We start from the raw sequence: 57,671 nt of genomic DNA, 5'->3' as shown, positions 1-57,671 counted from the left end.
CTGGCAGTTTTCTTTTAAGCAACGGCGAACATAGCCTAGGGCCTTATCTCTTTGGCCCAACTCCAACTCCAGATAAGATAAGTTGTAGAGAATAGAAAAGTAGAAAGAGTAAGGGTTAGACTTCTCATAGGCCAAGCTGTCACTTTCTAGGGCCAAAAGGAAATATTTGCGGGTATTTTCCAGATCCTTTTTGCCATGATAGGCCCGTCCTAAATTGAGATAATACAAGGGCAAACTATGATAAGGATCTTTGTGAAACTTCATGATATCAATAGCCTCTTGGTAATTTTTAATCGCCTGATCCCATTTTTCCTGATCATAATAAACCAAGGAAATATTATTGAGTCCAATAGAACGATTAAAGCTCTTGGGTTCGCCTCTTCGGAGTTCTCGCTCGAGGTACTCCTTATAATAAAGCTCTGCTGAAAGGAGGTCGCCCATTTGGTGGTGCACTCCAGCTAGGCCATCTAAAATAGTTAAATAGGGGGCCGAGGCCGTTCCGTTGGCTTGGCTAGCCACCAAACTGCGGGCCTCAAAATAGAGCTGCTTAGCTTTTTGGTACTCAAATAGGCAGGCGTATACGCCGGCTAAGCTGATGATAATGTCTTGATAAACTGCCGGCTGCTCTTCCAACTTAACAGTTTCTAGCAGGCGGAGGTATTCCTGCTCGGCGCCCTTACAGTCGCCACTAAAGTATAGGGCTTGGGCCAGGCTATCCACTGCAGGGCCTTTTTGGGCCGAGAGCGAAGCCGATAGGCCAAGGCATAAGAAAAGAGCTAGAGCCAGCTGGCCTAGCGATGCGGAGCGGGTGCCGCGAAGCGGCAGACCGAGCAAAAAGCGCGCAGCGCTTTTTTGTGAAGGGCCGAGCAGACTTGCGAGCCCCGTAGCGTAGCGCAGCAAGCGCAGCGCAGCTGAGGCCCCTAAATTAAAAAAATAGGTTGGTGGAGATTTTCTATACATAAAAATGATGTCACTAAAAAGGTTTAAATAATAGGGCCCGAGGGAAGGCCAGCAAAAATGCGTATCTTGGCATTAAGATAATGCCCTCAAAGCTTAGAAGTTATTATTTTTCTACATACAACTACTTACTTATGTTAAAACAATTTTTATTCACCTTCCTGCTGCTATTTTCGGCCTACGGCCTATTTGCGCAAACCACGGATTTGGGCATGCCCAAGAGCTGGAACCAAAAGATAACGGCTTTGCAGGCTGCGCCTGTATATAATATGCCTACTTTTGATCTGGAAGAGCAACAAAGAATTGACGCCATCAATGAGGCCGAGAAAATTGGTCCCTGGCGCTTTGGTTATGAGTTTGCCGTAAATTATGGCCTAGAACAAGGGGGTGTTTGGACCAACTTGCCCAATGGCGACCGCATTTGGCGCATTGCTTTCCGCTCTGAAGGAGCGTTGAGCATGAACCTCATCTTTGACGATTATTTGCTTCCTGAAGGGGCTCATGTGCAGCTCTATAGCCTAGATCGCAAAGCCCGCCTAGGGGCCTATACGGCCAAAAACAACCATCCCGACCGTATGCTAGGGACTAGCCTGCTCCAAGGAGAGTCTATTGTGATTGAGTATTTTGAGCCAGCGGCTGTAGCTGGAGAGGGAAAACTGCATATTGGTACCCTAGTGCATGGCTACCGCGATGTTCGTCCCTATGCAGAAGAATTGGTTAAGGGCCTAAATGGTTCAAGCGATTGTAATATTGACGTAAACTGTCCCTTGGGCAACAACTGGCGCAACCAGATCAACTCGGTGGGCATCATGATGTCTGGCGGTTCTGGTTTCTGTACTGGGGCCCTCATCAATAACACGGCTCAGGATGGTACGCCTTATTTTTTGACCGCCAACCACTGTATGAATGGTAGTCCCGCTACTTGGGTGTTCCGCTTCAATTGGGAAAGCCCCAATGCCGTTTGTGCCCAAGCGCAGAACAGTACCGATCCTGGCGCCCCCTACAATGAGGTGAACGGCGCTACCCTTAGAGCGAGCGATGCAGGGACCGATTTTGCCCTACTCGAATTGAGCACACTACCCGCCGCCCCCTATTATTTGGCCGGTTGGGACCGCAGCAGCACTGGCGCAAATGGCGCGATCTGCGTGCACCACCCTAGCGGAGATGTAAAGAAAATTTCTAAGGAAAACCAAAGCCTAACCGCCTCTACTTCTTTTGGTAATGCCGACACTTGGCAGGTGGCCAACTGGGATGAAGGAACAACCGAACCGGGTTCTTCTGGCTCTCCCCTATTCAACCTCAACGGACTAATTATTGGCCAACTTTATGGTGGTGGAGCCGCCTGCTCTGGCCTTGTCAATAATGGTTCTGCCGATTATTATGGCCGCTTTGATATCTCTTGGGATGGCGCCGGCGCTAGCAGCAGCCGCCTCAAAGATTGGTTGGACCCCAACAATAGTAATGTGCAAACCCTAACGGGCTTTGGCCCCGGTGCTACTGGCCCTGTAGCCAATGATGCCGGCCTAAATACGGACCCTGCCATCACGGGCGTTATCTGTGGCGCAAGCAGCATTAGTCCCAGCATCGAGATTTATAATGGCGGGAGCAGTACACTTACTTCTGCCACCATTCTCTACAATATGAATGGAGGCAGCAACCAGTCTTATAGCTGGAGCGGCAACCTAGCTAGCAATAGCAGCGAAACGGTCAATCTTCCTAGCCTTAACATTAGCGCAGCTGGTCCACAAACCTTTAGCGCTACTGTAACGGTACCCAATGGCCAAGTAGATTCTAATAGCGTTAATGATGTGATCAGCGCCGACTTCTACGCCATTACGCAGCCTGTTACTTTTCAGTTAGATCTCAAAACAGATTGCTATGCCACGGAAACCTCTTGGGAAGTACGCGATGCCAATGGCGTTTTGCTCTATAGCAAGGCTAGCTATACTGGCAATACCCCCACGCTTTACTCGGAGCCCCTCTGTCTACAAGCCGATGATTGCTATGACTTTACGATCTTTGATAGCTTTGGAGATGGCCTAGAAGGTACGCTCTACAACTGTGCAGAAGATGGCGATTATCATATTATTTCGCCTCAAAATGATACCGTGGTCAATATGGCTTCTGCCGCTTTTGGTAGCAGCAGCACAGATAATTTCTGCGCATCTTTGGCCTCTTCGGTCCAAGAAACTAGCCTTTTGCGCAACCTACAGCTCTACCCCAACCCCAGCAAGGGGCAGCTACAGCTAGAGCTTAGCCTAGAAGCCGCTCAGGATGTCCGCCTAGCGTTATACAATAGCTTGGGCCAAATGGTCTGGCAGCAAAGCTATGGCGAGCTCATCGAGCAAAATATTCAACTCGACTTTAGTGAGTTTGCCGCTGGCGCCTACTACCTCCAAATCCAATTGCCTAGCGAGCAGTTGGGCCAAAAAATTATCCTACAAGACTAGTACTTAGGGTAGTTTCCTTTTTTCCCCTTCTGTAGTTGCTACAGAAGGGGATTTTTTTTGGGCCTCCGCTGCGGCTTCGCCTTGCGGCGCTACGTTTCAGGGCTCGCAGGTCTGCTCGGCCCTTCGCCAGCTTCGCTGGCTCGGTCTGGCCTACGGCCACCCTTGCACATCGCTAGGCCGTTTGGCCTTCGGCCATGGCGGCTGCGCCGCCTGCTATATGGTCCTGTAGGTTGAAACCTACAGGCAGACAACAGTTGGTATTGCTTGGCCTTTACCGCTCATCCATTTTTTTTCTTTTGTCGGCTGGGTAGTTTTGGGCCCATGGTTGTGGGGCTATGTAAAGAGCGGGCTAAAGCCCTTCTTTGCTGCTAGGGCTTGGGTTCATTTTCTTGTTTTCTGAATAGCCTCAGGAGTTAGAAAAGCGAACAAGGACTTTAGTCAGTCAGTTCGCTCAGGCAATAACCCTGGGCTTCAGCCCAGGGCTATAAGCATTGACAGAAATCCCACCCCATCAAAACTTTTACGCCCTATTTGACAGAGATCAAACACCTCATCAATACCTTTACGCCCTATTCTGCAGATGCAGAACACCCCATCAAAACCTTTATGCCCTATTTGACAGAGATCAAACACCCCATCAAAACCTTTATGCCCTATTTGACAGAGATCAAACACCTCATCAAAACTTTTATGCCCTATTCTGCAGATGCAGAACACCCCATCAAAACCTTTATGCCCTATTCTGCAGATGCAGAACACCTCATCAAAACCTTTATGCCCTATTCTGCAGATGCAGAACACCCCATCAAAACCTTTATGCCCTATTCTGCAGATGCAAAACACCTTATCAAAACCTTTACGACCTATTCTGCAGATGCAGAACACCCCATCAATACCTTTACGACCTATTCTGCAGATGCAAAACACCCCATCAATACCTTTACGACCTATTCTGCAGATGCAGAACACCCCATCAATACCTTTACGACCTATTCTGCAGATGCAGAACACCCCATCAATACCTTTACGACCTATTCTGCAGATGCAAAACACCCCATCAATACCTTTACGCCCTATTCTGCAGATGCAAAACACCCCATCAATACCTTTACGCCCTATTCTGCAGATGCAGAACCGTATCTTAGATCTAGGGCCAAACAAAAAGGGCTGTCGGCGATGCCGACAGCCCTTTTTGGGGATAGCGAGAAAGGCTTAGGCCTCTTCGGCTAGGCGTTCTGCGATGCGAACAATAAGTTGAGTAGCGAGCTCCATAGATTCTAGGGCCACATACTCATAGCGGCCATGGAAATTCATTCCGCCGGCAAAAATATTGGGGCAAGGCAGGCCCATATAAGAAAGGCGAGAGCCATCGGTACCACCACGGATAGGTTTAATCAGCGGGGTGATATTGAGGTCCTTCATAGCGGCCTCGGCCAAATCCACAATATGCATAAGAGGTTCAATCTTCTCGCGCATATTATAATACTGGTCCTTTATTTCGAGGCTCAGGCAGTTGTTATGCTTTTGATTAAAGTCGGCCACCTTCTGCTCGAAGAACTGCTTGCGGTCCTCAAACTTTTGGCGGTCATGGTCTCTAATAATATAGAGCATTTCGGCTTGGTCTACAGAAGCCTGCATACTATTGAGGTGATAAAAGCCCTCATAGCCTTCGGTATGTTCTGGTGTTTCCTCTAGGGGGAGGCTCAGCATAAACTGGGCGGCTAGGTAGTGAGAGTTGACCATTTTGCCTTTGGCGTAGCCAGGGTGTACGCTTTTACCTTGGACCGTCACCTTAGCGTAGGCGGCATTAAAGTTTTCGTATTCTAATTCGCCTACTTCAGAGCCGTCCATAGTATAGGCCCAATCGGCGCCAAACTTCTCCACATCAAAAAGGTCGGCGCCTCGGCCCACCTCTTCATCTGGGGTAAAGCAGATACGGATTTTACCATGTTCGATTTCGGGATGTTGGATGAGATAATCCATGGCCGACATAATTTCGGTCACACCAGCCTTATCATCGGCAGAGAGGAGCGTATTTCCGCTAGTAGTAATTAGGGTTTGGCCCTTATACTTAAGCATTTCGGGAAACTCTTCGGGAGAGAGGAAAATGCCTGCTTCTTCGTCTAGAGCAAGGCTTTGGCCTTGATAATTGGGCCATACTTTGGGGCGGACATCATCCGAGATAAAATCGGGAGAGCTATCAATATGGGCTACAAAGCCGATTGTGGGAATATCTTTTTGGCTATTGCTGGGCAGAGTAGCCATGAGGTAGCAATGTTCGTCTAATTCTACCTCTTGCATGCCCATAGCTTTTAGTTCGGCCTCTAGGACTTTGGCCATATCCCATTGTTTTTCGGTACTGGGAATTTTGTCTACGCCAAACTCTGACATAGAATCGATTTTCACATAGCGCAGAAAGCGCTCTAAGATTTGCTCTTTCATTAGGTTAATTTAAATATAGTATTCATTAGGAAGGCGGCTGAGGGGCTAGATGCCCCTCAGCCGCCTTATTGGCCTAGCGATGTGCAGCAGTGGCCGCAGGCCAGACCGAGGCGCTTTGCGCCGAAGGGCCGAGCGAATAGCGAGCTGCGAAACGTAGCGCCGCAAGGCGAAGCCGCAGCGGAGGCCCCAAAACAGGCTAGGCAAAAATATCATCTTGGCCCAGGAAGGCATCGAGTGTATCCACTTTATCGATGACGATGCGGCCGCGTTCATCTCTTTTGACGGTAGCGGCTTCTACGGACTTAGCGTGTTCGAAGACCAGGATCCATTCTTCGGCCAGGGCACGTTCTAGGAAGTAAGCCTTTTCGATGAGGGTTTGTTCTGGGCGCATATCGTAAGCCATGACATAGGGAATTCGGATATGGCTGGGCGAGGGAATGAGGTCGGCGCAATAGACCACCTTTTTGCCATCGACCATCAGGTAGGGCAGAATCATGCCGTTGGTATGGCCATAGGCGAAGAGGAGATTAAAATTGCTAAACCAGCGGGTTTGTGCGTCGTAGGGGCCCGCCTCGATAAACTTGAGTTGTCCTGAAGACTCTAGGGGCAAAAGGTTATCGAGTAAGAAAGAGGCCTGTTCTCTGGGGTTGGGCATAGTGGCCTCCTCCCATTGTTTATCGCTGCACCAATAGGTGGCATTAGGGAAGCTGAGGACGGGATTGCCGTCTACATCATGTTTGACGGCGCCGCCGACATGGTCGAAATGCAAATACGTGAGGAGGACATCGGTAATATCGTAGGGGGTCAGGCCGTGCATAGCGAGCGAGCTATAGAGAGAGGCTTGGCCATGCAACTTAAAGTGCGAGAAAAACTTCTCGGATTGTTTGGTTCCGATGCCGGTATCGATCAGGATATTTCGGCCATGTTCGGTTTGGACCAAGAGGCATCGCATCGCCCAGGTACAGAGATTATCTTCATCGGGTTCTTCTAGGCGTTGCCAAAGTGTTTTGGGCACCACGCCAAACATGGCGCCTCCATCTAATTTGAAAAAGCCCGTATCGATTACACGGACGGTCATTTTTAAGCTCATGAGAATATTTGTTTATAGTCCAAAGGAAAATCCAATTTGCTTTTCGGGGCTGCTCAGCGTCTTGCGCAGTTCGGCCATTTGGATAGCGGTTACTGCGGCTTCTACGCCCTTATTGCCATGTTGTCCGCCGGCTCTATCGAGGGCTTGTTGCATACTATTGGGGGTAAGGACCCCAAAGATGAAGGGTTTGGCTGAGGCGATAGAGAGTTGTTGTAGGACCATAGCTACCGACTGGTTAATGTACTCATTATGCGAGGTTTCTCCTTTAATCACGCAGCCGAGGCAGATGACGGCATCTACTTTTTTGCTTTGGGCGAGTAGGCGGGCGGCAGTGGGCAGCTCAAAAGTGCCGGGCACCCAAACCGAGTGAATTTGCTCTTCGGAGCAGCCATGCTCGAGGAGTGTATTTTTGCAGCCCTCATAAAGAGCGCCGGTAATATCTTGGTTCCAGGCAGCGGTTACAATACCGAAGCTGAAATTTTTGGCCGAGGGGATTTCCTCGGGGCGGTAATCGGATAGGTTTTTATCTGCACTGCTCATATACAAAAAATTTAATATTTAGGGGAAAAGATACAAAAACTAGAGGAAGATACTTCTCTTTTTTGGGGAAATCCCATTTAGGGGAGAAACAGTGGTATAGAGAGATTGTTTTTTGGGGTAGAGGTAGAGAAAAAAACAGAGGCTGCCGACAGATTGTCGGCAGCCTCTGTATATGGCTAGTGCTTCATGCGATTAAGCTTGCATTTTTTGGTAGACGAGGTCTGTATTTTCTCCGGTGAAGAAGGGGCCTACATGTTGGGCCGTCAGGTAGATGGCCTTAAGTTGTAGGGCGCGATCGTCTTGGCTATCTAATTTGCGGTAGGCGATAGCATTTTTGAGACTTTGTTGCATAATGGCCACTTCTTTTTCGGTAGCGGCTCGTTTTTCCTTCTTCATAAAGTAGGCTTCGGCTAATTCTTGGGCCAAAGACTTTTTATTCTTTTTGACGGCTAGGGCTAATTTGGCCATTTCTTTGGCTTGGCCTTCTAGTTGTTGGAAGGCTGTGCTAAATCCGGCTTGTACTTTTTTGTGTGCGCCCTCATAATCCTTTTTGAAGGTTTGGAAAGCGGCTTGAGCGGCTTTAAGTTGTTTGATGGCTTTATTGCCTGCTTTGCCCGCTTTAAACTTGGGCAGCACTTCTTTTTTTACTTGTAGGAACTCTCCTTTGAGTTTGAGTAAGCCTTCTTTGAGGGTTTTTCCTTGGCCCTCTAGGGCTTCCTTAGCCTTTTGCATTTTGGCGGCGGCGGCGCCAGCGCCGGCAGCGGCTAGGGCTTCTCCTGCTCCAACATTTTCGCTTAACTGTGGGCTAAGCTTTACCTTTTTGAAGAGGACCTTTTCGGCAATTTTGATATGTTTGGCGGTCAGTTTACCGTCATTGAGTTCGAAGTGGAAACTTTGCAATCCTCCTTCTGTGGCACCAAAAGAGACTTTCCCTTTGCTAAAATCTTTATTGGGGCGTTTTTTCGCTTCTGTTTTATAGAACTTGCCCCAGCTACCGCCTAGCGTACCGACAACGATAAAGGGGATTTTTTTCCCTTTTAGATCGGCAAATTCAAATTCGCTGAGCATGAGGTATTCGGTTTGTTCTCCTTCGGGGAAGCCGGCTTTCATGCGTTTGAGCTCTTTATAGAAAAGTTTGCGATAATCGGCGAACTTTAGGCCTTCGAGGATTTCTGGTTGTAATTTCGGTTTCATAAGCGTATATAGTCAACTAGGGTAATTGTACTTTTTTTTGGACCAATGAATATAAGTGCTTTTTGCGGCTTTTACAATTTGTGGCCGACTATTTTGGTACAGATAGTAGTTGGTCTAACAAAAGTCTTCCTATTTTAGTGTTGGTTATTGGGATCTTCAAACATCTTTTTCAGGCTAGGTTTATTGACCTTACCCATAGTATTTCGGGGAAGTTCTTGGAGGAGTAAGAAGCGGCGGACCAGCTTATAGGCGGGTAGTTTTTGGCGCAGCCATTCGTTGAGCAGGGGTTCTAGGGTTTCGGCATCTTGGGTATTGGGGATGACTGCGGCGGCTACAATTTCGCCCCATTCGATATTATCGAGGCCTAGGACGGCACAATCTTTTACCAGAGGGTGTTCCCTCATAATTTCCTCTAATTCTAGGGCAGAAATCTTATATCCTCCAGACTTAATAATATCGATAGATTTTCGGCCCATAATGCGGTAGCTCCCTTCTTCTAGGATGGCAATATCGCCTGTTTGGAACCAGCCATCTTCGGTAAAGGAATTGGCGGTATATTCTGGGCGGTTCCAGTACTCCTTAAAGACCGTTGGACCTTTCACTTGAATTTCTCCGGCTTCATTTTCTTCACTAAGGGCTATTCCTTTTTCTTCATCCCAGAGGCGAAGTTCTACCCCTGGCAGGGGTTGGCCCACATGGCCGGGCACACGGCTTTGTTCCTTATAGGGATTAGAGAGGGCCATGCCGATTTCGGTCATGCCATAGCGTTCGAGTAGGCGGTGGCCTGAAATCGTTTGCCATTCTTTGAGCACTTGTACGGGCAGGGCGGCCGAGCCAGAGACCATCAGGCGAAACTTGGCCAAGACCGAGCTAATATGTTTTTGTTGGTACTTATGTAGCTCTTTATAGGTGTTAATTAGCTTATAATAAATAGTAGGGACGGCCATAAAGACATTCACGCGGCCAGCCTCTAGGGTAGAAAAGACCCTACGTTCCTCAAACTCTTCTTGGAAAGTGCAGCAGGCGCCCACCCAAAGCGGGCAAGCTAGGGCATTAATGAGCCCATGCACATGATGTAAAGGGAGAATATTGAGGATATGATCTGTTTTTTGCCACTCCCAAGCTTGGACCTGCGCTTCGATTTGGGCCTGAATAATTTCGTGCGTACTCAATACGCCTTTGGGCCGGGAGCTGGTCCCGCTAGTGTAGATAATTAATGCGTTTCTTTTTGGGGAAACGATGGGCAAGCTACACTCCTTAAGGTCATTGAGTAGCTCTTCAATAGTAAAGACTTGAATATTGAGTCGGTCTTCTAGGCCCTCTAATTGTTTTTTGTGGCTGCGGTCAACCACTAGAATTTCGGCCCCAGTATCCTCCAATAAAAACTCTACAGCGGGTAGAGGGTAAGATAAATGAATAGGGACAGCCACCCCACCGGCTCGCCAGATGGCCCATTGAGAGGCCACAAAATAAATGCTAGGGCTAATCATAAAAGCGACTCTAGCCCCAGCTAGATCTGCTCGGCCATTGAGTAAGTGGGCCGCCAAAGAAGCCGAAGCTTGCAAAAGGTAATGATAGGTATAAGAGCCATTTTCGTCGGTAATGGCTTTGCGGTTGCGATGCTTTTCGGCTTGTTGGACAAAAGGTAGCTGGATCATCTGAATATCTAGAGTTGTTAACAATTTGGCAATATAGGAAAAGGAAAAAAAAGCCGTAGAGCGGCTATTTTTGGCCCAAATCCCAGGAAACTGCCCCCCAAAAATAAAATTCCAAGACTGAAAAATCTTATTTTCCATGACTGTATTCCAAATTAAGCATTTTTTTTATGCTTTGGTCCTATTTAGCCTTTGGGCTTGCCAGCCTCAGGGGGCGAGTTCTCTAGTTGAGCAGGGCGGCGATAGCCCCCAGCAATTAGGGCCTAAATTATATAAAATTACGGGTTCAAAAACCTTAGGAGATGTTTTAATGCCAGCCTTACTAGATGCCTATTTGGGCCAACTGCAGGTAGAAAAGCTAGAGAAAGAGCATTTATCTGCGGGCTACCTTTATCGTTGGGAGCAAGCTGGAAGAAAAGCACGTTTAGAGCTATTGCCCAAGGGCTCTCAGGCGGGTTTTTCGGCCTTAGTGGCGGGGCAGGCGCAAATGGCGATGGCCTCTAAAGTCATAGACGATAGCTTGGCCAAATCCTTGGCGGCTTTTAAGAATGAGCAGCAGCTTTTATTGGCCTATGATGCCTTACGGGTATTGGTGCATAAAGAAAAGGCAGAGATCAAGGAATTGAGTAAACTGCAGTTAGGCAAAATATTTCGGGGAGAGATTCGAGACTGGGCAGAAATAGACCTGCGGTTTTCTGGTCCAATACGGCTGTATTTGCGCAATGAGCAATCGGGTTCCTTTCATTTTGTGCAGCAGATATTGGGAGAGCTGGGCGCCAGCCATAAGCAGCAAGAGAACTTTGATTACCTCTTGCAAGACTTGGCCAATGATCCCAACGGCTTGGCCTTTGCGCCCTATGATTTGCCTGAGGGCCTTAGTATTTCCTCTCTAGCGATAGCGGGGCGAACTGCGCAGTTACGAGATCTGCAATATCTTTTTAGACGGCCGCTCTACTTATACCTAGATGCCTTGGCCCTTAAAGATCCATTTTGGGTAGACTTTATGGCCTTTTGCCAATCGGAGGAAGGACAGAAAATAGTGGCGCAGTCGGGTTTTGCCAACTTGGGTGCACCTTTGTAATGCGCTTTATTTTGCGGTGGGCAGGCGGCAAAGCCGCCTGCAAAGGGCCGAAGGCCCGCGGCTGAGGGATGGACAGCAGTGGCCCGCAGGGCCAGACCAAAGCGCTTTAGCGCTGCAGGGCCGAGCAGACCTGCGAGCTGCGACACAGCCCGACCCGACCGATAATTCATGAGGGTTTCAACCCTCATTTTGTATAGCTTCGCAAAGCGATACCGCTTTGCGCTGGGTTTCAACCTAGCGGAAGGGGCAGCCCCAAAAAAGAAAAAATCAGGACTTTTGCCGGAGGAGTAAATAGCCCTGAAAAAAGGCGTATAAATTGGCTCCGATGGTAATAAAGAGGGTATTTTCGCTGAGGAAAGAGACCGCAATAAGTAGCCAGAAAAGCTGATAAATGGCTGTTTTTTCGATAAAAAAGGGCCAAGAAAAGAAGATCAGAAAAAGCAGCAAACCCAGGATGCCCATAGCGGCCAGGCTACTAATATATTGGCTATGTGGGGCCATCACCCTTTGCTGGGGATACTCCTTTTCATAGATGGCTCTTTGCTCATCTTTTAGGTCGCCTAAGCCCACCCCTAAAAGGGGCGATTTGGCCCAGACTTTCAGGGCGATTTGAAAAGAGAGGATGCGTTGCGTATCGGAATAATCGCCAATATGGCCTTCTTGGTAGAGGCGGATATTTTTTTGGGTCAGCAATATTTTCTCTCGAAAAGAGGGAATGCTTTGGTAGGCCAAAAAGGGCAAAGATAGGCTGGCCAGCAGGCCCAGACCGCCAAGCAGGAAGCGTTTGCTTTGCCAAAGCCAGCGGATGAGCAAATAAATGATGCCCAGGTAGAAGGCGAGGATGCCCGAGCGGGCGCCAAAAATGTGCATGGCCAAAAAGAGAAAGAGGCCGAGGCCGAGCCAGAGCCAGGGCCAGCGACCGAGGCGCCAGAAGAACAATTGGCCCGCCAAGAGGCTAGCCCAAGAAAGCAGAAGGCTAAAGCGAACATGGTCTTTGGCGGGGTTGGGCATGCCCTTACTATGCGTTAGAGAGCGCTGGATTTCTTCATAATTTAGGCCGTAATTGATGAGTACCCCAGCGGCGGCTAGGCTCATCAGCAGCACAAAAACGCCCAAAAGCCAGCGCCATTGTTGCTTGGGCCAGGGCGGCAATAGGGCCATAGAAATCGGCAACAAAAAGAGCGGTAACATCACCCGAAGGCGGCTCATCAGCTCGGCAGTATTTTGGCTATAAGCGGCTGTAGCGGCCATGAGAAGAAACAAAAAAGCGGGACTAAACAGCTTGGCTTGCTGAGGCAATTGCTTCCAGTTTTTGGCCTTAAAGGCATAGGGCAAAGCCGCCAAAACAAAAACCACCGAAGCAATGGCAATCAGGGCTTTAGAGGCAATCAGGCCAATAAACATAAGTAGACAGGCCAAAAAAGGCAAGCTCTTTTGGACAGTAGAAAAGAAAGAACGAAATTGCATTATATCTTATTTAATCCAACCTAAAACGGGCGTACTTAATCGTAGCGCCTTTGCCTCGGTGCAGCTGTTCGTAATAGGTGGTAATTCCCCAATTCGGGTCTTGTTCGGCCAAGCTATAAATATCATCATGGGCAAACTCTAGAGGAAGGCCTTGCTCCTCAATTTGCTCTAGAGTAAACTCATAAAGCAGGGGCGAATCAGTTTTAAGGTGGATTTTGCCGCCTTTTTTCAAAATATTTCGGTAGCGCGACAAAAACAGAGCTGATGTCAGGCGTTTTCTAGGCTTTTTGGCTTGGGGGTCGGCAAAGGTAATCCAGATTTCGTCTACCTCTTCAGGGGCAAAAAAGGACTCAATAAAATCAATTTGGGCACGGAGAAAAAACACATTATCTAGGCCTTGCTCCAAGGCTTTTTTTGCGCCGGTCCAGATGCGGTTCCCCTTGAGGTCCATCCCCATAAAGTTGGCATGGGGATACATTTGGCCAAGGCCCAGGCTATACTCTCCTTTTCCACAGGCTAGCTCAAGGACCAAGGGTTTATCACTGCCCAACTGCTTTTTCCATTGGCCGCGCATATCCTGCTTTTCGCCATTGGGCAATTCAATAATTGGCGAATTGACGCCAAAATTTAGATAAACATTAGGCAGCTCGTGTAGCTCTGCAAATTTCTGTAATTTCTTATTCCGTCCCATCAAAAACTTATAACATATAATATAAAATAAGGCCCGCCAGCAGGCTCCAGCTCAGCGAAATCATCATCATTCGCATCCCCTCGGCCCTGGCTTGGGGCGCAAAATTAAGAACTTTTCGCCCATTGGGTAATAATCGCTGATCAGAATAATAATGATAGCCCCAAAAAAAGCCCAATGGTCCCAACAGAACAGCCGTCAAATAGCCATCTCGGCGTTCTTTGGGCGTTAGTGCCCTAGGCTGCCGCAACTGAATCATCCGATGTTGCCGCATCAGTTCTACCTCCTCTTCACTAATATCATGGCCCCGTTCATTGAGCAAATAACGAGCGGCCACCACATCCAGCGCCTGCCAATCTTCGGGCTGCTCCAAAATTTCCATCAGCTCCTCATCGCTATATCGCCGCAAATGATAATCAGACTCCTTATATATAGCCTGTTGCTTGGCCTGCTCTCGCAAAAGTGCCTGCGTACGCTCAAAATCAAGCAGACGTAAATAGACATAAAAAGCGCTGTCTTTCAAGGCTGGCGCCCGAGCATAGTCCTCTCCAGGGTCCTGTTGTTTCTCCCAAATTTTATAGGGAATCTTTTGGGCATCCAAAAATGCACAAAGATCATCAAACATCTGCCGATAGTCAAATTCGGCAAAAATCTCATAGCGCTGCCCTTCTTCCTGCTCCTTTTGTAGCAAAAAAGCCAAACTTTTAGCGGTATCCGCCGTCAATACCAACTGCCCTTCTTCATAGTCATAGGGCAAACTATACTCTTCTAAGAGTAGGATCTTAGCCAACTCTTCAGGGGAATAAACATGGGGGGTTTTCATTTCTTTTTATTTTTAATCGTTTGGGGCTGCCCCTCGCCTATCGGCTCGGGTCGGGCTGTTTCGCAGCTCGCTCTTCGCTCGGCCCTGCGCAAAATTCGCTGCGCTCATTTTGCTAGGTCTGCGGCTTCGCCGCCCTGCTGTCCATCCCTCAGCCGGCTCGCTGCGCTCGCCTCTACATCCATAAATAAGGACCAAAAAATTAGGAAAAGCAAGCAAAATTAACTACAATATATAGCTCTTCTTTTTAGAAGATGCAAAAAACGCTGAAAAGGAATAAAGAGAGCCAATTTTTTTTAGTACTTTTGAAGCATCAAGCCGAGAAATTTCTCCCCAAGAGAAAAAATTCTCTATTCATTTTTTTCATTAAATTATTAGTTGTTTGGCTAGAAGAATTAACAGAAACCGAGGAAGATATAGTCGGAGAGAGACACCTGGATCTGAGTACAGAACCAATGATAATATTCGCGTACCAGAAATTCGTTTGGTAGGCGACAACTTTGATGAGATCAGTAAAATCGCTGGCAAAGAAGTAGAAAGTGGTACCGTTATCAAAACGCGAATTGCTGCCTCTTGGGCCAATAAATTGGAATTGGACCTCGTAGAAATTTCGCCTAAGGGTAAACCCCCTGTTTGCAAAATTATCGACCTGAAAAAATTCCTCTACGAGCGCAAAAAACGCGAAAAGGAACTCAAAGCCAAACAGGTTAAGGTGGTCATTAAGGAAATTCGCTTTGGCCCCAACACCGATGATCACGATTTTGAGTTTAAGCTTAAGCATGCCAAGAGCTTTCTAGAAGATGGCGCCAAGGTAAAGGCTTATGTGCAGTTTAAGGGCCGTTCTATTGTCTTTAAGGACCGTGGACGTACCCTGCTCAAACGCTTTGTTGCAGAACTAGCAGAATTGAGCGTAACGGATTATCCCCCTAAAATGGAGGACCGCCGTATGCATGTTACTCTTAGCCCCAAAAAGTCGGCTAAATCAAAATAGTTGGCTAGCTCAGTTGCCCAGAGCCGCTTGCTTTGATGCAATCTGCTAGCTAAAAAGGCTGTCTCTATATAGACAGCCTTTTTTTGCTTTGTTTCTTAACGAACTCACTTATGTTTAGCAATAAAAATAAAGAACGTGCTGCCCGAACGGCTGCCGTTTCTCATAACAGCCTTGTCCGAGACGCTATCGTAAAAGGAAATGTGCAATCTGTTATTGATATCCGTGTAGATGGACGCATAGAGGGTGATCTGCGCTGCAAAGCCAAGGTGGTTTTGGGCCAAACTGCTGTCATCAAAGGCAATATTCATTGCCAAAATGCCATCATTGAGGGCAAAGTCTTAGGAAATGTCTATTGTCAACAATTACTGGATGTTCGCAAATCGGCCAAAATCCAGGGCGATCTAGAAACCACTAAACTGGCCGTAGAAGATGGCGCCCAAATGAATGGCGCCTGCAAAATGAATCTGCAACATGGCCCCCAATCCAAAAAATAAAAAAGGCCAAGCCTTTAGAAAAAACAAAAAAGCTCTAGAGGGCTATATGAAGTACTCTGGTATGGGCGTGCAAATGGCCTTGGTCATTGCTGCTGGCTCCTTTGCTGGCCTATATCTAGATAAATACCTCGATAGCAAACCTCTATTTGTGGTGCTGGGCTCTTTAGGCTCCGTTTTTTTGGCCCTCTACCTATTTATTCGCCAACTCTTGGCCGAAAGTCCCCCAGAAGACCAGGAAGAAGAGTAATTATGCAATTATCTCAATTTTATTCTAGCCTACTAGGCGTTTCGGCCTTTGTAGCCGCCAGCCTTTTGGGCCTGCAATGGTTTTGGCCCCGCTTTGCCAACTATGGCGGCCTCGCCTGGGCAAGCTACCTTTTTTTTGTACTCTTTAGCTGGCTCTGCTTCTTTTGGGCCCGTCAGGCTAGCCAAAGTCCCGACCAATTGCAGTTTAGCCGAGTCTTTATGATGCAAACTAGCATCAAAATGCTGCTCAGCCTTTCGCTGGTCTTGGCCTATTTTTATACCTTTAAACCAGCCGACCAGCTTTTTGTATTGCCCTTCTTTTGGGTATACTTCTGCTTTACGCTTTTTGAAATTTACTTTTTGACTCAGCTCGGAAAAGCATAGTACTATATACCAAATTAAACATCAATCTAAAGAGGATTTTCTAGAATTGGATCCCAAAGACTTCAACTGGGACCTGGTCCAAGTAGAAGATCAGGCTTTTCATATCCTCTACCAAAACCGATCTTATACCGCTAGAGTAATCGCTGCCGATTATCAAAGCAAAAGTTTTGAAATCCGTATCGGACAAAATACTTACTGCCTCGGTGCTAAAGATCGCTTCGATCTTTTGGCCGAACGCCTCGGCTTTGAAAAAGTAGGAGCCGCTAAGGTCAATGATATTAAAGCCCCTATGCCCGGCTTGCTACTCGATCTGATGGTCGAAGTTGGCCAAGAAGTGAAAAAAGATGAGGCAGTCCTCATCCTTGAAGCCATGAAAATGGAAAATGTAATTAAAGCCCCAGCTGATGCCATTATTAAAGCCATTAAGGTGGATAAAGGCGCAGCAGTAGAGAAAAATCAAGTCCTTATTGACCTTGATCCCCTATAGGCTCAAGGTCCATAATAATACAAAAGCAGGAAAATGATTGACTTCATTTTTCCTGCTTTTTTTTGCTTCAAACTCCTGCGTTCTAGAGGAGCGAAGCGACTGGAAAACAAAAAACAATTTACTTTTTTTTGCGTTTACAAATAAAAGTTACTACTTTTACGTAAACACAAAAACAAAGCAATGAAAGCATTAGCCATTTTTCTCTTATCCAGTTTATTTTTTGGTCAGCTAAATCTATTACAGATGAACCAGCGAGAACTTTTTTTGGCAAAACAGCAGCAATATCAAGAAGATACAGCCCTTTATGAAGAAACCTTGGCCCAATATCAAGAGCTCTATGCGCTTTATCAGGAGCTTCCTGCAGAGGATCCTGATCCCCAGAGCATGAAGGCGGCTTTGCTCAAGACCAAAGAGGGCCTAAAAGCCTTTAAGCCGCAGCTCAAAACAGATAAGGCCAATTTGAAGCAGCTATTTTTGGCCCTTCAGGAAGAGGATATTCCCAAAACTGATTTTTTATTAGAGTTTGCTCAAAATGCTCTAGAGCTAGCAGATAAAGCAAGAAATCTGAAGAGTAATATAAAAAATGACCAGTGGGCAAAAACTAGTGCTTTAAATCATTTATACATTAAATTCAAGGAAGGTAAAAAGCTCAAAGTTTGCCGTCTAATTGCAGCAGATATTAAGGCTTTAGTAGAGCAGGCAAACAACAAGCCGCCTAGCCTATTTTTAGAAGAATTGGCCCAAATTTTTGAGCGTTATGATGCGGTAGAAAAGATTAAGAAGTATAGAGCTAAATCGCGCTTTATTGAGTCCACCATTGCGCCTTATGTCCTTTCCCCAAACCAACTAGAAAGCATTTTGGACCAAGCCCTGGCCAAAGATGACTTTTTGACGGAGGAGGAGTTGAAAGAGGCAAAAGAAAAAGCGGACTCCACTTACCGAGAAGAACTGGCTAGATTCAATGAAGTTCTAAGATATTGCAACAGTAATATTTTGAACAAACTTCATGTCATAGAGAGTTCAGAAGAAACAACTGCATTAGCCAAAGGTGTAGAGTACTATATTTCTGCCAAGGAGTTAATAGAATTTTTAGGAAAAGGAAATACAGGACATCCTCTTGTTCGGGCAGAACTCATTAAACAATTGGCTGCTCAACTAGATAGTAGCAAGCAATACTCCATACGAGAATTAGTGGTAAAGATTGAAAATAGCCTAGAGCTTTCTACAGCCTTTAGTACCCATCTCTTTCTTCAGGAGTTTTATGATTTTCAAAAACAAGAGTGGGTAGAAGGAGCTCCTCCAGCAGGTAAAGAACTCTATCCCCCAGATTGGTTAAGTAGTTGCTTTGATCCTAGATTACGCAAAAGCCAGCCAAGTCGAGAAGTGGCCATTATACAGCTAAAAGAAAAAATCGAAGCTTGGTTTGAAAAACTACAGCCCAGTATAAAAGATCCTAATATTAGCAATTACTGCCTAAACAAAAAGCGATGGAAGGCTAGTCTAAGCTATCTTTTTTCAGCATCGACAGCAACTGGGCTAAAAATACCGCTTTTAGAAGATTATTTTTTAGCTGAAATGGATCAAATCGCCCCCAAGGAAGATCATCTTTACATGAAAGATTTTGCCACAGCAGTTTGGGATGATTTTCTGGGCGATAAAGATTTTCAACGAGTAGATCCTTTTCATAACTTATTAGCCGAAGAGATTAAGCAATTGGCAGATAGTGCGGTAGTACTCTTATCGCCAGCCAAAGAATGGGAAAAAGCAATTCGAGCAAGTCGTTGTCAGGGAGCAAAACCACTGCTTTTAGAGCCTATAGATGCTGTTTACAACTTGGCCCAAATGCCCATAACATTTTCACTTCAAGGAGAAGAAAGACTTGCTCACTTTGATAAAGTGACTATTGGTTTTCCGCTAAAATATGAATATGGGATAGCCCCCGGAGTAGGTAACAGCCTTCGGCAAGTTGCATTTCTCAGTTTTGATGAGAGCAAAAGCCCTATCATTGTAGGAGGGGCCAATATAGCCAACATGAAAATTCATAGCCTAAAATCAGATGGTGTTCGATGCCAAAGGAATGGAAACAGCATGGATAGCTATTGGGTATTTAGCGTTCGTGCCGAGATTAACCTATTCTCTATATTGGGGATAGATACCACTGCTTTATCGACGCTTGATGAGGATGAGATTCCTTTTTATCTACTAGAAGAAATACGCAAGTACTTTGGCTCTTCAGTAAGTATAGGGCCAATATCCTTTGACATTAATAATCCAGAAATAAAAATAGATTACCTGGCAAAAATGGAGGTCCAGTTAAGTTCTTATCCCAAAGGAATCGAAAGCCTGCTCCTCCAAAACCACTTAACAGGTCCCGTTAAATTTAATCCCATACCTAGCTATGGCTTGAAAGTAAATGACGAACATAAAGCCAGCCTTTTTTGGGAACAAAGTCCAAAAGTAAAAAAATAAAAATCAGCTATTCAGAGCCCCAAACTCCCGTTTGGGGCTTTGTTCTTTCAATAAAAGATTGCGAAGCAATACCACTTCTAAACGGTTTTGCAGGCGGCGAAGCCGCCGCAGGCTGAGGGGCTGTAGCAGGGCCGCCGAAGGCGGCAGACCCAGCGGGCGCAGCCCGCGCAGGGCCGAGCAGACCTGCGAGCTGCGAAATGGCCCGACCCGCCCAATAATTCATGAGGGTTTCAACCCTCATTTTGTATCGCTTCGCAAAGCGATACCGCTTTGCGCTGGGTTTCAACCTAGCGGAAGGGGCAGCCCCCAAAAAAACTACTTAAACGCTTTAATGGCCAGTACCGACCAGCCGCCAATAAAAAAGAGGCCGCCAACAGGGGTTAATGGACCAATAACGGCCAATACCCCGCCCGAAATGCCCATTACATCGCGCAAAGCCAAGAGATAAAGCGAGCCCGAAAAAAGCAAAATGCCCATGGCAAAGCTAATGCCCGCCCATTTTAATGCTGGCGCCCCAGCCAAACGCGCCCAAAGACCAGTCGCCAAAAGGGCCAAAGCATGATAATACTGATAGCTCACGCCCAACTGATAAATCTCTAGTCGATCAGGCGTGATTTGCGCCTTGAGTGCATGCGCCCCAAAAGCGCCTAAAATAACGGCCAAAGCACCAAAAATGGCCCCAAGGCCCAAAATCCATTTTTCCTTTTTCATGACTTAGAAGTTCAATTTGCCCAAACCCTGGCGGATCAACTCGGGCGGGTTTTGCGTACAATCCACTACCGTAGAAGGCTGATGGCCACCAATACCACCATCAATCACCAAATCGACCAGATGCTCATATTGTTCATGGATTTCGTAGGGATCGGTAGGGTATTCTCTAATCTCATCTTCCTCATCTAGGTTTTTGATAGAAGAAGAAAGCAAAGGCTGGCCAAGCCCCAAGACTAAATCACGTACAATCGGACTATTGGGCACCCGAACCCCCAAGGTTTTCTTGCGGTTTTTGAGCAATTTGGGCAAGCTACTATTCCCTTCTAAGATGAAGGTAAAAGGGCCAGGCAGGGCCGACTTCATCAACTTGTAAATGCTGGTAGAATAAGGGCGGCAATAATTAGAAATGTCGCTAAGATCGGCGCAAATAAATGATAAATTGGCCTTTTTGGGCTGAATCCCCTTGATGCGGCAAATGCGTTCGATGGCCCGAGGCTGGGTAATATCGCAGCCCAAACCATAAACAGTATCGGTGGGGTAAATAATCACGCCCCCATTTTTTAGGACCTTCAAAACCTGCTCAATTTTGCGAGCTTGAGGATTATCGGGATGAATTTCTAATAACATAACTTCCTTATTCTAAATCTACCTGATTGGCTGCTTGAGCCATCAGTTCCAAATTTTTGAGCGCCGCCTTATATATTGGGCTACTCAATTTCTCTTCTTCTAAAGCCTGCATTTGCTGGGCAAAAAAGCCAATAAAAGCAGGCAATTGCTCGGCAGCGGCACGGCTTTTCTCCAAAATAATTTCTTTATAAGGCTCCAAATCTTCCGGGCTTTCCAAAACGATCAAATCCGCCTTGGCGGCCTTCTTCAATCGCCCCTGATTCCAAGCCTCTAAGCGAAAGACATATTGGTCCAAAGAAGCCCGAACATGACTAAAAGCAAAGGGCGAACGCAAATCTCGGTTCTCCAATCGGCGCCAAAATACAAGGGCCTCCTCTTTTGTTCCCTGCTCTTCAATAAAACCCAAAGGGAGCAAAAGCCCCCGCAACTGCTCGGCATCTATCTGTTTGACCATAATCCAATAACTTATCTAATAATGAAACAGGGGAAAGCTTCATTGAGTTGAATAATTTTTTCGCTAACACTGCCCAACCAAAGCGTCTTGAGCGCAGTATGCCCCTTGGCCCCCAAAAAGATGAGGTCGGGCCGATGATCCTCCGCCCAATCATATAAATGCCCCGCCGTACTCAAGCGTCCTCGCTGAATCAATTGCAGCTCCATCCGAGGCATGTCTTTAGGCAGATAGCTGTCCAAGAAATTCTCATAAGCCTCCTTGGTACTCGATAAAAGCAGCTCCTCAAACTCCGCCTGCGTTTGATTGATATTATATATATGCGGATCGGGCATGCGATACACATGCACACAGTCTATTTGCGGCGGCTGCGGCAGACGTCGCGCCAAAGCACAAGCCGCCTGCAAAGCCAAAGCCGAGTTTTCAGAAAAATCTACTGGTACCATAAAACGGCCCAACTTCAATTGCTCGGCCAAAGGAGGCACAAAAAGCAAAGAGGAAGGCGAGCGACGAGCCAAGTTTCGACTCAAAACCCCAGCCCCCTGGGCCAAAGGCTTTTTGCCCAAAACCAACAAATCTGTCCGCTGCTCCTCCAATTCTTCCAACAATTCCTCCAAAGGCTGCCCATTCTCCACCTCATAAGCCAACTGAATATTCGTCTGCCCCAAATGAGCCTCCGCCAAAGCCTGCATGCGCTGCCGCTGCTCTTCCGCAGAAGGAAAAAGTTTCCGCATCCGCTCCGCATCAGCCGCAAAAAGTTGCTCAAAAAAGCCCGACTTTTTTACCACATGCATCAATTCTAATCGATCTATGCGCACATACTGCTGCAAAAATTGCAAATAACGCAAACATTGCTCATCTGCCGAAGAATAATCTAGGGCCAATAAGCCCTCCCGAATACGGAAATTTTTACTTAACATCTTTTATAAAAAACTTGGGTCAAACAAAAGTGGTAAAAGCGATTTGGTCGAAGCTATCCGATAAATATCGCCTTTGTCCCCCTGCAATAATAATTGTATGGGCGTTTCTTGCCGCCACTCAAACTCAAATAATACCTGCCGACAAGCCCCACAAGGAGATATAGGACGCTCTACCCGCTCCCCAGCCGTTTTTACCCGAATCGCCACCGCCCGAATGGCCACGCCCGGAAATTGTGCCGCAGCCGAAAATAAAGCCGCCCGCTCTGCACAAATAGTAGACGGATATGCCGCATTTTCCTGATTACTCCCCAATACAATCTCCCCATTCTCCAAAAGCGCCGCCGCCCCCACTCTAAACTCACTATAGGGTGCATAGGCCGTATCACAGGCCGCATGCGCCCTAAGCAAAAGCTCCGCCTCAATAGCAGGCAGCTCCTCCGCCTTAGAAAATAGTTCATAGTTGGCCCGAATCTCAATCTTTTTGCCCATCGTCTAATTTTCCTTTTACTTGAACCCAAAGCTTGTCCCACTAAGCGCTCAAGGTTGTTCACAATAGAAAAGCTTGTAAAGATAGGCTTTTCGCTAGGCTATACAAAACTATTTTGCCCCCCTATATGCTGCTGTTTATCTGCTGTTTTTTTGGGGCCTCCGCTGCGGCTTCGCCTTGCGGCGCTACGTTCCGCAGCTCGCTCTTCGCTCGGCCCTTCGCCGCTTTCAGCGGCTCGGTCTGGCCCTGCGGGCCACTGCTGCACATCGCTAGGCCAAATGCCCCTCCTCTGCTACAGCCACTTTGAGATAACTTTTACTTAGCAACAAACCGCACAGCCAAAACTAATTTCACCCCAAAATATTTTGAAACAACCCTGCCCGAACAAAGCTTACTAAAAAATAATATTTAAGCTTTCCTTAAAAAAACTGGCAGCTATAATTCGAAAGCCTTATATTTGGTTTTGTTAAAAAATGAGACAGTTAACCACCCATGTTTTTGAAGTTTCTGGGCTGATTGCTCAAGCGCAAAACCATTGTTCTAATTGTGCTCAATCCCTATTACATCTTATCATTTTAATTCTTACAATTATGCGTTTATTTAGCAGCAGCCTTCTTATCGCTCTTATGACTAGCTTTTTCCTCATGTCTTGTGGAGGTGGAGATCCCACAGCTAGCAATCCCGACATCGCAAAAATGAGCGATGAAGCCAAAGCCGAAATGGACAAAATGTCTACTGGCGCTTGCGAATGCCTTAGCCAACACGGTGAAGAACTCACTGCTTTTGTAGATGAGGCCCTTCCTTTGCTCAAAGAAGCTCAAACCAAAGAAGATGCTAACCCCATGGAAGTAATGGGTAAGCTCATGGGCTCTATGGCCAAAATGAAAGCCTTTGGCGAATGTTTCCAGAAAGTAGGCGACGGTGTTAATGAAGATCTTCTAGACGAAGAGTTGAAGAAAATCATCGGCGAAGATGCTGACGGTAAAGTAAAAGAAAAGAAGCAGATGGAAATCATCAATGCTTTCTTGGGTAAAAACTGCCCCAAAGAACAGAAGGTATTCCAGAAGTTCATGGACTTCGGTAAAGAAATGGAAGCTCTTCAGAATAAAGGTAAAGAGTAAGCATAGCTTTTATGCCTAAACCTATTAAGGGGCTGCAAGAATTGCAGCCCCTTTTTTGTTTTATCCCTTAAGCCAAAACAATTATGCGTTTATTTAGTAACTACCTACTTACGGCCCTAATCATTAACTTTTTCTTGCTGGCCAGCCCAAAAGAAGCCTTGGCCCAAAAAGAGGACAGCTCTTCTGTTGAAGCCGATATGGCTAGGCTAAGTCCAGGCGCCCTAGCAGAACTAGACAGCATGGCCCTGGACATTTGTAACTGCCTGCAACAAGAGGAAAAAACGCTGCGGCTGTCCTTAGATAAAGCCATTGCCTTGCTCCAAGAAGCCCAAAACAAAGAAGGTCTAAATCCTGAGGAGAGGCTGCTAGAAGTGCGAAAAACCATGCTAAATACTCGCCCCTTTAGCCAATGTTTGAGCGAGGCAAAGAAAAATAATATAAGCGCTGCCTCTGCTCAAGAACTACTAGAAATAGCTGGCGATCCTGCAGTAGAAAGACAAAAGTATACAGATATGCTCAATAGTTTATTGGCCAAAAACTGTCCCGATAACCCTGGGCAAGATATCTTCCAGAAGTTTAATGACTTTGGCGACGAAATGCAAGCCTTTAAAAAAAGGTCTAAAGAGTAAGCCAATCAATATTTTCGCTTTGAACTCAGGGGCTGCAATGCTTGCAGCCCCTTTTTTTGGCCCAGCGCTGCGGCGGGGTGGCCGCAGGCCAGACCCAGCAGGCGAAGCCTGCGCAGGGCCGAGCAGACCTGCAAGCCCCAAAGCATAGCGGCGGCCGCCCGCCCTTTTTGGGGCGGCCGCGGGCCCCAAAGCCCCTATCTACTTCTTGCAGAAATTTGTATCTTTGAAGAGCAGCCAAAACGGCAAAATCAAAACGCATTGAAAAAAGTAGTGCAGAAAATAATATGGTACAGATCTCTAAAAAAGCCCTCTTTTGGGGGAGCCTCATGGGCCTAGCCATGATGGGCACAAGCTGTAAAACCAGCTCGAAAGTAAAAAAAGAAGAAGTAGTTGAGTACATTGACTATGAACTAGAACCCGTAGAAGTAACCGCCAACCGCCTAGATTTTAAACGGGCCGTTTACAACCCCAGCTATACCCGCCGCAATGATTTGCTGCATACCGATTTGGAGGTCCGCTTTGATTGGAACAAAAAACACCTCCTGGGTAAAGCAAAATTGACCATCAAGCCGCTTTTTTATCCCACCGACTCTCTGCGCCTAGATGCCAAGGGCTTTGATATTCAGAAGGTGGCCATTTTGCAGGGCAAACAAGAAAAAAAGCTGCAATATAAGTATGAGGACCAAAAGAACCTCTTTATCCAATTGGACCGCAGTTATAGCCGAGAAGAAAGCTACCAAATTTTGGTAGAATATACCGCCAAACCCGATGAATTGCCCATTGGCGGAAGCGCCGCTATTACCGCAGATAAAGGCCTCTACTTTATTAACCCCGATGGCAAAAACCCCGATAAACCGCAGCAAATCTGGACCCAAGGCGAGACCGAATCTAGCTCTTGCTGGTTTCCCACTATTGACCGCCCCAACGAAAGAACGACTCAGGAAATTAAAATTACGGTCCAAGACCGCTTCCAAACTCTCTCTAATGGCCTACTCATTAGCAGCAGAAAAAATGAAGACGGCAGCCGAACCGACCACTGGAAAATGGAGCAAAACCATGCGCCCTACCTCTTTATGATGGCCATTGGAGAATTTGCCCGCAGTACCGAAGAATGGAACGGCAAACTGCTCGAATATTATGTAGAAGCAGAATATGCAGAGCATGCAAAGGCCATTTTTCCGCAAACTCCAGAAATGCTCAGCTTCTTTTCGGCCCGCCTAGGCTATGAATACCCTTGGCCCAAATACTCGCAGGTGGTTGTGCGCGACTATGTTTCTGGCGCCATGGAGAATACCACCGGCGTTATCTTTGGCGAGTATATGCAGAAAACTAGCCGAGAACTCATCGATAATACGACCAATGAAGGCGTAGTGGCCCATGAAATGATGCACCATTGGTTTGGCGATTTGGTCACCTGCGAGAGCTGGGCCAACCTCCCCCTCAATGAGTCTTTTGCCAACTATGGCGAATACCTCTGGTTTGAACACCGCTATGGCCGCGACTTTGCCGACTACAAGCGCATGAATGAGGTCCGTGGCTATATGAACCAAGCCGTTTTGCAAGATGATGCCCACCCCCTTATCCATTATGGCTATGAGGATAAAGAAGATATGTTTGATGCCCATAGCTACAATAAAGGAGGGGCCATTTTACATATGCTCCGCAAATATTTGGGCGATGATGCTTTCTTTGAAAGCCTCAAACACTATTTGCACAAAAATGAATATAGCGCCGCCGAAGCCGATGAGCTTCGCCTCGCCTTTGAAGAAGTGACTGGAGAAGACCTCAATTGGTTCTTTAATCAATGGTTCTATAAGGCGGGACACCCCAAGCTCAACATCAAACGCAGCTATTCCGATAGTAGCAAAACCCTAGTAGTAGAGCTAGAACAAACCCAAGACTATAGCCAAAGTACGGTCTTTATTCTGCCCATGGAACTGGCCATCTATACCCCTTCTGCTGGCGATTTGCCCATCATTAAGCAGATCCGTATGGACCAACAAAAACAGCGCTTTGAGTTCCCCCTCGATGAAGCCCCTACTTGGGTGGCCGTAGATCGGGAACGCATGCTCCTAGCCGAACGTGCAGAGGAACAAAGCAAGGAAGAATGGGCCGCCCAATATCGCCTTTCACCCCGCTTTCAAGACCGCTACGATGCCTTGCAAAAGATCAAATACGACCAAGGCGAAGAAAAGATGCGCAAGCTTTTCTGGACCGCCCTGCAAGATCCCGCCTGGCCCATCCGCGCTATGGCTTGCGATTATGTAAAAGCACCATCTGAAGAAGAGACAAAAACCCTGATCGCCAAATTGAGCAAAATGGCCGAGGAAGATCCCCACTCTCAGGTGCGCATGGCCGCCCTTCAACAGCTGGGCCGCATAGGCGATGCCAGCATTCTTCCTACCGTCAAAAAAATTATGGCCAATCAAGAAGAAGCCTATAGCGTCATCTATGGCGCCTTTAAGGCCATTCAGCAAATTGACCAAAACCTGGCCCTTGAACTAGCCAAGGAGCTAGAGCAAGAACAAAACCCCACCCTGCTCATGGGCATTGCCGAGCTCTATGGCCAAACTGGAGACCGACAATATCTGCCTTTCTTTAGCAAGAACTGGCAGAAAACCGAGAACTATGGCGCCATTAGCTTCTTTGGCCAGTACCAAAAGCTCCTTGTCGCTATTGCCGATGATAATTTGACCCTAGAAAAGGTCAAAACACTAAAAGAAATTGGCAGCAACCCCAAGAATGACCTCTGGCACCGCTATGCCGCAGCCAATGCCCTCTACGATTTGCAAAAGGCTTATTTTGAAAAAGCGCCCTATGAGGAAATTCAAAAGGCCCTAAAGACGGTTATAGAGAAGGAAGAAAATAGTAATTTGAAGAATCTCTATCAAAACTGGAAAGTCAATTAAAACAATTAACCTATTGGCCCGCAAGAGCTGGCTGCTCAGCCAGCTCTTGCTCCTCTGGGCCTGCCAAACCAGCACCCCCGCCGAGCCCGTTGCCTTGGTGGAAGAACCAACTATTTACCAATATCCAAAGGATAGCCTTTGGAGAGGGCACCCTTTGCGCCCCGATCATCCCGATTATATCAATAATGCCTATCCCAATTATAGTGATAGCATTTTTGCCCTGCTCCAAAGCCAAGAAGACTTTAATTATCCCTACGGCAAAAGCGAGGAGGAAGTGCAGTTCTTTCTCTATCAACTGGAAAGCAAACGCAGGGCCCGCATCCGCTACCTGATGGGCCTGAATATCCCTATGCGCCCCAGCGCTATGGCCCAAAAACGCTACCTCAACCTCTCTAGTCGTGGACTCAAAGAGATTCCCTATGAATTGGGCCGTCTCCAATCGCTAGAAGAACTTTTACTCAAGTATAATGAGATCCGAAGCTTTTCTACTAGCCTCTACCAATGTAAAGCACTCAAACGCCTAGACCTTAGCTCTAATCAGCTAGAAGAGCTCCCCAATTCTATTTATCAACTCCGAAAACTCGAAAATCTCAGCCTAAGAGATAATAAGCTGAAGTTTCTCCCCGCTGGATTTTCCCAACTCCGAGAGTTGCGCAGCCTAGACCTCAGCAATAGCCACCGCTCTATGGCTGGCGCCTACAATAATTTTCGCTACCTTCCTGCCGCCGTTTATCGCCTGCCCAAACTGGAAAAACTTCTCTTGCAACGCCTGCCCTTACAGCAGTTTGCCCTCAATGTCCAACAAATGAAATCGCTCAGAGTATTGAGCATTGCCGGCTGCTACCAACTTCCCCTAGATAACAACCTTAAGTTATTGGCCAAATTGCCCAATCTAGAGGTGCTCGATATCTCTTTCTTGGGCCGCCGAACCCTCCCCAAAAGTATTGAACGCTTCAAACACCTAAAGGTGCTCATCTGGCAAGAGGAAAATGGCGTTAATGAACAGGCCATCAAGGCCCTGAAAAAAATATTACCCAATACTCGCATCTATTGGGGGGCGCCAGGCGAAAAACGCCCCTTTTTACGAGCCAATTCTATCGAAACGATTATTCAATAATGAGCCATTCTGCTTTTCTTCCCATCCAAGATTATCAACTACATTATCAACTGATTGGCAACTTTGCCCCCCAAAAGCCCCTTTTGGTCTTCTTGCATGAAGGCCTAGGGGCTTTGCCACTCTGGAAGGGCTGGCCCCAAGAACTGGCCCAAGCGCTAGATTGCCCCATCCTGCTCTACGAGCGCAGAGGCTATGGCCAATCGGATCCCTTGCCCCTCCCCCGCCCCAAAAGTTATCTGGAAAAAGATGGGGTGGCAGAACTATACGCTTTGCTCCAAAGCCTAAAGGTCCAACAGCCTATTCTTATCGGTCATAGCGATGGCGGCAGCATTGCCCTAGCCTATGCGGCCCAATACCAAGTGAAGGCCCTAGCCGTTTTGGCCGCTCATATTTATGTGGAGGAGGTAACGCTGGCTGGCATTCGTGCCGTAAAAAACAATCCCCAGCTTCCGAAAATTATTCAGAAACTGGGGAAATATCATGGGGCCGAAAGTCCCCGCATTTTCTCGGCTTGGGCCGATACTTGGCTGCGCGCCGATTTTAAATCTTGGAATATCGCTCCGCTTTTGCCCCAAATTCAGGCTCCCGCTTTTGTCTTGCAAGGCGAGGCAGATGAATATGCCAGCCCCAAGCATCTAAGCGATATTTTTGAAGGTTTGGGGAGCAGAGACAAAGAACAACATCTTTTGCCCAACTGCGGCCATAGTCCGCATATTCAGGCCAGAACAGCCCTAAATGCCCTTCTCCTGCCCTTCCTGAGCCGCCAAATCAGCCTGTAGGCCCAATAAGAAATGGCGAATCTCCTCTAGCTTTTCGATCATCTGCTGATGGCTTTGGTCCAAATTCGCCCGCCGATGAATCTCTTTTTTGGCCCCCTCTACCGTGAAGCCCTTTTCGTGCAAAAGGTATTTGACCACCAACATGCGCTGCACGCCATGCTCGGTGTAATCCGTTGCCTTTCGCCCCTTTTTTCCAAGAAAAAAGGCAAACTCTCTGGCCCAATTACGCAAGGTGGCCGTCGATACATCTAACTTTTCTGCTAACTCTTTGGGCTTCATCCTAATCGTTTTTTTATGAGAGATTTTTGGGGCGTTACTCCCGTTGGTCGTCGAACTGCGGCTTGTAACCTTGTTGTCGCCTCCCTTCGGTCGTCGGCGCTACGCTTTAGGGCTCGCAGGTCTGCTCGGCCCTCGCCAGCAAGCTGGCTCGGTCTGGCGCTCTGCGCCACCCTGTCGCATCGCTAGGCCTGCGGCCCTAAAGGGCCTGCAAAACCGCAGCAAAAGGACCTACTTATGTATCGACAGGGCCTGATTCTGCTGCGAAGCATACTGAATAAACTCCTTATACTCCTGATTATCTAGACCATCTCGGCAAAAGGGCAAGGGATTCACTTTTTTGCCCTTATGCACCACCTCATAATGAAGGTGTGGCGCCGTAGAAGCCCCCGTATTGCCCACTCGACCAATAATTTCTCCCCGCTTTACTTTGTCTCCAGCCTTTACTTCTACCTTAGACATATGTGCATAGAGGGTTTTATAGCCGTGTCCATGATCAATAATAACATGGCGGCCGTAGCCCGTCCGCTTAAGGACCACCTTGGCCACTTTTCCGTTGCCCGTAGCATAAATGGGCGTGCCAGTTGGCGCCCCAAAGTCAATGCCCGTATGCATCTTCAAGATCTTGTAAATAGGGTGCTTTCTGTAACCAAAACCAGAAAGATACTCGATGCGGCGCTGTAGTCTGCGCACTGGACGAATCGAGGGAATAGCTTGTAGAAGTTCTTGTTTCTCTTTGGCGGCTAACAAAACTTCTTCCTGAGCCTTGGCCATAAGCGCCAGCCGCTGGCGCATTTGTAAGACCCGCTCCGAAAGTTCTTTAATGAGCTCTGCATCCGATAGATTTTCTAGGCCTGCATATTTATTACTGCCGCCTCGCCCTCCTGTCCAATAGGCTTCGTCATTCGGGTCGAGCTCCAACACTTGGCGATAGATGGCCACATCTCGCTCATGTAGGTTTTCTAGCGCTTCCTCCATTAGGTCCAATTGGCCAGTCATTTCTTCATAGCGCGACTTGATGAGCTGCAATTCATGCGCCTGCTGTTTGTCATTATTGGGCTTAGAGGAAGCCAAATACACAATGCCGATAGAAAAACCGACAATCATGACAAAAAAGAGGGCCAGCTGTAAATACCGCTTACGCTTAGAGACCTTTACCTTCTCGTAGCGCAGGGTGTGCGGGTTATATATATACTTATCCTTAGACATATGATTTCTAATTTTGCGAAAATGCCAAGCAAAATTAAGAATATTCACTTAAAGGACAAATTTTAGCGCTTTAAGGCAGGGATTTAACTACTTAGGGCATTTTTTGAGCTGAAAAACCCTATCTTTCGGCGTCTTTTTTAAAGGTCTAGCAGGGCGCAAAGCGCCTGCAGGCTGAGGGATGGATAAGGGGGGCCGAAGGCCAGACCCAGCGGGCAAAGCCCACGCAGGGCCGAGCGAACAGCGAGCCCTGGCACAGCCCGACCCGAGCCCAAGGCGAGGGGCAGCCCCAAATCATCCTAAAGATCATCTGAATCCGAAAACTTAGTACTAGTATTTTAGAGCGTTTATGAAAACAGCAAAAGCGATCCGACAAGAGTTTCTAGACTTTTTTGAAAGTAAGGGCCACCAAATTGTAGCCTCTGCTCCTGTCGTTAACCAAAATGACCCTACCCTGATGTTTATCAACTCAGGCATGGCACAGTTTAAAGATTATTTTTTGGGCAATCAGGATAGCCCCTCGCCCAGAATTGCCGATACCCAGAAGTGTTTGCGCGTATCGGGCAAGCATAATGATTTGGAAGATGTGGGCCGAGATAGCTACCACCAAACTCTTTTTGAGATGTTGGGCAACTGGTCTTTTGGCGACTACTTTAAGCAAGAAGCCATTGATTGGGCTTGGGAACTGCTCACAGAACGCTATGGCATTGACCCCGAACGCCTTTATATTACCGTTTTTGCTGGCGATGAAGAAGATAAGCTCCCCGCCGATGAGGAGGCCGAAAAAATGTGGGAGAAATGGGTGCCCAAAGATCGCATCCTGCGCTTTGACCGCAAAGATAATTTTTGGGAAATGGGCGATCAGGGACCTTGTGGCCCCTGTGCCGAGATTCATATTGACCTGCGTTCGGAGGAAGAACGGGCCGCTAAGGATGGTAAGGAGCTGGTGAATATGGACGACCCCATGGTGATTGAGATTTGGAACCTGGTCTTTATGCAGTTTAATCGCATGGCCGATGGCAAATTGGTCCCGCTCAAAAACAAACATATTGATACGGGCATGGGCCTAGAGCGTCTTTGTATGGTGCTGCAAAATAAAACCTCTAATTATACCACCGACCTCTTTAGCCCCATTATCGAAAAGATTGAGGCCCTTAGTGGTTTTGAATATAAGGACGATTATTCGCCCAAAGCCTTGAGCGATATTGCCATGCGCGTTATTGCCGACCATGTTCGGGCCGTGGCTTTGGTGATTGCCGACGGACAACTGCCCTCTAATACTGGGGCCGGCTATGTGGTCCGCCGCGTACTGCGCCGAGCCGTTCGCTATTATTTTAGCTTCCTTAACCGCCAAGATCCCATGATCCATTTGTTGGTGCCCGTGGTTTCTGAAATGTTTAAGGAGGTCTTTCCAGAATTGGCCGCCCAAGAAGATTTCATTTGCAAAATGGTGAAATCGGAAGAAGAGGCCTTCTTGCGCACTTTAGCCAATGGACTCAAGCGAATTGAGCAATTGGAGGTCAAAAATAATGAGCTGCCCGGCGAAACTGCCTTTGAACTCTTTGATACCTTTGGTTTTCCTATTGACTTGAGCTTGCTCATTGCCAAAGAGAAAGGCTGGACCGTAGACCTCAAGGGATTCGAGGCCGCTTTGGCCGAGCAGAAAAAACGCTCACAAGCAGATGCCGCCAAAGATGTAGCCGATTGGGTGATCCTTGAAGAAGGACAAACCGACTTTGTAGGCTATGAAAAAGATAGCTGCCAAAGTCGCTTGCTCAAGTACCGCAAAGTGGTGGTGAAAAAGAAAACCCAATACCAATTGGTCCTAGAACAAACGCCTTTCTACCCTGAAGGCGGGGGACAAGTAGGCGATACCGGCCTACTCTACTTTGGCGAGGAGAAAATCCCAGTGATCAATACGCTCAAAGAAAATGATCTCATCATTTCTATTACGACGAAGTTGCCTGAGCAATTGGACCAAGTCGTACGGGCAGAGATTAACGCCCCCAAACGCCGACTCACCGAAAATAACCACTCGGCTACGCACCTTTTGCATGCCGCTTTGCGCCAAGTCTTGAGCCATCATGTACAACAAAAAGGCTCTTTGGTCAATGCGGATTTGCTCCGTTTCGATTTCTCTCATTTTGAGAAAATGACTGCCGAGCAAATCGTAGAGGTAGAGCGTTTGGTCAATAAAAAGATTCGGGAAAACATCAGCCTTAAGGAGCAAAGAGATTTGCCCATTGAGCAAGCCAAAGAAGAAGGCGCAATGATGCTATTTGGCGAAAAATACAGCGATCAGGTCCGGGTAATTACCTTTGACGATAGCTATTCTAAAGAACTTTGTGGCGGTTGCCATGTTTCGGCCACAGGTAAAATTGGCCTATTTAAGATTCGGGAAGAAAGCTCTGTAGCCGCAGGTGTACGCCGTATTGTGGCCCTCACTGCGGATGTAGCCGAGGAGTACCTACGCAAGGAAAGCCAAGAATTGGCAGAGGTGAAAAGCCGCTTTAATAATCCTAAAAAACTTTTGACGGTTATTGATAAGCTCCTTGAGGACCAAAAAGCCCTACAAAAGGAATTAGAACAGCTCTTACTCCAACAAGCTCAAGCCGAAAAGGCAGATCTTTTGGCCCAAGCCCAAGAAATTGGCGATGTGCAGCTCGTGAGCGGTCAGCTCTCGGTTTCCGATAAAGATGCCATCAAGCAGATTTGCCAAGAGATTGGCCAACAACTGCCCAGAGCCGTAGTCGCTCTAGCCGCCGCTGATGGCGCAAAGGCTAGCCTCACCATTTCTATGAGCAGAGAGCTAGCTCAAGAAAAAGGCTGGAATGCAGGCAAATGGATCAAGCAAGCCGCTAAACATATCAAAGGTGGCGGAGGCGGACAGCCTTTCTTTGCTACCGCAGGTGGCAAGAATCCAGCGGGCATCCCCGCCGCTTTGGCAGAAGTGAAAAGCCTAGTAGAAGATAACTAAGGCCATATAGATATAGTAAAGGGGCTGTCGGATGATCCGACAGCCCCTTCTTTTTTGTCCTTAATCCTAGCGATTGAAGTAATAACTCGCTCCAATGTTTAGGTTCAAGCTATTCAAATTAAACAACTCAAAAGTATTGCTAATGATTTTATCATCACCACCATTGACTTTTTCCACTTGGTTCTGATAAGAGATAATATTACCCAAGCCCATTTCTAGACCAATCTTAGGCGTAGGGAAATACAACAAACTAGGAGCAATTCCTACAGCTACAGTGTTAATAGGATCAGCTTCTACAGTAACATTCCCTGTTTTTGTTTCTCCAGTTTGGCTCATATAACGAAGATTCAAATCTCCAACAATGGCAAACTTTTCCTCTTCACCCAAACCAATAGCATAACGACCAAATACACCCACACCTACAATAGTTGAGGTTGTTTTGTCATCATCCAATGATGTATTTACACCCGATACCATAAGCTCTAGGCCTGCACCAATATTGTCCGTAAAAAAGTACCCTACTTTTGGAGCAAAAGAATAGCCCGTTGTTGTAGGTCCTTCAACACTTAGATTGCCAAATTCTGACTTACCACTCTCTACAGTTAGCCCTAGTCCTCCACCAGCAAATAATCCTTGGCCAATTTGTGCTTGTGCTTGTACAGCAAATAGTGTCAATACAAAAAATAATAGCTTTTTCATGCTTGTTTTGTTTAATTAAAAAATCAACCTCTAAGGGCAAAAATGATGCTAACAAAACAAAAGACCGACAAGTTGTCAGTTCAACTCATCGGCCCTTTTTCATCCTATTTTGCCTAAATCCTACTGCGTCAAAGGAGTAGGCTCTTCCTCTAGTTGTAATTCCATTTCTTCTTTTGACTTTTCTGGCGTTTTGCCTTTTTCCTCAAATAAATTAGGCATGCCTTCTTCTAGATTATAAAAGCGAACTTGCACGCCATCTAGCTCACAGGCCAAATCAACCAAACGGTTGCCTTCTACCCACAAATAACGCTTACAATAGTTGTGTACGGGCAGCTCAAAAGAAGGCTGTCCATACCATTCATTAAACAAATCAGCCGTTACGTTTAAGACATCTGTACTATTTTGCCCCTCTTCCAAACGAATTAGCCCCTTGCCTGCATAAAGCCCAGCCTCTTCGCTATACTCAAAGTCAAAAATAATAGGCAAGGCCTCTCCCGCCACTGGCAACTGATAGGCATAAGCCCCTTCTTCTCTACTTCTACCCGATTTAAAGCGCTCTACTTTCCCTTTGCGGGCCAGTTTCTTATGCGCCTTCTTGATATCCTCGGCTTGCATACCAAATTGATAGCCCGGAATCGCTTCCTTAAAGCTTTTTCCACTGCTCAAGCCTTCTTTAATCGCCGTTTGTACCGCCATAGCTGTCGCTTCTGCCTCAGACATAGGACGATCACCTCTTTGAACCGACTTATCGGTGTCTACCAATACCGCAGGTTTGCTGCTCGGCTTATCCGAATCGCAGGCGGTCAAAATAAATAGGGCCAAGGCCAAATAAAGATAGTTTTTCCACATAGTATTTTCACTTTAATGGGGTTGTTGGGGGAATATTGCTCTTTGCGCTAAAATAGTTCCAATCTAGCCGCTCTGCAAGTTTTATCTCTTTTCTCTTTCGCCCCTCTCCTATTTAAAAACGCTTTTATTTAGTTGTTTTTTTGGGGCCTCCGCTGCGGCTTCGCCTTGCGGCGCTACGTTTCGCAGCTCGCTGTTCGCTCGGCCCTGCGCGGGCTTCGCCCGCTTGGTCTGGCCTAACGGCCACTGCTGCACATCGCTAGGCCATTTGGGCTACAGGATATTTAGCCCCAAAATACAGCCGTCTTCCATATTTCGCTGCTAAGCGCCTATCTCTAAACTGTAGTAGGGTCGGTCCAGAAAAAAAAGATAGGACATTATAGATATGCCCGGAGGAGTTTGTAAACTGCAAATTAGCTCCGGCGCCACGCCAGAGGCGTTTTGCAACTGCAGATTAGCTCTGGCGCCACGCCAGAGGCGTTTTGCAACTGCAGATTAGCTCCGGCGCCACGCCAGAGGCGTTTTGCAACTGCAGATTAGCTCCGGCGCCACGCCAGAGGCGTTTTGCAACTGCAGATTAGCTCTGGCGCCACGCCAGAGACATTTTGCAACTGCAGATTAGCTCCGGCGTCACGCCAGAGACGTTTTGCAACTGCAGATTAGCTCTAAACAACTGTTTCTGCTCATTATGTATCTGCAGAGTGAGGCGGGCGCTATGCCCAGGCTATTTGTAAACTGCAGAGTAGCGCTAAACATTAGCTTTTTCCCTGCTGTCATTCAGCTCTTGCCCCAAAACAACTGTTCTATTATAGTACAGTATTAAATTTAGTTGATCAACTACAAAAAATAGGTCTGCGTAAACAGCAAATGTTAAAAAGTTATATTTTTTTGGCAAAAGGCTTGACATTTTAAAAGTATATCCCTAGTTTTATAACGTAAATAATTCATTAACCCCATTTAAACACAAAACTTATGGGATATCAAGAAGACTGGAGCAAGATTGAGAACTTCGTCAATAGCTCTACTCAAAGCAGCTTAAAGAAAATGTACCTGATGTCTACGGACCACATTCACAAACTTATTGCAGAAGCCCCGAATGATGCGGTCATTCAAGACATCTTGACCTTTGTGCAGCCCGCCTATAGCAACTTTGTTCGGCAGTATCGAGCAAAGACACTCCAAATCAATGCTTACCGTCTAAAGACGCTTGATTTTACAAATATGACGGCCTTGCTTTCTAGCGAGAAAATCCGTCGATGGGATGTAGAGATTCAGATGATTTATGATGACAGAAGCAATCAGTATCAATCTTTGTTGCCTAATGGCCGCGCCCCTTTCCAGAAAGGAGCTTATGAAATGCGTATTGAAGCTGTAATGACCTTGGGAGAAGCCCTTAGCATGGACCCGCAACTGGGAACATTGGGCGGAGACATCCTTGCTTTTGGGCAGCAGCTAGAGCTTTTGCGCCAAGAACAGCAAGGAAATGAGGGCCAAAAAAGCATTCACTCTGCCAGCCTAGAGGCCTTGCGTAAGGAATTGGCCACCGTACTCTTTGGGGCCTTTGGTCGCCTAATTGGGCACTACTACAGAGAACTGCACCGAGTGACCAACTTCTACGAACTGAAGTATTTCCGTCGCCGCTCAAGCAGCAGCAACAACAATAGCGAGGAAGAAGAAAACTACGACCTCTTTGAATTTGATCTTGCCCCCCAAAGCCGAGTCGTCAAGCTAGAGGGCTTGCTTGCGGGTGGAGAAACGATTCGCCTACAGCTACTAGAAGGAGACAACCTTCAGTATTATACTGTAGCTAATTCGGCAGATACCCCCGATCAAGTTTATCGCCTACAAAATAGCCAAAATGCTCGCCTACAGCTACCGCTTGGGCATCGCCTCTTGGTCTTGGAAAATTCCGAAAACAGCTCTGCTAAGGTAGAAGTTGAAGTTTTGGAAGATGATGAAGCCCCTGGCACTAACTAACAAACAGGCGTTTATCATTACTTTTACTATCCCCTCCTTGCGAGGGGATTTTTATTTTCAGCTTGCTCCAAAACGGCAGTACAGCCCGCTTTACTCCTTAGCAATAAGCATAAATCGGCTATTTTTTGCCCAGCCTTTTTTTATGGGCCAGGCGGGCATTGGCCCAGCGCTGCGGAGCGGGTGGCCGAAGGCCAGACCCAGCTTTTTTTGAGCAAAGCGAAAAAAAGCGCAGGGCCGAGCAGACCTGCGAGCCCCGCAGCATAGCGGCGGCCGACCTAGGCGAAGCCTAGTCGGCCGCGGGCCCCAAAAAAATAAGCAACTAGCCATCGAAATGACTAATTGCTTATCTAAAACTAGCGCCTAAACGGCTCGTTTTGCTTAGGGATTAAAACTTGGCGGCCAGCACACAAGTCTTCTTTTCCACTTTTGTGTCTCCAGAGGGAGAAACCAACTTGGCCAGAATGATATAGGGACCCACCAGGGCCTTTTCGCCGGCTTCATTGCTGCCATCCCATTGCAAAAAGCCCTCTTGCAAGAGGCTTTCGCTTTGCACCAACTGCTTAATAAAGCGGCCATTTGCATCATAGACGGCCACCTCTGCCACATAATCGGGAGCGGGCAAACTATAGTTAATCAATAGAAAATCCTCAAAGCCGTCGCCATCAGGCGAGAAGGTGGTATTGGGCAACTCTAGTAATTCTTGGCCCAAGACCTCATTGCGCAAAGCGCTACTATTCTCATAAGTTGGGGTGGCAAAGCTAGCGGCCTGCGCAGCCGAATGCCAGTTATTAGGATCGTTGGTAGGCGCATTTAGATCGATGCGTTCTAGAGAAACGCCATCCACCTCATCGAGCAATTCATTATGGAAATCCTCAGAATAATCAAATTGGTCCACAAAGACCGCCTGATTATTCGTCACGCTATAGATTAAAACCGTTCCTTCATCATCATTATAAGCAGGCAGGTCTGTTTCGAGCATCTTGCTTAAATCGGGAGTGGGTTGGCCTACTGGGCGGGCATATTGGCGGGCCAGAGCGGCGGCTCCCTCAGTGAGTACCGCATAACTGCCAGGGAAAATGAGCAAATTGCCCACTACTCGATTGGCATCATCCAGCAAAGTACTTTCTTCGGTGGTGTTGGCAATCCAGAGGTCGCCTAGGTTGAGCACCTTCTCCGAGGCGTTATAGATTTCTACAAAATCGCTACCGCCCGTAGCGGGATTGAAAAGGACCTCATTAAGTTGGAGATCGCCAGCGGCAATGCTTTGGGGCAGGGCAAACTGGGTACTATTGATCAGGCCAATGGGGTTGCCTACGCAATCGGTCAGGCCATTGGTTAGGCTAATGGTATAAATCGTATTAGCGCTTAGTCCTTGATCGGTAACAATGACCAAAGTATTGTAATTGGGGGCTTCCAGATAGGCCTCTTGGACCATCAGGCCATTATCCAGACTAAAGTTGGCCAAGTTAACGGCCGTGCTATCATCCAAAGCCTCGGAGAAAAAGAGGCGGATGCTATCGCCATTGGCGGCAATACTGGCCCCAAAAGGATAGGCGCGGATAAGGTCGGGAGCGAATTGGTCGGGATTATCTTGGTAGACCGAATTTTCTTGTCCGGGCGTTCCCCCAACCGTAGCATAATTAGGCGGTTGAGCGATAGAGCCCATCCAGTTGCTAGCGCCCTCGCAGGGGCGGTTAGGATTGATGCGTTCGAGGGTCCAGCCACCATCGGCCTTGCTGCTTTCGCTATACCAGTCGGAGCTAAAGTCTACGGCATCAATAATATTTCCGTTTGCGGCACTCAGGCTAATGAGCTCTCCCCCAGCGTTGAGGTCTGGAAAGCTCGTGAATGTGATTGTTGGGCCAAAACTGCTATAAGACTGGCCCTGTTCTTCTCCGCTAATGATGAGATATTCGCCGGGGGCCAAGATATAGAAGGGAAAGACGGCATCTCGGCTACTTGTCCCATCGCTAAAGCGATAATTAAGGAGATTGATATACTTATTGGAGCGGTTATAAAGCTCTACAAACTCGAGTTCTGGCAAGCCTACGGAGGGAGAGGCATCGGCCAAGATTTCGTTGATTAGGATATCATAATGTTCGGCAGCTTCCACTTCATAATAGACAAAGCTAGCCGTTCTATTGGCCAGATTGCCTACACAGTCGCCCACATTATTGGCTGTAATGCTATAGGTATTTTGGCTTTGCATATTGCTATTAAAGGTCAGCTCAACGGTATATTGGTCCAAGAGCTGGGCAAAAACGACATTCAGGCCATTATCTATACTATAGTTAGCGATATCCGTGGCCGCTAGGGCATCTAAAATATCATCGAAGACCAAAACCGCTTGATTCACAGAAGCCTGACGGGCTTGAAGAATGACTGGGGCTGTAGTATCTACGGTATTGTCTAGGACCGAATTGGGGGCGCCTGGGGTTCCGCCATTAAGATCATTGGAGGCGATCCAGTTATTGCCGCCTTTACAGACCAAATTGGGATTGATTAGCTCTAGGGTCCAGCCGCCGGCATCTTTATTATCATCTTGGTACCAATCGTTGCTATACAAAATGCTATCGACCAATTGGCCAGCGGGCGTTTTGAGCAGCAGGTAGGCGCTGGTATTATTTAGAGAGGGAAAGCCTGCTATTTGCTGTTGATTGCTAGCCGTTGTATAGGCCGCATCATTGTGCAGGATCAGGTATTCATTGGGCAAGAGGATATAATTGGCTAGGTTGCGGCTAGTTTCGGTACCGCTGCTAGCGCTGCGGTGGATCAGCTCATAATTGCTGAGATCCACGGCTCCTGTGCCTCGGTTATAGATTTCGATAAACTCGGCTTCGGGTAAATTGACTACGGGAGAGGGATCGATCATCAGTTCATTAAAGATGAGATCTTGATAAGCGGGGGTGACCAACTGAACATAAGTAAAGGTAGTGCTTTGGTTGCTCAGGGCATTACCCGATAGGTCCTCCACATTATTCACGCTTAGCTGATAGCTCGTTTGCGACTGCATGCTGCTTACCGTCAGGTTCACCTGATTGGGGTTTTGGGCATCGAGTTGAGCAGCGGAGACGGTCAGGCCATTATTCAGGCTATAGTTAGCGGCATTATTGGCTGTTGTGGGGTCTAGGGCCTCATCAAAAAGCACTGCTACAGTAGTTGCTGAGGCGGCAGAGGCCGAGAGCAGGCTGGGCGCTTGTTGGTCCACAAAAAGGGGCGAAATTGAAATATCGTCATAGGAAAAGCGGTCGCCTTGGGTAGAAGAATAATACGTGCGGATAGCAAAGAAGCTGCCTGCATTATGGCTATTATCTTGGGTGGTTCCTTCCGAGACGAAGTTAGTACCTCCGCTATAATCGGCGCTTAGCTCCCAGTTGCCGGCATTATCTCGGCTAATGCGGACACGGACATTATGGCTAGGGCCGGCCATTTGGCCATCTGTTCCTCGGATCAGGCTAGAGGAAGAGCCGTTTGTAATTCGGTAAAGCTCTAGGGCGTCATTGCTGCCACTTTCGCCAAACTCCAGATAGTAGCCATTGAGGTTAGCGTTAACATCGGCTTGATCAATTTGGAGATAGACGCGTACCTTATTAGAGCTAGAGGGTCCAGAGGTTGTCAGGTTTGTTTTTATCAGGAACTCCCAAACGGTACTATCTTGCATATTGGCGCCCACATACAGGCTGCTATTGCCAGTATTGCCGAGGTCATTAATCGCTAATTCATTGTTAGCATTGATGGTATATTGGGCTTGATCACCGGTCCAGCTAGGATTGCTAGTAAAGTCGCCATCGCTAAAATCGTCGGTAAGGCTTTGGCTGGCTAGGCCGAGAGGCAAGAGCAGGAGGCCGAGGAGAAGTTTTTTCATCGCAATTATTTTATGGTGGGTGCTTGTGATTTTGACTAAGATAGTGAACTCAAGATACTAAGCTACTATTAACTAGAGGTTAAAGCGGGCGATAATTTTGGGAGAGGGAGATTCTGCAGTTGTTTTTTTTGGGCTGCCCCGCCCTTTGGGCGGGTCGGGCCATTGCGCAGCTCGCAGGTTTGCTCGGCCCTGCAGCGGCAAAAGCCGCTTTGGTCTGCCGCCTTTGGCGGCCCTGCTACAGCCCCTCAGCCTTGGGCCTTCGGCCCTTTGCAGGCGGCTTCGCCGCCTGCTCTTGGTCCAGGAGATTAGCCCTAGCCCTCCCTTGCTTCTGCCTTGCGATGAGCTGTATAGGGGGAGAAATTGCTCCTAACATTAAGCGGGGGGCAGCCCTCTATGCTTTCTTCTGATGCACAGGCCTATAAAATTGGCTTTTGGGCCAAGGGGGCCGAAGCAGAGCCTATAGAGAAAGTACAAAAGATGAGCGGCCCAGCGCTGCGCAGCCGTGGCCCGCAGGGCCAGACCCAAGCCGCCGCAGGCGGCTGCAGGGCCGAGCAGACCTGCGAGCGGCGCAGCATAGCGGCGGCCAGCTCGGCTTTGCCGAGCTGGCCGCGGGCCCCAAAAAAAGGCAAAAAAAAGCCCCTCCACAAAATGCGGAGGGGCGATATAGCAAAAGCTACTTATTAGCGGGCGAAAGCCACGGCACGTTTTTCACGGATCACCGTAATTTTAATTTGGCCGGGGTACTGCATTTCGTTTTGGATCTGCTGAGAGATGAGGAAAGACAGTTCGTCGGCTTTTTGGTCGCTCACCTTATCGGCTTCTACGATCACGCGGAGTTCGCGGCCGGCTTGCATAGCATAAACTTTTTGGACGCCATCATAAGAGAGCGCGCGTTGTTCCAGTTCGTTGATTCGTTGGATATAGCTTTCGAGAATTTCTCGGCGGGCGCCAGGGCGGGCCCCAGAAATGGCATCACAAGCTTGGATAATGGGCGAGATAATAAACTTCATTTCGACCTCATCGTGGTGGGCACCAACGGCGTTAATCACGGGCGCTTTTTCGCCATGTTTTTCGCAAAGCTTCATACCGAGGATAGCGTGCGAGAGTTCGGTTTCCTCCTCAGATACTTTTCCGATATCGTGTAGGAGTCCGGCTCTTTTGGCCATTTTGACTTCTCGGGGAGAGAGGCCTAATTCGGCGGCCATAGTAGCGCAAAGCTTAGCGGTTTCGATAGAGTGTTTGAGTAGGTTTTGGCCATAAGAAGAGCGGAAGCGCATGCGGCCCACCATACGAATAAGTTGGGGTTGCATACCGTGGATATTGAGGTCAATTACGGTACGTTGACCGATTTCCATAATCTGCTCTTCGATTTGCTTGCGTGTTTTGGCCACTACTTCTTCGATGCGAGCGGGGTGGATACGTCCGTCGGCAACGAGTCGTTGTAAAGAGAGGCGGCAAACCTCACGGCGGACGGGGTCGAAGCTAGAGATAATGATGGCTTCGGGGGTATCGTCTACGATCACCTCTACGCCGGTAGCGGCTTCTAGGGTACGGATATTTCGGCCTTCTCTACCGATAATTTGGCCTTTGAGGTCATCTGAATCGAGGTGGAAGACAGAAACGGTATTTTCGATTGTGTGTTCTGCGGCCATTCTTTGAATGGTTTGGATCACAATCTTTTTGGCTTCCTTATTAGCGGTTAACTTAGCTTCTTCGATACGGTCTTTCACCAGGGCGATAGCTTCGGATTCGGCCTTATCGCGCATATTTTTGATCAGTTCTTCTTTAGCTTCTTGGGCCGACATTTTGGCGACTTTTTCGAGTGCAAATCGGAACTGTTCTTCTTGCTGGGCCATAGCTTCTGCTTTGGCGGTAGTATCTTGAATTTTCTGTTCTAGTTGTTGGCGGAGTTGAGCATTTGTCTCGGCCTCCTTTTTAAGTTTTCCTTCTTCTTGGCGGAGTTGATTTTCTTTTTCCTTAGCCTTATTCTCGGCATTTTTCAGTTGTTGGTCTCGGCGGTTAGCCTTGGCATCAAATTCAGATTTCTTTTTATTGTAGAGATCTTTAGCCTCTTTAATTTTCTTGCGTTTAATATTTTCGCCATTGCGTTTAGCGTCCTCAATAATTTTGGAAGCGGCTTGGCGGGCGTCGGCTTCGGCCTCGGCTTTTTTATCTTTAGCTTGTTGGAGGATATCTTGGATTCTAGATTCCAGGTCCTCTTCTTTGTCGCGCACCGTTTTGTTCAGGACCTTAGTACCGAGGTAGTACCCTAGGCCGGAACCGATGGCAAGGCCCAAAAGGGCTATGATGATTTCCATTGTCGTTATAATTTAAAAAGAATAGTAAAAGTATGTAGGGCCCAGCGAGCTGGGCAACAAAATGCGGTACAAACTTTTAGACAAGGGAAATTTTACAAAAAGTGCTTAATCTTCAAGGGGGATTTCGGATAAAAGATTTTGGAGTTGATTGATTTTATCTTCTATGGAGGGCAGGCTAGTACTTTCTTCTAATTCTTGCATTTTTTTGCCGTAGGTAAGTAATAGCATGGCCATAATATCCTGTTTAACTAGGCTATTGGCATAGCGAGCATGCAGATCGTTAATCTCTTCGTTAATTTTTTCTCCGAGCAACAGGACGGCCTCTCGCTCTTTGTCGGTTACAAAAAGCGGGTAGCTACGTCCGGCTATTTCTACTTTGATGCTATGGAGATTTTCTTTCGACATAGTTTAATCGAGTGCTTTCAGCCATTCAATGGCAGAATCAATATCCTCTATATATTTCGAAACCTGTGATTGAAGTTGTTGTTGGGCAGCATTTTGGGCCGATTGGGCCTGCAATTTTTCTTGCAGTTGGTCTTGTTGGGCCCGAAGTTCTTCGTTTTGTAGACGAAGGCGCTGCAGCTCTTGTTTTTGCAATTGGTTTTCTTGCAACAAGAGCTGAACTTTTTGTAGAACTTCGCTTAATTTCTCGTCTAAAAGACTCATAATGATAAGGCTAGGAGGTTTAGCGGCGAATGAGCGCTTGCAGTTGTTTTTCGTACTGCTGCATAAGCTGTTGCATCACCTTATCCACCTCTTTATCTTTCAAGGTTTTATTTTCATCTAGAAAAATGAAGCTAACAGAATAAGACTTTTTGCCTTCTCCGAGTTGGCTTTCATTTTCATAAATATCGAATAAATTTACAGCTTTTAGCCATTTTTTTGCCTGCTTTTCTGCAATTTTTACAATTTCAGTAAAGCGAACAGCCTTATCCACGACTAAAGCGAGGTCTCTACGCATAGCGGGGAACTTGCTAATGGGTTGATATTTGACCTTTTTCTTGGCCACTACCTTCATGAGGGTTTCCCAATTGAGGCTAGCAAAGTAGACGGGTTTTTTGATGCCGAATTCATAGAGGAGTTCGGGGTCTACTCGGCCCATAACCAATAGTTCGTCGGCGGTTTTGCCTAGGCGAATATTGGCTTGGAGGGCGTAGGCCCAAGGTTTTTCATCCTCGATAACTTGCTGTTGGATATTGCGGGCGTTGAGGTCAATGCCCAATTTGGCTAGGCTATTTTCCACCACTGCTTTGAGGTCGTAGTAGCTCAATTCGGTTTGAGGCTGCAACCAGCTTTCCTCTTGTTTTTTTCCGGTGAGGAAGAAAGCTAGGCGTTCGGTTTCTACAAAAGCGCCTTGTTCATCTCTGCGGTAAGTTTTGCCAAACTCAAAAAAGCGGAGGTTATCTTGTTGGCGATTTTGGTTGTGCAAAATGGCTTCTAGGCCGCCCATGAGCATAGAGGGGCGCATGAGGCTCAGCTCTTGATTAGAGGTATTGTGAATTTCTACCAATTGCTCTGTAGCAATGGGGTAGAGGGTTTCGTAATAGCTATTTTTAGAAAGCGAGAGGGCCATCATTTCGGTATAGCCTGCGGCGGCTAGGTTTTCGGCCAAGCGATGGCGGAGTTTTAGGCTCTCTGGCTTTTTGGGAAAGCTAAGATTATAAGCTACTTTATCTGAGTTGGGCACCTTGTTGAATCCATAGATGCGGAGAATTTCCTCAATGATATCCACTTCTCTCAAGACATCGGTCTTGTTGGTGGGTACGGCAACAATGAGTTGCTCTTCATCTTCAGAGACAATAGGCATATCTAGAAGGGCCAATACTCTTTTGACCTCGGCTTTGGGCAATTCTACCCCAATCAAGCCATTAAGGCGCTTGTAGCGTAGTTTTACTTCTGGGCGGGCGACGGGCTGAGGATAGTAATCCATCAATTCGCTGCCAAATTCTCCACCGGCCAACTCTTTAATCAAAAGGGCGGCACGTTGAAGCGCATAGATAGTAGCATTGGGGTCGCTGCCTTTCTCAAAGCGAGTGGCGGCATCGGTCCGCAAATTATGCTTCATGCTCGATTGGCGGATGCTTTGAGCATCAAAACAAGCCGATTCCAAGAAGATGTTTACGGTTTTTTCGCTCACGCCAGAATCTTTTCCCCCATAAACGCCAGCCATGCAAAGGGCTTGGCCTTCTGCATCACAGATCATGAGATCCTCGGCGCGCAATGAATATTCTTGGCCATCTAGGGCCAAAAAGGGCGTATCGGCGGCTAGGCAGTCTAGTTGAATTTTCGCGCCTTTAATCTGATCGTAATCAAAAGCATGCAAGGGCTGGCCCATTTCATGCAAAACGAAATTGGTAATATCTACGATATTGTTAGTTGGCTGAATGCCAATGGCTTTAAGATGTTGCTGCAACCATTCGGGAGAGTCCTGAACCTTTATTCCTTCAATGACTAAGCCCGAATAGCGAAGCACTTTTTCTGTTGCTTTTACCTCTAGTCCCATGGCCAATTTTGAGGTACCTAGGGCAAAGTCTGTTACAGCAGGTAGTTCTAGTTTGGCGCTTCCCTCCTCTTCAAAGTTAAGGGCGGCAGCTAGGTCAAAAGCAACACCATAGTGGCTAGTCGCATCTGAACGGTTGGGGGTCAAACCGATTTCAATGAGGGCGTCGGTTTCGGCTTTTTTGCCCTTATAGCCTCCAAGGCTGTTGATATAATCCGCCATGGGGCTACCAACAGGCGCATCTTGGTCCAAAACCATAATGCCCGCATGAGATTGGCCTAGACCAATTTCATCCTCGGCGCAGATCATGCCCATAGAAACTTGACCACGGATTTTTCCTTTTTTAATTTTGAAGGCATCGCCTTTTTCGGGATAGAGGGTGGTCCCCACAGTGGCCACAACTACTTTTTGCCCTTGGGCTACATTGGGTGCTCCGCAGACAATGGGAAGTAGTTCTTCGGCTCCTACATTCACTTGAGTAAGAGAAAGTTTATCGGCATCCGGATGCTTTTCGCAGCTTTCTACATAGCCAACAACTAGCCCTTGCAAACTACCTGGAATTGTTTCCGTGGTTTCTACTCCATCTACTTCTAATCCAATATCGGTCAGTCTTTCGCTAATTTTATCTAGAGATAGGTCGCAGCTTAGGTAACGCTTCAACCAGTTAAGTGAGATTTTCATGTTTAGTATATATTCTGCAGCTCGATGAGCGGTTTTGCAATAGAATTTGGGCGCAAATATAAGGCTTGTTCGGCAAAAGCCGCTTTTGTTGAGCGACTTATTTTGAGGTTTTTGGGCCTCCGCAGCAGAGCTGCGGCGCTACGTTTCGCAGCTCGCTGTTCGCTCGGCCCTTCGGCAGCAAGCTGCCTTGGTCTGGCGCTCTGCGCCACCCACTCCGCAGCGCTAGGCCTGCGGCGGCTTCGCCGCCTGTCTGCTGCAAAATGGCCCAGCCTCCCCCAAGGGATTCCTTAGGGAATCCCGCAGAGGGGTGGGTGGGCGGGTTATGAAAACGCATGAGGAGCGTAGCGACGAATACCGCTCTAACAGCAGTAAGGCTAGGCAGACATTTTGGAAATGGGCCAAGAGAGCAGGCGCAAACTATTGAGCACTACCGAAACCGAACTAAAAGCCATAGCGGCACCGGCCAGCATAGGATCTAACAAATAGCCCGTAAAAGGATAAAGTAAGCCCGCTGCAATAGGTATCCCCAGCAAATTATAGGCAAAGGCCCAGAATAAATTCTGTCGCAAAATTTTCATACTGGCTTGGCCCAAATCGAGTAGTTGAATGAGCTGCCAGGGTTCATTCTTGAGCAACAAGGCTTCTGCAGCTTCTAGGGCCACTCCTGTTCCTGCATTTAGGGATACTCCTAAATCGGCTTGGGCCAAAGCGGGGGCATCATTTAGGCCATCTCCGAGCATAGCCACCCTTAGTCCTTGAGCCTGCAGCTCCTTAATGAAATTGATTTTATCTTCAGGTAAGAGTTCCGCTTGGGCATGGGCAATGCCTAACTCATTGGCTAGGCGGTCCACCACCACTTTTTGGTCCCCACTCAACATATAGGTCTTGATGCCACGAGCTTGTAGGGCCGCTACCGTTTCCTTGGCCCCATCTCTTAATACATCGGAGAAGGCAAAGGCGGCAATGAGCTGCCGTTCTACGGCAAAAAAGAGGACCGATTGGCCTTCGGCCTCCCAGGCTTGCCAGGGTCCATGGGCTAAATCCTTAGGATCAAGCCCTTGCTCTACTAATAACTGGCGATTGCCCACCGCATAAGTTTGTCCAGCAATCTGGCCCAAAACGCCTCGGCCAGAGCGGGCCTGAAAGCGGTCTACCTTTGGTAAATGGCTGGGGCGCTCGCTCAAGTTTAGCAAAGCCTTGGCTAATGGATGTTCTGAATTTTCTTCCAAAGCATAAAGGGCGGGCCAATAGTGAGCCATAGATTGGCGCCATTCTTCTGCTTGGAGTTTCATTTGGCCCTCGGTAAGGCTACCCGTTTTATCAAAGACAAAGGCATCGATAGCTTGGGCGGCTTCTAGACTCTCGGCCCCTTTGAGCAGCAAACCCAACTTGGCCCCTCGGCCAATGCCTAGCATAATGGCCATAGGAGTAGCTAATCCTAGGGCGCAGGGACAAGCAATGACCAAAACAGCCACCATATTATTTAGCGCATGGCTCCAGATAGGTGCGGGTCCAAAAAAGAACCAAATTAAGGCGGTAAGCAGGGCCAAAACCAAAATAACAGGCACAAAAATCCCTGAAATCTTATCCACCAATTTTTGAATGGGGGCCTTAGAGCTTTGGGCTGTTTCGACCAGTTCAATAATTTGGGCCAAACGGCTTTGGTCGGCTCCTTTTTTGGCCTCTACTACCAAGCGGCCCGTTTGGTTGAGTGTGCCCGCCCAAATGGGGGCACCGACTAGTTTGTGTTGGGGCAGAGATTCTCCAGTCAACAGCTGTTCATCCACCTCAGATTCGCCTTCGAGGATAGTAGCATCTAGAGGAATTTGTTCGCCAGGGCGGATGAGCAGGCGGTCGCCGGCTTGGGCTGCGGCTAGGGGCATTTCGGTCCAGATTTCATGCTGCCAAATTTGGACCGTAGGGGGTTGTAAATCTAAGAGGGCATCTAAGGCTTTAGAAGCTTTGGCCTTGGCTCGGCCTTCTAAATAGCGGCCCAAAAGGATAAAGGTTTGCAGCAGGCCGGCTGTTTCAAAATAAACATGAGGGCTAAGGCCTTGGCTGCTCCACCAATTGGGCAAAAAAGTAGCGACCAAACTATATACATAGGCCGTTCCTGTGCCTAGGGCCACCAAAGTATCCATATTAGATTGGCCTACTTTCAGTTGTTGCCAAGCCTTGACAAAAAACTGTCGTCCGGGGCCAAACAAAATCATGGAGGCCCAAAATAGCATGAGGTAATTATCGCCTGCAAAAGGCGGCATCAGCATAGAGACAACAAAAAGAGGCAGGGCAAACAAACTGGCCAAGAGCAATTGGCGGAAACTTTGTTTTTGTTTCTTTTTGGCCCGTTCTCGGGCTACTGCTCTTTGATCGGGAGCGGAGGGCAGCAACTGAAAGCCTGCTTTTTTGAGGGCGGCATTGAGCTGCTCTAAATCTGGCGGTTGCTCTGCGGTAATTTGGACCTTTTTGCTGGCATAATTGACCGATACTCGGCTGAGTTCTTTTTGACGAGAGAGAATTTTTTCTGCACTTTGGGCACAGGCCCCGCAGGACATACCCTCTATGAGGTAAGAAGTTGTTGTATATTTAGACATTGATTTCATTATTTAGAATCAATCTAAGGGCTTATTCTTAAATAAAGAAGGGGGCAGATCACTTTAAACTATATTTAATAAGTTAAATTCCCTTGGCCCGATTTTGGTCTATTGGGCGGCGAAGCCGCCTGGCCCGCAGGGCCAAATGGCTTAGCGCTGCGGAGTGGGTGCCCCAAAGGGGTAGACCGAGGCGCGCTAGCGCTGAAGGGCCGAGCGAATAGCGAGCCCCGCAGCATAGCGCCCGCAGCCCCGCTAAAAAGGGCTGCGGGAAGCCCCCCTTTATGATTATTTTGCAAATTGCAGCTACTATGAAACACACACTACTTTTGAGCTTATTTTTTCTGCCTTTTTTCCTTTTGGCCCAAGAAAAAGGCTGTACCGTTGGCGATTGTGAGAACGGTAAAGGGCGTTTTATTTTTGACAATGGCGATAAGTACATTGGAGAATTTAAGGAGAGCCAGATGCATGGCCGGGGCAATTATACCTTTAAAAACGGCAATGTTTATAAGGGGCAATTTAGGGCCAATAAGCGGCATGGTTACGGACATTTTTTTCATGTAAATGGGGAGCAATACATTGGCGAATATGCCAATAATTGGCGAGAGGGAGAAGGGACCTACAAATGGGCCAATGGCGAGAGTTTTAGTGGTATTTTTAAGAACAACCAGATTGTTGGGGAGGGAATTTATACCTATGCCGATGGGTCTACCGCTAGAGTTCGCTGGAATAATGGGCAATTTGAGACGATTTCGACCTTAGTAAAAGAGGAGCCAAAAACCGAGAGCAAGGCCAGCGATCCTTTTGCAGAAAACAAGCTGGACCCCAGTGATATTAAGGGTTTGGTTTTGCCTGCTTTGAGCAATATCCCTAAGGGGAAGAAGCGTTTGGCTCTAGTTTTTGGCAACTCGACCTACAAGCATAAGCCTTTAAAAAACCCGCAGTCGGATGCTTTGGCGATGGCGGAGGAGCTGCAGCGTTCTGGATTTGAGGTCATGCTCTACACCAATGCCAAGCAGGAAGACATGAAGCGGGCGATTCGAGATTTTGGTCAAAAGCTCAAGGAAGAGGGCGGTGTTGGGCTATTTTTCTATACGGGCCATGGTTTGCAGGCCGATGGGCGCAACTATTTGGTGCCTGTGAATGCCGATATTCGCAAGGCCCAAGACATTGAATTTGAGTCGGTAGATTTGGGTCGTGTTTTGGTGGAAATGGACTATGCGGGCAATGAATTGAACATTGTCATTTTGGATGCTTGTCGAGACAACCCCTACAAAAAAGAGTTTAAATCCAGCCGCAACACCCACAACGGTTTGGCCTCTATCAACTCGGCCCCTTACAACTCCTTCATTGCCTTTTCGACCTCTCCGGGGGCGGTGGCCAAAAACAACCCCAAGGGGGAGCACAGCCTTTATGTGGAGGAATTATTGGCGCAGATGCGGCAGTCCAATATTCAGTTAGAAGACATTTTCAAAAGGGTTCGCAGAAATGTTCGCAAGGCCTCTGAGGGCGTGCAAATTCCTTGGGAGCTCTCTTCTATTGAGGATGATTTTTATTTTAAGCAAGGGCAATAGGATTTAGTTTTTGATATTTTTTTGGGGCTGCCCCAGCCTTCGGCTGGGTCGGGCTGTACCGCAGCTCGCAGGTCTGCTCGGCCCATCGCTTTTTTCGCTTTGCTCAAAAAGCTCGGTCTGGCCTTCGGCCACTGCTATCCATCCCTCAGCCTGCGGCCCTTCGGGCCTGCTAGACCGCAAAAGAATAGGCCTCTACGCTTCAGCGTAGAGGCCTAAATTTGTACCATCTAAGGCTATTAGATCATACTTTCTTCGGCTTTAAGTTGAGCTTGGCGATAAGCTATAAAGCCGGTGCCCAAAAGGGCCAAAAGAATCAGCAAAGAGCTAATTAGGGCCACAGTTTCGCCAGTATGGTAAGAATTAGGTTCAAAAACCATTTCGATTTTATGTTGGCCTGCGGGAATTCTGGCCCCACGCAACAGATAATTCACCTTAATAAAATCTTGATCTGCTCTTTGTCCATCAATGTAGAGATGCCAGCCCTTACTAGCGGGATAATAGATTTCGGAAAAGACGGCAAAGCGCTCGTTTTGGGCCTGCGACTCATAGACGAGTTTTTCTGGATGATAAGCCGTTAGGCGAATATAATCTCCAGAGCTTGCTGTATTCGCTAAGCCATCCAGATAAGCTGCATTAGCTTTTGTCGTGATCGCCTCCACTCTGGGGTTAAAGGTAGCCAAGGCGGTATAAACGGCATCGGCATCTTCCAGCTGCTTGACCTGATCCACAAACCAAGCATTTCCTAAGTTAGCAATTTGGACCGCATTTTCGGGGCTTTGCATGACGTATTTCACATTCAGCATTTCGAGTAAATGCCGCTTATCGGTCAAAATTTCATTGCTATTAAAATAGCCCTCTACTATTTCTTGCAACAAGATGGGTTTGGCGGCATGATAGCCTCCGATCACCTTATGGAAATAGGCCCCTTCTGAGTTGGCAAAAGAATTAGAGGGAGAGCCACCACGGCGGGCGCCAGCAATCAGGTCAAAAACACGGAAGTGGGGGTCTTTATCAGCGAGCACCTGCTGATCGGCTTTTGTCATGGGTGGAGCGCTAGCGACATCTTTTTTACGTTGGAAGCTTTCCTTATTGACATAATTGAGGTCTACGCCCACCAAATCGATCAAGCTCAAAAGGACCAAAGCCGCTACGGCAATCAATTTCTCCTTAAAGTAACCTCTATTAAAGGCCCAAAGGCTTCCGGCTGCTAAGAGCACAAAGACCAAAGAGCGAAGCGCATCGGCACGCATCAAGCTCGCCCGATCTTCTTTTAGGGCTTCTAAGTACTCGGCCCACTGAGGCGCCTGAGCTACCATAGCCTCTAGGCGAGCATCATTGGGAGCAGAGAGGTCGCCCACAAAACTATAAGCGAGAGCAAAAACAGCTAAACCTGCTGTAATTCCAGTGGCTAGATAAAGTAGCTTTTCTCGCTTGGCTGTATCTTCTAAATTAAAGAATCCTTGCAATCCTAAAATGGCCAAAAGTGCGGCCAAAACCTGCGCAGCGGAAAGCGCCATACTTACTGCCCGAAACTTATTATACATAGGGAAATTATCCACCATAAAATAGTTAAAGGCCTTAAAGTTATCGCCCCAAGCCAAAACGGTAAGGAAAAGCAAGGCCAAGCCTAAGCCCCAACGCAAGGGTCCATCAGCCAAGAAGAGGCCTAAAATCAGGAGTAGGCAAATCACGGCCCCAAAATATACTGGACCACTAGTAAAGGGTTGCGCGCCCCAGTACTGCGTACTCATTTGCAGCAATTGATTGGCAATTTGCTGACTTTGATTGGGGTCTTGTACATTGCGCATCATTTTCTGAATCACCTTTCCCGTAGCTGACTCTTTACTGAGCTGAATCCCGCTCTTTGATTGATCATCGGCAAAGTACATTCCATTAGCCCCCCCATAAAAGTGAGGCACCAAAAGCGTAAAGGTTTCCATTTTTCCATAGCTCCAGCCAAAGATGTAATCTTTGTTCAAGCCATCTTGTTGTTGGCTAGAGGCTAGGGCCAGGATGCGCTCTTTATTCGCATTTACATAATCAGGACCAATTACATTTTTTAGTCGATTGATAAAGATCGTCTCTGTTTTAATCGGCTCATTAAGGATTCTAGCCTGTTGCAACTGCGCAATTTTTTCGGCAGGCATTCCTTCTTGGGCCAAGGTCCGAGCATCACTTTCATCTAAGGTGTAGGCGGTTAGTTCAGACTTCCCCCGAATAGTTTCTTTAGAATACTCATAGGTGGTCCAAAGGGCCGATAAGTTGGCTCCTACGGCCAAGGCCGCCGCAATAATCAGCAAGCTTCCGCCCTTAACAACGGTCATTAGCTGTTCCCGCTTGAATAGGGCATTGACCAAAAATGCGCCGCCAATAAAGGCCAGCATCATAAAGGTATAATAAGTAATTTGGAGGTGGTTCGCCGAAATTTGTCCCGCCAAAAAGAAGCCCATTAGGCTAGCCCCCAGTAGCATCCGCTTTCCTCTAAGGGCCATTGTGGCGGCGGCTAAAATAGGCGCCATATAGGTCATGGCATGCAACTTTGTCGAGTGGCCTGCCTCAAAAAGGACCAAATTATTGGTCATCAAGCCAAAGGCAAGTCCACCAAATGCCGCTAACCATTTATTCACGCCAAACATAATCAGCGACAAATAAGCCAGCAACATCATCATAAATAAAATGATGTGTGGAGTATTGACAGGAGTTCCCAAACGGACAACATAGAGAAATAGCTTTTGGATAACATTGTTGTTGTACTCTCCATAAATTTGGTAAGAAGGCATCCCAACAAAGACCTGATCGGTCCAAAGGGGAGCAGCCCCCTCTGTCTTTTTATATTTTTGGATTTCCGCCTGCATACCGCGGGCTTGGCTATTATCACTTTCTGGTAGCGACTTATTATCTAAGGCTACAGGTTTAAAGTAAAGTATAGCCGCAAAGAGCAATATAGCGACAATGGCAAAATGCGAAAGTGCGTTCGTAATTTTCATAGCAATAGCTGTCTAAACTAAGTTTAATTTTTTTGGCCCACAATGAGCACCGAATTACCAATTTGCCCCAAAAGACAACGGTCCAAGAACTTAATAATTGGTAAAAGTTGATTGTAACGTTTTAGGGGACTTGCTGGCAGCTCTCTCTCTTTCCGAATTCGACCATACCACCACCAACCCGCCATGGCTGCTGCATTCCAATATTGCGCCTTGAGCACCTTTAGGCCCAGTTGTTCAAATAGCTGACGCAATTCCTTTTTGCTGTAGCGCTTATAATGGCCCAAAGCTTCATCTAGACCATTATACAGAAACTGATGAGCAGGAACTAAGATAACCAGATTTCCCCCTTTTCGAATCAATTTGCAGCAATTTTCCAAAGCCTGCCGGTCATCCTCTATGTGTTCTACTACATTTAGTGCATAAACAGAAGCAAATTGCTCTATCAACTCTGCATATTGTCGCTCAAAATCTGCCGCCACTAGGTCTAGCTGCTTTACCACTACCCCCTCAAAAGTCTTGGCTAAACGACTGCAGTAATGCGGCCGCAAATCAGTCAAACAAATCTCTTTTTGGATCGCAATAAAATGCTGAGAGATATTCCCTAAACCACTCCCTATTTCTAAACAAGGAGATGGACAATAGGGGGCAATGCTCTGATACATCCAATAATTAAAGTCCTTCGCCAATTGAAAACGCTCTAATGTGCGCTCTCCTACAGGATCTGCTAAATTAGGATTGGCTTTGGAAGACTCCATTTTTAAACATTTTTCGCTTGGCGGTGAAAACATTGTACTTCAAGATACAATAGATGGCTCTAAATCCATCTCGCCAACCAATTTTTTTCCCTTCCTCATAGGTCCGCCCATAATAGGAAATCCCTACTTCATAAATTCTGATTTTAGGGATACGAGCAATTTTAGCCGTTACCTCTGGCTCAAAACCAAAACGGTTTTCTTTCAACGCAATTTGCTGAATAATATCGGTCCGAAACAGTTTGTAACAGGTTTCCATATCCGTCAAATTCAAGTTCGAAAACATGTTCGACAGAAAGGTCAGGAACTTATTCCCGATGCTATGCCAAAAGAATAAGATTCGGTGCGGATTGCCCCCCATAAAACGAGAGCCATAAACAATATCTGCAAAACCAGAAAGCACCGGCTTGAGCAAGTCATTGTATTCCTCGGGGTCGTACTCTAAGTCTGCATCCTGAATGATGAGGTACTCGCCCGAGGCATGCTCAATTCCCGTATGCAAGGCCGCCCCTTTTCCTTTGTTGACCTCATGCGCCAAATACTGAATAGGAAGCTCCGGATGAGCCGCCTGATACCGCTTAATCGCTTCTTCTGTATCATCCTTAGAACAATCATTAACAATCACTACTTCTTTGGCTATGCCTAGGGGCAGTTCTACGGCCCGCACTTTGTTCAAAATCCGATGTATCGTCCGACCTTCATTGTAGGCCGGTATAATAATGCTCAGCTTCTTAATTTTTGGCTGTGGTTCCATGAGTCTGTTTTTATATGCTGCTTATGTTCAGCGGTAAGAGGGTTGCTTTGCCTTATAGACGAAAAAAAGGCCCTAAAGGCCCACAAAAGTATCTATTTTATCCCAATTTTTCGAGTCGTTTTCCCAAATCGCTTCAAAATCAAGAATGTACTATTTCTGCTGCTGTTATTTTGGGGCTGCCCCGCCCTGCGGGCGGGTCGGGCTGTGTCGCAGCTCGCAGGTCTGCTCGGCCCTGCAGGCTTTTTCGCTTCGCTACAAAAGCCTTGGGTCTGCCGCCTGCGGCGGCCCTGCTGTCCATCCCTCAGCCGTCCTCGCTTCGCTCCTCTTTGGCGGCAAGCCGCCAGCCCCTGCGGGGCCTTGCGCTCTCTTTGGGGCAAAAAAAAAGCCCGTACATTGCTGTACAGGCTTTATAGATTAGGTTGGCGGTGACCTACTCTCCCACTTTCGTAGTACCATCGGCGCTGAGGGGCTTAACTGCTCTGTTCGGAATGGGAAAAGGTGTCTCCCCCTCGCTATGACCACCATTAAATCTTTGTCTATCCCTTTGGATAAACTCTATATCGTTATGACATAAGGAAAGTAATAGAACTTTAAAAGTGCGTTGATTATCGATCTTTCTTTTAAAAAAAGAAAGAAAAAGGAAGCTTTCGAGAAATTAGTACTACTTGGCTCCCTAACACATCACTGTGCTTCCACCTATAGCCTATCTACCTGGTCATCTTCCAGGTCTCTTCAACGAATACTCATCTTAAGGTTGGCTTCGCGCTTAGATGCTTTCAGCGCTTATCCTTTCCAGATATAGCTACCCAGCATGCACCTGGCGGCACAACTGGTACACTAGAGATCTGTTCAACTCGGTCCTCTCGTACTAGAGTCAAATCCTTTCAATATTCGAGCGCCCACAACAGATAGAGACCGAACTGTCTTGCGACGTTCTGAACCCAGCTCGCGTGCCACTTTAATGGGCGAACAGCCCAACCCTTGGGACCTTCTCCAGCCCCAGGATGTGACGAGCCGACATCGAGGTGCCAAACCTCCCCGTCGATATGAGCTCTTGGGGGAGATCAGCCTGTTATCCCCGGAGTACCTTTTATCCTTTGAGCGACGGCCCTTCCATGCAGAACCGCCGGATCACTTAACCCGACTTTCGTCCCTGTTCGACTTGTCTGTCTCACAGTCAAGCTCCCTTGTACTTATACGCTCTTCGCATGATTACCAACCATGCTGAGGGAACCTTTGGGAGCCTCCGTTACCTTTTAGGAGGCGACCACCCCAGTCAAACTACCCGCCTAACAATGTCCCCCACCGGGTTAGTCTCTAAGCAATTAAAGGGTGGTATTTCAAGGACGACTCCACCAGCACTAGCGCACCAGCTTCATAGTCTCCCACCTATCCTACACATCAATTACTCAAAGACAATGTTAAGTTGTAGTAAAGGTTCACGGGGTCTTTTCGTCCCGTTGTGGGTAATCGGCATCTTCACCGATACTTCAATTTCACCGAGCTCACGGCCGAGACAGTGCCCAGATCGTTACACCATTCGTGCAGGTCGGAACTTACCCGACAAGGAATTTCGCTACCTTAGGACCGTTATAGTTACGGCCGCCGTTTACCGGGGCTTCAGTCAAGAGCTTCGCTTACGCTAACCCCCTTCCTTAACCTTCCGGCACCGGGCAGGTGTCAGACCCTATACTTCTCCTTTCGGATTCGCAGAGTCCTGTGTTTTTGCTAAACAGTCGCCTGGGCCTTTTCACTGCGGCTCTGATTACTCAGAGCGACGCTTCTCCCGAAGTTACGCGTCCAATTTGCCTAGTTCCTTAGCCGTGAATCACTCGAGCGCCTGAGGATACTCTCCTCGACCACCTGTGTCGGTTTGCGGTACGGTTTGTATATTAGTTAATGCTTAGCGGCTTTTCTTGGAAGCTGACTAACATCTTAGCTCTTCTCTCTAATGAGATCCAAGTACTATCGTGCTTCAAATAGACAGCGTACTTCACTACTGTCCTCTCTCCACACTTTAGCCCACTATTCCGTCAGTGAGCAGATGACCGTCAACTCCGTCCCCGCTTCGCCCAATATACAAGTATCAGAATATTAACTGATTTTCCATCGGATTCGCCTCTCGGCTACTCCTTAGGGTCCGACTAACCCGACTCTGTCTAACATAGAATCGGAAACCTGGGTCTTACGGCGAATAGGTCTTGCACCTATTTTATCGTTACTCATGCCTACATTTGCTTTTCTAGTCGCTCCAGCATACCTCACAGTACACCTTCAGCGCAACTACAATGCTCCCCTACCACTCTTTCGAATCCATAGCTTCGGTAAAACGTTTTATGCCCGAGTATTTTCCGCGCAGAATCACTCGACTAGTGAGCTGTTACGCACTCTTTAAATGAATGGCTGCTTCCAAGCCAACATCCTAGCTGTCATAGCAATTCCACCTCGTTCAGTCAACTTAA

General features: G+C 47.4%; 44 protein-coding genes and 2 rRNA genes (2 of these 46 running past the window's edge). 17 read left to right on the top strand and 29 right to left on the bottom strand.

Features of this window, described 5'->3' with window-relative positions:
• Positions 1-720: the start of a CHAT domain-containing protein gene (locus OP864_RS11335; protein WP_270098290.1), read on the bottom strand. Its footprint begins 1,767 nt before the window's first position; 720 of the gene's 2,487 nt are visible here — the first part of the coding sequence; its start codon is at positions 718-720; the stop codon falls past the left edge of the window.
• A gap of 371 nt (positions 721-1,091) precedes the next feature.
• Here OP864_RS11335 and OP864_RS11330 point away from each other — a divergent pair, with 371 nt between their 5' ends.
• Both OP864_RS11330 and OP864_RS11325 read left to right on the top strand, forming a co-directional pair.
• Positions 1,092-3,407 (top strand): T9SS type A sorting domain-containing protein, encoded by a 2,316-nt coding sequence (locus tag OP864_RS11330; RefSeq protein WP_270098289.1) that lies wholly within the window; start codon positions 1,092-1,094, stop codon positions 3,405-3,407.
• 531 nt (positions 3,408-3,938) lie between these two features.
• Entirely contained in the window at positions 3,939-4,637 is a 699-nt protein-coding gene (locus OP864_RS11325; RefSeq protein ID WP_270098288.1) for a hypothetical protein, read from the top strand.
• Here the strand turns inward: OP864_RS11325 and pepT are convergent.
• The 5 genes from pepT to OP864_RS11300 form a co-directional block, all read right to left on the bottom strand.
• On the bottom strand, positions 4,620-5,849 hold the full coding sequence (pepT, locus tag OP864_RS11320) for a peptidase T (protein WP_270098287.1): 1,230 nt from the start codon (positions 5,847-5,849) through the stop codon (positions 4,620-4,622). The two genes, OP864_RS11325 and pepT, sit on opposite strands and share 18 nt — an antisense overlap.
• A 196-nt stretch (positions 5,850-6,045) precedes the next feature.
• Positions 6,046-6,939 carry an MBL fold metallo-hydrolase gene (locus OP864_RS11315; protein WP_270098286.1) on the bottom strand — a complete coding sequence of 298 codons (894 nt, stop codon included), beginning with the start codon at positions 6,937-6,939 and terminating at the stop codon, positions 6,046-6,048.
• A gap of 12 nt (positions 6,940-6,951) precedes the next feature.
• Positions 6,952-7,479, bottom strand: coding sequence for a 6,7-dimethyl-8-ribityllumazine synthase (gene ribH, locus OP864_RS11310; protein WP_270098284.1), 528 nt, complete (start codon positions 7,477-7,479; stop codon positions 6,952-6,954).
• Between the two features lie 192 nt (positions 7,480-7,671).
• Positions 7,672-8,673 carry a hypothetical protein gene (locus OP864_RS11305; RefSeq protein WP_270098282.1) on the bottom strand — a complete coding sequence of 334 codons (1,002 nt, stop codon included), beginning with the start codon at positions 8,671-8,673 and terminating at the stop codon, positions 7,672-7,674.
• A 134-nt stretch (positions 8,674-8,807) separates the two neighbouring features.
• Positions 8,808-10,469 carry an acyl-CoA synthetase gene (locus tag OP864_RS11300; RefSeq protein WP_270098281.1) on the bottom strand — a complete coding sequence of 554 codons (1,662 nt, stop codon included), beginning with the start codon at positions 10,467-10,469 and terminating at the stop codon, positions 8,808-8,810.
• On the opposite strand from OP864_RS11300, the gene OP864_RS11295 reads away from it, so the two are divergent.
• Positions 10,468-11,409, top strand: coding sequence for a substrate-binding domain-containing protein (locus tag OP864_RS11295; protein ID WP_270098280.1), 942 nt, complete (start codon positions 10,468-10,470; stop codon positions 11,407-11,409). The genes OP864_RS11300 and OP864_RS11295 overlap by 2 nt on opposite strands.
• 267 nt (positions 11,410-11,676) lie before the next feature.
• Here the strand turns inward: OP864_RS11295 and OP864_RS11290 are convergent, their stop codons facing one another.
• Genes OP864_RS11290 through OP864_RS11280 form a run of 3 tightly spaced genes read right to left on the bottom strand, consistent with a single transcriptional unit; the run spans position 11,677 to position 14,387 of the window.
• Positions 11,677-12,876 (bottom strand): O-antigen ligase family protein, encoded by a 1,200-nt coding sequence (locus OP864_RS11290; RefSeq protein ID WP_270098279.1) that lies wholly within the window; start codon positions 12,874-12,876, stop codon positions 11,677-11,679.
• 10 nt (positions 12,877-12,886) lie between these two features.
• The gene (trmB, locus tag OP864_RS11285) at positions 12,887-13,567 is read right to left on the bottom strand and encodes a tRNA (guanosine(46)-N7)-methyltransferase TrmB (protein ID WP_270098278.1); all 681 of its coding nucleotides are present in this window, start codon (positions 13,565-13,567) and stop codon (positions 12,887-12,889) included.
• A gap of 7 nt (positions 13,568-13,574) precedes the next feature.
• Positions 13,575-14,387 carry a hypothetical protein gene (locus OP864_RS11280; protein ID WP_270098277.1) on the bottom strand — a complete coding sequence of 271 codons (813 nt, stop codon included), beginning with the start codon at positions 14,385-14,387 and terminating at the stop codon, positions 13,575-13,577.
• A 379-nt stretch (positions 14,388-14,766) separates the two neighbouring features.
• Between OP864_RS11280 and infC the strand changes: the two genes are divergently transcribed.
• From infC to OP864_RS11250, 6 genes are all read left to right on the top strand, one after another.
• Positions 14,767-15,375 (top strand): translation initiation factor IF-3, encoded by a 609-nt coding sequence (gene infC / locus OP864_RS11275; RefSeq protein ID WP_270098276.1) that lies wholly within the window; start codon positions 14,767-14,769, stop codon positions 15,373-15,375.
• A gap of 110 nt (positions 15,376-15,485) precedes the next feature.
• On the top strand, positions 15,486-15,869 hold the full coding sequence (locus OP864_RS11270) for a bactofilin family protein (protein WP_015693146.1): 384 nt from the start codon (positions 15,486-15,488) through the stop codon (positions 15,867-15,869).
• A complete protein-coding gene (locus OP864_RS11265) occupies positions 15,847-16,116 on the top strand; it encodes an AtpZ/AtpI family protein (protein ID WP_015693145.1) in 270 nt (89 codons plus the stop codon). The genes OP864_RS11270 and OP864_RS11265 overlap by 23 nt, the downstream gene beginning before the upstream one ends.
• A 2-nt stretch (positions 16,117-16,118) precedes the next feature.
• Positions 16,119-16,499, top strand: coding sequence for a hypothetical protein (locus tag OP864_RS11260; RefSeq protein WP_002659570.1), 381 nt, complete (start codon positions 16,119-16,121; stop codon positions 16,497-16,499).
• 46 nt (positions 16,500-16,545) lie between these two features.
• The gene (locus OP864_RS11255; protein ID WP_270098275.1) at positions 16,546-16,986 is read left to right on the top strand and encodes an acyl-CoA carboxylase biotin carboxyl carrier protein subunit; all 441 of its coding nucleotides are present in this window, start codon (positions 16,546-16,548) and stop codon (positions 16,984-16,986) included.
• Between the two features lie 180 nt (positions 16,987-17,166).
• Positions 17,167-19,455, top strand: a complete 2,289-nt coding sequence (locus OP864_RS11250; protein ID WP_270098274.1) for a hypothetical protein — start codon at positions 17,167-17,169, stop codon at positions 19,453-19,455.
• A gap of 315 nt (positions 19,456-19,770) precedes the next feature.
• Here the strand turns inward: OP864_RS11250 and OP864_RS11245 are convergent, their stop codons facing one another.
• From OP864_RS11245 to cdd, 5 genes are read right to left on the bottom strand one after another with little or no spacing between them, the layout of a single operon-like run.
• Positions 19,771-20,166 carry a DUF423 domain-containing protein gene (locus OP864_RS11245; protein ID WP_002659565.1) on the bottom strand — a complete coding sequence of 132 codons (396 nt, stop codon included), beginning with the start codon at positions 20,164-20,166 and terminating at the stop codon, positions 19,771-19,773.
• 3 nt (positions 20,167-20,169) lie between these two features.
• A complete protein-coding gene (locus tag OP864_RS11240; protein WP_015693141.1) occupies positions 20,170-20,793 on the bottom strand; it encodes an L-threonylcarbamoyladenylate synthase in 624 nt (207 codons plus the stop codon).
• Between the two features lie 7 nt (positions 20,794-20,800).
• Positions 20,801-21,247, bottom strand: coding sequence for a hypothetical protein (locus OP864_RS11235; RefSeq protein ID WP_270098273.1), 447 nt, complete (start codon positions 21,245-21,247; stop codon positions 20,801-20,803).
• Positions 21,248-21,258: 11 nt separating this feature from the next.
• The gene (locus OP864_RS11230; protein ID WP_270098272.1) at positions 21,259-22,164 is read right to left on the bottom strand and encodes a universal stress protein; all 906 of its coding nucleotides are present in this window, start codon (positions 22,162-22,164) and stop codon (positions 21,259-21,261) included.
• A 3-nt stretch (positions 22,165-22,167) separates the two neighbouring features.
• Entirely contained in the window at positions 22,168-22,653 is a 486-nt protein-coding gene (gene cdd / locus OP864_RS11225) for a cytidine deaminase (protein ID WP_270098271.1), read from the bottom strand.
• Positions 22,654-23,124: 471 nt separating this feature from the next.
• Between cdd and OP864_RS11220 the strand changes: the two genes are divergently transcribed.
• The 5 genes from OP864_RS11220 to OP864_RS11200 all read left to right on the top strand — a co-directional run bounded on the left by OP864_RS11220 (position 23,125) and on the right by OP864_RS11200 (position 29,206).
• A complete protein-coding gene (locus tag OP864_RS11220; protein WP_270098270.1) occupies positions 23,125-23,772 on the top strand; it encodes a hypothetical protein in 648 nt (215 codons plus the stop codon).
• Positions 23,773-23,855: 83 nt separating this feature from the next.
• A complete protein-coding gene (locus OP864_RS11215) occupies positions 23,856-24,401 on the top strand; it encodes a hypothetical protein (protein WP_270098269.1) in 546 nt (181 codons plus the stop codon).
• Positions 24,402-24,685: 284 nt separating this feature from the next.
• Positions 24,686-27,310 (top strand): M1 family aminopeptidase, encoded by a 2,625-nt coding sequence (locus OP864_RS11210; protein WP_270098268.1) that lies wholly within the window; start codon positions 24,686-24,688, stop codon positions 27,308-27,310.
• Between the two features lie 13 nt (positions 27,311-27,323).
• A complete protein-coding gene (locus OP864_RS11205) occupies positions 27,324-28,427 on the top strand; it encodes a leucine-rich repeat domain-containing protein (protein WP_270098267.1) in 1,104 nt (367 codons plus the stop codon).
• Entirely contained in the window at positions 28,427-29,206 is a 780-nt protein-coding gene (locus OP864_RS11200) for an alpha/beta fold hydrolase (RefSeq protein ID WP_270098266.1), read from the top strand. Before OP864_RS11205 ends, OP864_RS11200 begins: the two co-directional genes overlap by 1 nt.
• On the opposite strand, the gene OP864_RS11195 is transcribed toward OP864_RS11200, so the two are convergent.
• Positions 29,159-29,485 (bottom strand): MerR family transcriptional regulator, encoded by a 327-nt coding sequence (locus OP864_RS11195; protein WP_015693131.1) that lies wholly within the window; start codon positions 29,483-29,485, stop codon positions 29,159-29,161. The two genes, OP864_RS11200 and OP864_RS11195, sit on opposite strands and share 48 nt — an antisense overlap.
• 228 nt (positions 29,486-29,713) lie before the next feature.
• Positions 29,714-30,691, bottom strand: coding sequence for a M23 family metallopeptidase (locus tag OP864_RS11190; RefSeq protein ID WP_270098264.1), 978 nt, complete (start codon positions 30,689-30,691; stop codon positions 29,714-29,716).
• A gap of 346 nt (positions 30,692-31,037) precedes the next feature.
• Here OP864_RS11190 and alaS point away from each other — a divergent pair, with 346 nt between their 5' ends.
• Positions 31,038-33,665 carry an alanine--tRNA ligase gene (gene alaS, locus OP864_RS11185; protein ID WP_270098263.1) on the top strand — a complete coding sequence of 876 codons (2,628 nt, stop codon included), beginning with the start codon at positions 31,038-31,040 and terminating at the stop codon, positions 33,663-33,665.
• Between the two features lie 66 nt (positions 33,666-33,731).
• On the opposite strand, the gene OP864_RS11180 is transcribed toward alaS, so the two are convergent.
• Both OP864_RS11180 and OP864_RS11175 read right to left on the bottom strand, forming a co-directional pair.
• Positions 33,732-34,364: a hypothetical protein gene (locus OP864_RS11180; protein WP_270098262.1), complete on the bottom strand. Its 633-nt coding sequence runs from the start codon at positions 34,362-34,364 to the stop codon at positions 33,732-33,734.
• Positions 34,365-34,484: 120 nt separating this feature from the next.
• Entirely contained in the window at positions 34,485-35,213 is a 729-nt protein-coding gene (locus OP864_RS11175; RefSeq protein WP_270098261.1) for a hypothetical protein, read from the bottom strand.
• A gap of 969 nt (positions 35,214-36,182) precedes the next feature.
• On the opposite strand from OP864_RS11175, the gene OP864_RS11170 reads away from it, so the two are divergent.
• Complete coding sequence (locus OP864_RS11170) at positions 36,183-37,187, top strand: hypothetical protein (protein ID WP_270098260.1); 1,005 nt, start codon at positions 36,183-36,185, stop codon at positions 37,185-37,187.
• A gap of 385 nt (positions 37,188-37,572) precedes the next feature.
• Here OP864_RS11170 and OP864_RS11165 read toward each other — a convergent pair whose 3' ends face one another.
• The 6 genes from OP864_RS11165 to OP864_RS11140 form a co-directional block, all read right to left on the bottom strand.
• Positions 37,573-41,052 (bottom strand): lamin tail domain-containing protein, encoded by a 3,480-nt coding sequence (locus tag OP864_RS11165; protein WP_270098259.1) that lies wholly within the window; start codon positions 41,050-41,052, stop codon positions 37,573-37,575.
• A 680-nt stretch (positions 41,053-41,732) separates the two neighbouring features.
• Positions 41,733-43,370 carry a ribonuclease Y gene (rny, locus tag OP864_RS11160; RefSeq protein WP_270098258.1) on the bottom strand — a complete coding sequence of 546 codons (1,638 nt, stop codon included), beginning with the start codon at positions 43,368-43,370 and terminating at the stop codon, positions 41,733-41,735.
• A 105-nt stretch (positions 43,371-43,475) separates the two neighbouring features.
• Entirely contained in the window at positions 43,476-43,775 is a 300-nt protein-coding gene (locus OP864_RS11155) for a cell division protein ZapA (protein WP_015693120.1), read from the bottom strand.
• Positions 43,776-43,778: 3 nt separating this feature from the next.
• Complete coding sequence (locus OP864_RS11150) at positions 43,779-44,036, bottom strand: hypothetical protein (RefSeq protein ID WP_015693119.1); 258 nt, start codon at positions 44,034-44,036, stop codon at positions 43,779-43,781.
• Positions 44,037-44,055: 19 nt separating this feature from the next.
• Positions 44,056-46,551 (bottom strand): phenylalanine--tRNA ligase subunit beta, encoded by a 2,496-nt coding sequence (gene pheT, locus OP864_RS11145; protein WP_270098257.1) that lies wholly within the window; start codon positions 46,549-46,551, stop codon positions 44,056-44,058.
• Positions 46,552-46,925: 374 nt separating this feature from the next.
• On the bottom strand, positions 46,926-49,145 hold the full coding sequence (locus OP864_RS11140) for a heavy metal translocating P-type ATPase (protein WP_270098256.1): 2,220 nt from the start codon (positions 49,143-49,145) through the stop codon (positions 46,926-46,928).
• A gap of 308 nt (positions 49,146-49,453) precedes the next feature.
• Between OP864_RS11140 and OP864_RS11135 the strand changes: the two genes are divergently transcribed.
• Entirely contained in the window at positions 49,454-50,716 is a 1,263-nt protein-coding gene (locus OP864_RS11135) for a caspase family protein (RefSeq protein ID WP_270098255.1), read from the top strand.
• A gap of 236 nt (positions 50,717-50,952) precedes the next feature.
• Here OP864_RS11135 and OP864_RS11130 read toward each other — a convergent pair whose 3' ends face one another.
• The 5 genes from OP864_RS11130 to OP864_RS11105 form a co-directional block, all read right to left on the bottom strand.
• Positions 50,953-53,703, bottom strand: a complete 2,751-nt coding sequence (locus OP864_RS11130) for a hypothetical protein (RefSeq protein ID WP_270098254.1) — start codon at positions 53,701-53,703, stop codon at positions 50,953-50,955.
• A gap of 23 nt (positions 53,704-53,726) precedes the next feature.
• Positions 53,727-54,458 (bottom strand): class I SAM-dependent methyltransferase, encoded by a 732-nt coding sequence (locus OP864_RS11125; protein WP_270098253.1) that lies wholly within the window; start codon positions 54,456-54,458, stop codon positions 53,727-53,729.
• Entirely contained in the window at positions 54,433-55,209 is a 777-nt protein-coding gene (locus OP864_RS11120) for a glycosyltransferase family 2 protein (RefSeq protein ID WP_015693111.1), read from the bottom strand. The genes OP864_RS11125 and OP864_RS11120 overlap by 26 nt, the downstream gene beginning before the upstream one ends.
• Before the next feature lie 417 nt (positions 55,210-55,626).
• Positions 55,627-55,735 (bottom strand): 5S ribosomal RNA (rrf, locus tag OP864_RS11110).
• A 109-nt stretch (positions 55,736-55,844) separates the two neighbouring features.
• Positions 55,845-57,671: ribosomal RNA gene (locus OP864_RS11105) — 23S ribosomal RNA — on the bottom strand; it runs 986 nt beyond the window's last position.

The sequence above is a fragment of the Saprospira grandis genome, assembly GCF_027594745.1.
Classification (GTDB): Bacteria; Bacteroidota; Bacteroidia; order Chitinophagales; family Saprospiraceae; genus Saprospira; species Saprospira grandis.
This window is presented reverse-complemented; position numbering and strand designations above follow the sequence as displayed.

Bases quoted from the DNA above. Each gene is read 5' to 3' on its own strand.
- OP864_RS11330 (WP_270098289.1), top strand. From the start codon at position 1,092: ATGTTAAAACAATTTTTATTCACCTTCCTGCTGCTATTTTCGGCCTAC.
- pepT (WP_270098287.1), bottom strand. From the start codon at position 5,849: ATGAAAGAGCAAATCTTAGAGCGCTTTCTGCGCTATGTGAAAATCGAT.
- OP864_RS11315 (WP_270098286.1), bottom strand. From the start codon at position 6,939: ATGAGCTTAAAAATGACCGTCCGTGTAATCGATACGGGCTTTTTCAAA.
- ribH (WP_270098284.1), bottom strand. From the start codon at position 7,479: ATGAGCAGTGCAGATAAAAACCTATCCGATTACCGCCCCGAGGAAATC.
- OP864_RS11305 (WP_270098282.1), bottom strand. From the start codon at position 8,673: ATGAAACCGAAATTACAACCAGAAATCCTCGAAGGCCTAAAGTTCGCC.
- OP864_RS11295 (WP_270098280.1), top strand. From the start codon at position 10,468: ATGACTGTATTCCAAATTAAGCATTTTTTTTATGCTTTGGTCCTATTT.
- OP864_RS11300 (WP_270098281.1), bottom strand. From the start codon at position 10,469: ATGGAAAATAAGATTTTTCAGTCTTGGAATTTTATTTTTGGGGGGCAG.
- OP864_RS11290 (WP_270098279.1), bottom strand. From the start codon at position 12,876: ATGCAATTTCGTTCTTTCTTTTCTACTGTCCAAAAGAGCTTGCCTTTT.
- trmB (WP_270098278.1), bottom strand. From the start codon at position 13,567: ATGGGACGGAATAAGAAATTACAGAAATTTGCAGAGCTACACGAGCTG.
- OP864_RS11280 (WP_270098277.1), bottom strand. From the start codon at position 14,387: ATGAAAACCCCCCATGTTTATTCCCCTGAAGAGTTGGCTAAGATCCTA.
- OP864_RS11270 (WP_015693146.1), top strand. From the start codon at position 15,486: ATGTTTAGCAATAAAAATAAAGAACGTGCTGCCCGAACGGCTGCCGTT.
- OP864_RS11265 (WP_015693145.1), top strand. From the start codon at position 15,847: ATGGCCCCCAATCCAAAAAATAAAAAAGGCCAAGCCTTTAGAAAAAAC.
- OP864_RS11260 (WP_002659570.1), top strand. From the start codon at position 16,119: ATGCAATTATCTCAATTTTATTCTAGCCTACTAGGCGTTTCGGCCTTT.
- OP864_RS11250 (WP_270098274.1), top strand. From the start codon at position 17,167: ATGAAAGCATTAGCCATTTTTCTCTTATCCAGTTTATTTTTTGGTCAG.
- OP864_RS11245 (WP_002659565.1), bottom strand. From the start codon at position 20,166: ATGAAAAAGGAAAAATGGATTTTGGGCCTTGGGGCCATTTTTGGTGCT.
- OP864_RS11240 (WP_015693141.1), bottom strand. From the start codon at position 20,793: ATGTTATTAGAAATTCATCCCGATAATCCTCAAGCTCGCAAAATTGAG.
- OP864_RS11235 (WP_270098273.1), bottom strand. From the start codon at position 21,247: ATGGTCAAACAGATAGATGCCGAGCAGTTGCGGGGGCTTTTGCTCCCT.
- OP864_RS11230 (WP_270098272.1), bottom strand. From the start codon at position 22,164: ATGTTAAGTAAAAATTTCCGTATTCGGGAGGGCTTATTGGCCCTAGAT.
- cdd (WP_270098271.1), bottom strand. From the start codon at position 22,653: ATGGGCAAAAAGATTGAGATTCGGGCCAACTATGAACTATTTTCTAAG.
- OP864_RS11220 (WP_270098270.1), top strand. From the start codon at position 23,125: ATGAGACAGTTAACCACCCATGTTTTTGAAGTTTCTGGGCTGATTGCT.
- OP864_RS11215 (WP_270098269.1), top strand. From the start codon at position 23,856: ATGCGTTTATTTAGTAACTACCTACTTACGGCCCTAATCATTAACTTT.
- OP864_RS11210 (WP_270098268.1), top strand. From the start codon at position 24,686: ATGGTACAGATCTCTAAAAAAGCCCTCTTTTGGGGGAGCCTCATGGGC.
- OP864_RS11200 (WP_270098266.1), top strand. From the start codon at position 28,427: ATGAGCCATTCTGCTTTTCTTCCCATCCAAGATTATCAACTACATTAT.
- OP864_RS11195 (WP_015693131.1), bottom strand. From the start codon at position 29,485: ATGAAGCCCAAAGAGTTAGCAGAAAAGTTAGATGTATCGACGGCCACC.
- OP864_RS11190 (WP_270098264.1), bottom strand. From the start codon at position 30,691: ATGTCTAAGGATAAGTATATATATAACCCGCACACCCTGCGCTACGAG.
- alaS (WP_270098263.1), top strand. From the start codon at position 31,038: ATGAAAACAGCAAAAGCGATCCGACAAGAGTTTCTAGACTTTTTTGAA.
- OP864_RS11180 (WP_270098262.1), bottom strand. From the start codon at position 34,364: ATGAAAAAGCTATTATTTTTTGTATTGACACTATTTGCTGTACAAGCA.
- OP864_RS11175 (WP_270098261.1), bottom strand. From the start codon at position 35,213: ATGTGGAAAAACTATCTTTATTTGGCCTTGGCCCTATTTATTTTGACC.
- OP864_RS11170 (WP_270098260.1), top strand. From the start codon at position 36,183: ATGGGATATCAAGAAGACTGGAGCAAGATTGAGAACTTCGTCAATAGC.
- OP864_RS11165 (WP_270098259.1), bottom strand. From the start codon at position 41,052: ATGAAAAAACTTCTCCTCGGCCTCCTGCTCTTGCCTCTCGGCCTAGCC.
- rny (WP_270098258.1), bottom strand. From the start codon at position 43,370: ATGGAAATCATCATAGCCCTTTTGGGCCTTGCCATCGGTTCCGGCCTA.
- OP864_RS11155 (WP_015693120.1), bottom strand. From the start codon at position 43,775: ATGTCGAAAGAAAATCTCCATAGCATCAAAGTAGAAATAGCCGGACGT.
- OP864_RS11150 (WP_015693119.1), bottom strand. From the start codon at position 44,036: ATGAGTCTTTTAGACGAGAAATTAAGCGAAGTTCTACAAAAAGTTCAG.
- pheT (WP_270098257.1), bottom strand. From the start codon at position 46,551: ATGAAAATCTCACTTAACTGGTTGAAGCGTTACCTAAGCTGCGACCTA.
- OP864_RS11140 (WP_270098256.1), bottom strand. From the start codon at position 49,145: ATGTCTAAATATACAACAACTTCTTACCTCATAGAGGGTATGTCCTGC.
- OP864_RS11135 (WP_270098255.1), top strand. From the start codon at position 49,454: ATGAAACACACACTACTTTTGAGCTTATTTTTTCTGCCTTTTTTCCTT.
- OP864_RS11130 (WP_270098254.1), bottom strand. From the start codon at position 53,703: ATGAAAATTACGAACGCACTTTCGCATTTTGCCATTGTCGCTATATTG.
- OP864_RS11125 (WP_270098253.1), bottom strand. From the start codon at position 54,458: ATGGAGTCTTCCAAAGCCAATCCTAATTTAGCAGATCCTGTAGGAGAG.
- OP864_RS11120 (WP_015693111.1), bottom strand. From the start codon at position 55,209: ATGGAACCACAGCCAAAAATTAAGAAGCTGAGCATTATTATACCGGCC.